Raw genomic sequence first — 55,721 nt, 5'->3', positions numbered from 1 at the left:
TACGGCGACGTCATCACCGACGAGATGCGGCGGATGCGGATCGCCCGCGAGTCCCGCGGCTTCGAGGCGCGCGGCATCCGGCACTGGGGCGTGCTCGCCAAGTCGGCGGGCGCGCTGTTCATCCGCTCCTACGAACGCGGGGAGCGCGTGCACCTGGCGATGGTGAGCCGGGGGTACGCCGGGTCGATGCCGGTCATCGACGAGGTGACCGCCTCGCGCGCCCAGTGGGCCCACGCCTTCGCCCTGCCCGTCGCCGCCCTCGTCGTATGTCTGCTGGGATGGACCCTGTGACCGCACCCGTACCGCCCCCGTCCCTGGAGGTCTCCGGCCTCGCCTTCGCCTACCCGGACGGCCACCAGGCCCTGTTCGGCGTGGACTTCCGTGTCGAGCGCGGCGAGCGGGTCGCGCTGCTCGGTCCGAACGGCGCCGGGAAGACCACGCTCGTGCTGCACCTCAACGGCATCCTCGGCGGCGGCACCGGGTCGGTGACGGTGGCCGGGCTGCCGGTGGGCAGGCGGCACATGGCCGCGATCCGGCAGAAGGTCGGCATCGTCTTCCAGGACCCCGACGACCAGCTGTTCATGCCGACCGTGCGCGAGGACGTCGCCTTCGGCCCCGCGGCGGCCGGGCTGAAGGGGGCGGAGCTGCACGCGCGCGTGGAGCGGGCCCTGGAGCAGGTCGGCATGGCGGAGTTCATGGAGCGCCCGCCGCACCACCTGTCCTTCGGGCAGCGGCGGCGGGTGGCGGTGGCGACCGTGCTGGCGATGGAGCCGGAGATCCTCGTCCTGGACGAGCCGTCCTCCAACCTCGACCCGGCCTCCCGCCGGGAACTCGCCGACATCCTGCGCGCGCTGGACGTCACGGTCCTGATGGTCACCCACGACCTGCCGTACGCCCTCGAACTGTGCCCGCGCTCCCTGGTGCTGAGCGACGGCGTCATCGCCGCGGACGGCCCGACGGGCACCCTGCTCTCCGACGACGCCCTGATGCGGGCGCACCGCCTGGAGCTGCCCTTCGGCTTCGACCCGCGGTCGGTGACGGCGGGGGCGTGACCACCCCGGGGAATCGCGGCACCGGCGCCCGTGTTCCCCTCACTGTCGCCAGCGGGACGGCCCGGCGGACGAGTGGACGATCGGAGTAGGGACGTGGACGTGCACGGCACGGTGGCCGACGGCTTCGAGCCGGTCGGGGAGGCGTTCGCGCGGAACTTCCAGGCGCTCGGCGAGCGCGGCGCCGCCGTCGCCGTCTACCGGGACGGGCACCGCGTCGTCGACCTGTGGGGCGGCGTCAAGGACGTCGACGGCACCGCGTCCTGGGAGCGCGGCACCGCGCAGATCGTGCGCTCCGCGACCAAGGGCGTCGCCGCCGCCGTCCTGTTGCTGCTGCACCAGCGCGGTGAGCTGGACCTGGACGCGCCGGTCGGCGAGTGGTGGCCGGAGTACAAGGCGGCGGGCAAGGAACGCACCCTCGTCCGGCACCTGCTCGGGCACCGCGCCGGGGTGCCGCTCCTGGACCGTCCGCTGACCCCGGCCGAGGCCGCCGACCCGGACCTGGGCGCGGCGGCGGTCGCCGCGCAGGCGCCGGTGTGGGAGCCGGGGACGGACCACGGCTACCACCCGCACACCTACGGCTGGCTCACCGGCGAGCTGGTCCGCCGGGTCACCGGGCGTCCGATCGGTGCCTGGATCGCCGACGAGATCGCCGCACCGGTCGGCGCCGACCTGTGGCTCGGGCTGCCGGACGCGGTGGCGTCCCGCGTGGGCCGGGTGGGCCCGACCGAGCCGCCCGCCACGTCCGGCGCCCTGAGGACCCGGCCCAAGCGTGCCGTCGCCGACGCCTACGCCGACCCCGCCTCCCTCACCCGCCGCGCCTTCGCCGCGATCACGCCGGCGCCCGACGAGAACGACCCCGGCTACCGCGCCGCCGCTCTGGCCTCCTCGGGCGGTATCGCCACCGCCGACGGACTCGCCCGCTTCTACGCCGCCCTCATCGGGGAGGTGGACGGCGGCACCCGGCTGTTCACGCCGGAGACGGCCGCCCTGGCGCGGGGCGAGGAGTCGGCGGGCCCCGACCGGGTCCTCGTCGTCGGCACCCGCTTCGGCCTCGGCTACATGCTGCACGGCGCCGCCTCGCCGCTGCTGTCCCCCGCCTCCTTCGGACACCCCGGCCGGGGCGGCGCCCTCGGCTTCGCCGACCCGGCGGCGGGCGTCGCCTTCGGCTATGTCACCAACGGCTTCCGCACCAGCGTGACGGCGGACCAGCGGGCGCAGGCGCTGGTGCGGGCGGTGCGCGCGGTCCTCGGTTAGCCGTTCGCACGCGCGACCCGGCCGGATTGTCGGCTGGACGCACGGTAGTAGGGCTGCGCCGCCCCAGTGATCATTTCGCGGTCGATGCCCGCGGGTGGCGCAGCGCGTTCGCGCCCCCGGAGGGGAACCGGTTGACTGGCGGGGCCCCTGTCACGCGGTCGGTCGCCGCCGCGTCACCCGTTCGCAGTCGTGAGGAGCAGCGCATGGTGCAGCAGGTCACCGACTCGGCCCCGACCGGGGCGTTCCCGCGCCTCGACTGGGTCGACGAACTGCTGGTCCCCGCCCTGAGGACGGCCGTGGCCGCGCTCCCGGCCGCCGAGCGGCGGGTGGCCGGGTACCACCGCGGCTGGTGCGAGGCCGACGGCACCCCCAGCGAGACCGGCCGGGGCACCGGCAAGTCGGTGCGGCCCGCGCTGGCCCTGCTCTCCGCGGTCGCGGTCGGCGGCACCGCGTCCGCCGCGGTGCCCGGCGCGGTGGCCGTGGAACTCGTCCACGACTTCACCCTGCTCCACGACGACGTCATCGACGGCGACGCGCTGCGCCGCCACCGTCCCGCCGCCTGGTCCGTGTTCGGCGTCCCGGCCGCCGTGCTCACCGGCGACGCCCTGCTGGTCGCGGCGGTGCGGGAGGCCGCGCGGGCGCCCGGTGAACGCGGTACGGCGGCCGTCCGCGAGGTCGTCGACGCGCTGATGGAACTCGTCGCGGGGCAGAGCAGCGACGTCGTCTTCGAGAACGCGCCCGAGGTCACGGTGGCGCAGTACCTGACCATGGCCGAGGGCAAGACGGGCGCGCTGATGGGCTGCGCCTGCGCGCTGGGCGGCGCCCTGGCCGGGGCGGACGACGCACAGGTGCGGGGCCTGAGGCAGTTCGGGCGGCGGCTCGGGGTCGCGTTCCAGTGCGCGGACGACGTCCTCGGCATCTGGGGGCGCACCTCCCGCAGCGGCAAGCCGGTCGGCGCCGACCTGGCCGCCCGCAAGAAGTCCCTGCCGGTGGTGGCGGCCCTGGAGCAGGACGGCGCCGCCGCCCGGCGGCTGCGCGCCCTGTACGGCGCCGCGGAGCCGCTCACCGAGCGGGACGTGGCGCTGGCCCGCCGACTGGTGGAGGAGGCGGGCGGGCGGCAGGCCGCGGAGGACGAGGCCCGCCGCCAGGTCGCCGACGCGCTGCGGTCGCTGTCGTGCGCGCAGCCCACCGCGGAGGCGTACCGGCAGCTCCGGGAGATCGCCTGGGCGATGACCGGGCGGGAGTCCTGACCGGCGGCTCCGGTCCCCCCTCGGCCACCTGATGCCCCCTACGGCACGCACCTTCCGGAACGCGGCGGGATCGCCCACGGGTAGGAGGCGGTCGTGGACGTCCCGGCGCCCGGTTCCAGCGGGTCGTGCCCCGCGCGGGACCGGTGCCAGTCAGAGGAGTCGGCACGGCCGTCCGGACTGATCCGTCCGTCGGACCGTGCCGCTCGTTCCGCCGGTCGGGGACCCCTACACGTGAATTGGGTGCGAGGTGCGGCCGGACGCCGAGTCGATCTCGTCGTGCGCCTTGGTGAGCAGCCGCATGGCGAGTTCGTTGAGGGCGCGGGCCCCGGCGATCTCCTCGCCGACCCTGGGCTGGTTCGCGTCCGTCTGGTGCCGGGTGGCGCCGCCGTGGGCCCGTACCTCGGACCCGTCCGGCAACCGCACCAGCGCCGCCGCCTGTGTGCGCTGGTCGTCCTCCCGGAACTCCAGCTCCACGTGCCATCCCACTGTGGTGTGCATCGTCATGACGGTCACCTCCGGAGTACGTGCTTCCAGGGTGCCCCTCGCACCGGGGGGACGCATCTACGCGGTGCGGCTACTGCTCGCGGACGTCCACGAAGGTGCCGCCCGCGTGCGTGACCAGGTCCTTGGGCTCCATCGGGAACACCGTGAACGGGGTGCCGGCCGCCGCCCACACCACGTCGTGGGCGAGCAGGGACCGGTCGGCGAGGACGCGGGTGCGGGTGCGGTGGCCGAAGGGCGGTACGCCGCCGATGGCGTACCCGGTGGTCTCGCGTACGACGTCGGCCCTGGCCCGGGTGACCTGCTCGACGCGCAGCTCGGCCCGGACCCGCGCCACGTCGACCCGGGAGGCGCCGTCCATGAGCACCAGGACGGGCGCCCCGTCGGCGGCGAAGACCAGCGACTTGCAGATCTGGCTCAGCTCGCACCCGATCGCGGCGGCGGCCTCGGCCGCGGTGCGGGTGGCCTCCGGGAAGCTCCGGACCCGCGCGGCCACCTCCCCGAGCCCCAACTCGTCGAGCGCCGCGGCGAAACGGGGACTGATTCCCTTGGTCATGCCGGGCACGCTAGCGGCGCGCGGACGGCACCCGCGACCGCTTGTCACGGTCGCGGGTGCCGTTCCGGTCGGACGGGCCGTCGGTCAGCGGTTGGTCCACAGGTGCCAGAACACGCGCCCCTCGGCGCACTGGTACTGGTCCCAGTGGCCGCGCTCGACGCCCTGGCGGCCCGCCTTGTCGCAGTCGGCCCAGCCGAGGTAGCGGCCCCGGTAGACGTCGAGTCCCGCCGCGGCCCGCTCCTGGGCGGGGGCCGCCTGGACGGACGTGGCGGGGGCCGCGACGACGGGTGCGGCCACGCCGAGCGCGGAGACGGTGGCGGCGGCCACGGCGAGCAGGGCGGTACGTACACGGGTCATGAGGATGTGTCCTTTCGGCGCGAGGTGACGCGGACGTGACGGGACGTGCACGGAGCGTGACGTCCATTCGCTGTGCCGAGTCTGCGCGGTCCGCCGGCCGCGCCGCAATCGGCTCCCGCCCGCTTCCCCCATCTCGGGACACGCACCCGCCTGACCTGCGGGGACACCCACGTCCCGGGATCCCGCGGGGACGGGCGGGACGCATCCGGCCGCAAAGGAGGGAAGCCGGTGAGGGCGCCCCGTCCCCACGGAACCCTCACCGGCTGGTCTCTCTCGGAGGCGGTACGTCAGGCGCGTACCAGCTCCTTGTCGTCATCGCGGTCGGCGTCCGCCGCAGCGGCGTGGGCGCGCAGGCCCTCGCCCTCGACGTCCACGTTGGGCAGGACGCGGTCCAACCACTTCGGGAGCCACCAGGCGCGGCGGCCGAGCAGGGCGAGGACGGCCGGGACGATGGCCATGCGGACGACGAACGCGTCGAAGAAGACCGCGATCGCCAGGCCGAAGCCGATCATCTTGACCATGGACTCGCTGGAGCCGATGAAGCCGGAGAAGACGGCGATCATGATGACCGCGGCGGCCGTCACGACCCGGGCGCCGTGCTGGAAGCCGGTCACCACGGCCTGCGAGGGCTTCTCGCCGTGGACGTACGCCTCCCGCATCCGGGTCACCAGGAACACCTCGTAGTCCATGGCGAGGCCGAAGACCACGCCGACCATGAAGATCGGCATCATCGACATCACCGGGCCGGTCTCCTCCACGCCCATCAGGCCGGACAGCCAGCCCCACTGGAAGACCGCGACGACCGCGCCCAGCGCCGCCATGACGCTGAGGAGGAAGCCGAGCGCCGCCTTCAGCGGGACGAGGATCGACCGGAAGACCACGATCAGCAGCAGGAACGCCAGGCCGACGACGAGGATCAGATACGGCAGCAGCGCGTCGTTCAGCTTCTCGGAGACGTCGATGTTCATCGCCGTGGAGCCGGTGACCAGGACCTCCGCGCCGGTGTCGGCCTTGGTGTCGGCCCCGGAGTCGCGGATGGCGTGCACCAGGTCCTCGGTGGTGACCGACGACGGCTTGGAGTCGGGGATCACGGTGATCGTCGCGGTGTCGCCCGCCTTGTTGGGCGCGGGCGGCATCGCCGTCACGACCCCGTCGAGGTCGCCGACCTCCTCGGCCACGTCGTCGAAGACGCCCTGCGCGTCGTCGCTGTTCCCGGCGTCGACGACGACCATCAGCGGGCCGTTGAACCCGGGACCGAACCCGTCGGACAGCAGGTCGTAGGCGCGGCGCTGGGTGGTGGACGTCGGCTGGGAGCCGTCGTCGGGCAGCCCCAGTTCCAGGGAGGTGGCCGGGATGGCGGCGGCGCCGAGGCCGAGCACGCCGAGCAGCAGGACGGCGACCGGGCGCCGTACGACGAAGCTGGCCCAGCGGGTGCCCATGTTGGCCCGGCCCGGCCGCTTCGGGGTGCGCCCGCCGCCCAGCAGCTTGCTCTTCTCCCCGGCGGGACGCACCTTGCGGCCCGCGAAGCCGAGCAGCGCCGGGATCATGGTGAGGGCGATCAGTACGGCGATGGCGACGGTGCCCGCGGCGGCGATGCCCATCTTCGTCAGCATCGGGATGTTGACGACGGAGAGGCCGACCAGGGCGATCACGACGGTGAGGCCCGCGAAGACCACCGCGGAGCCCGCGGTGCCGACGGCCCGTCCGGCCGCCTCCTCGCGTTCCCGGCCCTCGGCGAGTTCGGCCCGGTAGCGGGAGACGATGAACAGCGCGTAGTCGATGCCGACCGCGAGGCCGATCATCGTGGCCAGCGTGGAGGTGGTGGAGCCCAGGTCGAGGGTGCTGGACAGCGCGGTGATCGAGGCGACGCCGATGCCGACGCCGATGAGCGCGGTGAGCAGCGGCAGCCCGGCCGCGAGCAGCGAGCCGAAGGTGATGACGAGGACGACCGCGGCGACCGCGATGCCGATGATCTCGCCGGTGCCGGTCTCCGGCACGGCCTGCAGGGCGTCACCGCCGATCTCGACGGTCAGCCCGGACTCCCGGGCGTCCTCGGCGGTCTGCTGCAGGGCGTCCTTGGTGGACTCCTCCAGCTCCATGCCGGAGACGTCGTACCGCACCTGCGCGTAGGCGATCGTGCCGTCCTCGCTGACGGCGTCCGCCTTGTAGGGGTCGGTGACGGAGGAGACCTCGGAGCCGTCGGACAGCGTGTCGACGGCCTCCCCGACGGTGGCCTCGTGCTCCGCGTCGGTCATCTTCTCGCCCGCGGGGGCCTTGAAGACGACGCGGGCGGTGGCGCCGTCGGCGCTCGATCCGGGGAACCGCTCCTCCAGCAGGTCGAAGGCCTTCTGGGCCTCGGTGCCCGGGATGGAGAAGGAGGTGGACCCGGCGGTGGGGGCGCTTGCCGCGCCGACGCCCGCGAGCGTCAGCAGCGCCACCCAGATCAGGGCGACGAAGTGCCGTCGCCGGAAGGCGAGCCGGCCGAGTTTGTACAGGAACGTGGCCACGAGGGCGTCTCCCGGTCAGGTCGTGGGTGGTTCGGGGCAGGGGTGACCAGCGCGGTGGGGAGCGCGGCTGATCGGCCCGACGACGTGAGCGGTTCGCGTCAGGTGGTAACGGAGGAGGGGGTGCTCAGGTGGTCGGGACGCCGAGAGCGGGGAGGATCACGGCGTCTACGTACGAGATGAGGAACGCCTGGGTCGGCGGCAGTTCGTCGATCATGGCCCGGGTCGCGAACGCGCCGAGCATCATGTGCACGACGTAGTCGATCGCGGGGTTGTCCGCGCGGACCTCGCCCCGGTCGACGGCGCGCCCCAGGACCCGCTGGAACTCCTCCAGCTCGGGCTCGATCACGAACTCCTTGAAGGCCCGCAGCAGGTCGGGGTTGCCGTGCACCGCCATGGCGAGACCGCGCATCAGCGCGACGTTCTGCTCGATCTGGCAGTCGTCCTCACGGGTCACCAGCGCGACGAAGTCGCCCCGCAGGGAGCCGGTGTCGATGTCGGCGAGGCCGCCCGGCTTCATGCACCGGATCGCCTTCGCCACCAGCTCGGCCTTGCCGCCCCACTGGCGGTAGAGCGTGGCCTTGCTGGACCGGGTGCGGGTGGCCACGGCGTCCATGGTCAGGGCGTCGTAGCCGACCTCGCGGAGCAGGTCGAGCACGGCCCTGTACAGCTCGGCCTCGCGCTCGGGTGTGAGCCGACTGCGGCGCGCGGTCGCGACCTCGGCCATCTCACTCCACCCCTTCCACTCCGGAACCTCCGTGCCGTGCCGCATTGTACGGCCGGGTACGGCCAGGCGACTCTGCGGTACGACACCGTTTCGTACACGTCGACAGTAACCCAGAACACCAGCGAAACGAAACCGTTTCGTACGTGTCCTGGATCACGTCCGCGCGCGGGCCGCCACCGCCCGCCCACGAGTTGCCCCGCCCCCTCCCCCGGAAAAGCATGGGGAAGGTGAGCTATCTGCGCCTGCCCCACATCAGCGGTGACCTGCTCTGCTTCGTCGCCGAGGACGACCTCTGGCTGACCTCCCCGGACGGTGCGGGCCGCGCCTGGCGGCTCACCGTCGACCGCGCCAAGACCGGCGACCCCCGCCTCTCCCCCGACGGCCGCCACATCGCGTACACGAGCTGGCGCAGCCTGGTGCCGGAGATCCACCTGGTCCCGGTGGACGGCGGCGAGAGCCGTCGGCTGACCTACTGGGGCAGCCCCGACACCCAGGTCCGCGGCTGGACCCCGGACGGCGAGATCCTCGCCGTCGCCTCCCACGGCGAGCCCTTCTCCCACTTCACCTGGGCCTACAAGCTCACCCCCGACGGCGACCCCGGCCGCAAGCTCCCCTGGGGCCCGGTCACCGACATCCAGGTGGCCGACCTCGACGGCGAGCGCAAGTCCCTGCTGCTCACCGGCACCCCGCCGCACGAACCCGCGGCCTGGAAGCGCTACCGGGGCGGCGCCACCGGCCGCCTCTGGCTGCACGGCGAACGGCTCCTCGACGGCATCGGCGGCCATCTCGCCTGCCCCCTGCTCGCCGGCGGCCGGGTCGCCTTCCTCTCCGACCACGAGGGCGTCGGCAACCTCTACTCCTGCGCCCACGACGGCTCCGACCTGCGCCGCCACACCGACCACGACGCCTTCTACGCCCGGCACGCCGCCAGCGACGGCACCCGGGTCGTCTACCAGTGCGCCGGTGACCTGTGGATCGTCGACGACCTCGCCGCGGGCTCGGAGCCGCGCCGCCTCGACATCCGGCTCAGCGGGCCGCGCGCCGGGCGGCGCCGCTACCAGGTGCCCGCCGCCCAGCACGTCGACGGCGTCTCCGTCGACGAGACGGGCCGCGCCAGCGCCGTCGTCGTCCGCGGCAGCCTGTACTGGCTGACCCACCGCGACGGCCCCGCCCGCACCATCACCGACACCCCCGGCGTACGGGTCCGGCTGCCGGTGATGCTCGGCTCGGGCGGACAGGTGGCGTACGTGACGGACGCGGAGGGCGAGGACGCGGTCGAGATCGCCTACCTGCCGCGCGCCACCGGCGACCGCGGAGCGAGGCGGCTGGCGGGAGGCGAGCTGGGCCGGGTCCTCGAACTGGTCTCCGACCCGCGCGGTGAACGCCTCGCCCTCGCCGCGCACGACGGACGGCTGCTGCTCGTCGACGCCACCGAGGACGGAGGCGGCGAGGTCACCGAGCTGGTCCGGTCCGACAACGGCCCGGTCCGCGATCTCGCCTTCTCCCCCGACGGGGCCTGGCTGACCTGGGCGCACCCCGGGATCGGGCGCACCCTGCGGCAGATCAGGATGGCCCGCATCAAGGACCGGTTCGTCGTGGACGTCACCGACGGCCGCTTCGAGGACGAGAACCCCGTCTTCACCTCCGACGGCCGCTACCTCGCCTTCCTCTCCTGGCGCGGCTTCGACCCGGTGTACGACGTCCACACCGGCGACCTGTCCTTCCCGCTGGGCTGCCGCCCCTACCTGGTGCCGCTGTCGTCGGCGACCCCGTCCCCGTTCGCCCTCAGCCCCGACGGGCGCCCGGCGGCCGGGGGCCTGGACCCGGTCGAGGACGAGGCGGGCGCCGGGGAGGCGGGCGCGGTCACCGTGGAGACGGAGGGCCTGGAGTGCCGGGTCACCCCCTTCCCCGTCACCGCCTCCAAGTACTCGGCACTGCACCCGGTCGCGGGCGGCGGCCTGGTCTGGCTGCGCTGGCCGATCTCCGGCGCCCTCGGCGAGACCTTCGCCAACCCCGACGACACCACCGGCCGCCCCACCCTCGAACACTTCGGCATCACCAAGGCCAAGCGGACCGAACTCGTCGGCCACCTCGACTGGTTCGCCGTCAGCGGCGACGGCTCCCGGCTCGTCGTCGTCGACGAGGGCGACCTGCGCGCCGTCCCCGCGACCGAGACCGGCGACAGCGACAGCACCGTGTGGATCGACGCCCGCCGCGTCCTGCACGAGGTCGACCCGGGCGCCGAGTGGCGACAGGCGTACGAGGAGGCCGGCCGCCTCATCCGCGCCTACTTCTGGGACCCCGGCATGTGCGGCATCGACTGGGACGCGGTACTGGCGCAGTACCGCCCGCTGGTCGACCGGGTCGCCTCCCCCGACGAGTTCGCCGACCTGCTCCGCGAGGTCCTCGGCGAGCTGGGCACCTCGCACGCCTACGTCACCCCCGCCCGCCGCAACGAGGGCCCGCCGCACTACCAGCGCTGGCAGGGCCTCCTCGGCGCCAACCTCGTCTGCCGGGACGGCCGATGGACGGTCCGGCGGATCCTGCCCGGCGACTCCTCCGACTCCAAGGCCCGCTCCCCGCTCGCCGGTTCCGGCATCCGCGAGGGCGCCGTCCTCACCCACGTGGACGGACGACCGGTGGACCCGGTGACGGGTCCGTACCCGCTGCTCGCCGGCGCGGGCGGTACGACGGTGGAGCTGACGTTCGCCCAACCCGTCGCCCACCACCGCCCTGCCGAGGAAGGCCCTCCGGGCCCCGCGCGTCCGTCCGAGGACACGGCGGTCCGCCCCCGCCGGGTCGCCGTCGTCCCGCTCGCCGACGAACGCCCCCTGCGCTACCAGGACTGGGTGGCCAAGCGCCGGGAGGTCGTCCGGGAGCTGAGCGGCGGCCGGTGCGGCTACCTCCACATCCCCGACATGGGCGGCTCCGGCTGGGCGCAGTTCAACCGCGACCTGCGCATGGAGGTGTCCCGGCCCGCGCTCATCGTCGACGTGCGCGGCAACGCGGGCGGCCACATCAGCGAACTCGTCGTGGAGAAGCTCACCCGCACCATCCTCGGCTGGGACCTCACCCGCAACGCGCAGCCGGTGTCGTACACCTCGAACGCCCCGCGCGGGCCGGTCGTCGCGCTCGCGGACGAGGCGACCTCCTCCGACGGCGACATGATCACCGCCGCGTTCAAGCTGCTGGGGCTGGGCCCGGTGGTCGGGCAGCGCACCTGGGGCGGCGTCGTCGGCATGACCGGGCGGCACCGGCTCGGCGACGGCACGGTGATCACGGTGCCGATGAACGCGGCCTGGTTCGACGCCTACGGCTGGTCCGTGGAGAACGAGGGCGTCGAACCCGACCTGGAGGCCCTGCGCACCCCGCTCGACTGGGCCGAGGGCCGCTACGCCCAGCTCGACGACGCCGTACGCCTCGCCCTGGAGCTGCTCGCGGAGCACCCCGCGTCGACGCCGCCGGACTACGGCGCCGTACCGGACAGGTCACGGCCGCCGCTGCCACCGCGCACGTGAGAGAAGGGATGCCCCCCGTCCGGGAGCACCCCTTCCGCTCAGCGTGTCGCCTCGCGTCAGACGTCGTAGTCCTGGTCGAAGCGCTCCTCTTCCTCACGCTCCCGGTCCTGGCGCGAGCGGTCCGAGCCGGGACGCATGTGCTCCGGCTGGTCGCCCTGCTGACGGCCGCGCTGCTGCTGGGACCGCTCGTGGGTCTCCTGCATCTTGTCCTTGGCCTGCTGCTGCCACTGCTCGGCCTGGTCCTGGAACTTGTCCTTCATACCCATGTGGGTTCACTCCTGTGGTGAGTGGGGGAAGTGGGCCTCGTGGGCCCCGACCCAGATTCACACGGGTGGTGACGCCGCGCATGTCGATCACTTACGCTGCGTGTTCCTGCCCTGCTCGTCGGCGGCGCCACCCGCTCCGACCAGCCCGGTGCGCAGCCCGTCGAGCCGGTCCGCGAACCGCCGCATCTCGCGCTGGCCCACGGTCCCGATCAGCGCGGGCAGGTAGCCGCGCACGCCCTGCATCCCGCGCAGCCACCACTGCCCGTACACATGGCTGGACCGGCGCTCGATCCCGGCGACGATCCGGTCCACCGCCGGACCCAGCGGATAGGTCTTGTTCGACGGCCACGGCAGCCGCTGCCGCAGCTCCCGCATCACGTCCATCTCGTCCGCCCCGCGCACCATGTCGGTGTCCGTCCACGACAGGTACGCCACCCCGACCCGTACCCCCTTGTAGCCGACCTCGGCGCGCAGGCTGTGCGCGTACGCCTCCACACCGGACTTGGACGCGCAGTACGCCGTCATCATCGGCGCCGGGGTGATCGCGGCGAGGGACGCGATCTGGAGCAGGTAGCCCCGGCTCGCGGCGAGCAGCGGCAGGAAGGCGCGGGCGGTGACGGCGGAACCGATCAGGTTCACCTCGATGACCCGCCGCCATGCCTCCGGGTCGGACTCGCTGAACGGCCCCCCGGTGGCGACGCCCGCGTTGGCGACCACGATGTCCACCTTGCCGAACCGTTCCCCGACCTCGCGGGCGACCTCTGCCATCGCCTCGTGGTCGGTGACATCGGCGTGCCAGCAGTCGCTGTCGCCGTGCAACCGCTCGGAGACCCGCTTCAGCTCCTCCGGCTCCAGACCCACCAGCGCCACGCTCGCGCCGCGCGCCGACAGCTTGCGGGCCAGCAGCTCACCGACGCCGCGCGCGGCTCCGGTCACGACCGCGACCTGTCCCTCCAGGCTCACCCTGGTCATGCGCCCTCCCTGACCTTCACGTACGTGGTGACGAGTTCCCGTATCTTCCCGGTGACCAGCTCGGGCGCCTCCAGGGGCGTCATGTGGCCGAGGCCGGGCGCCACGGTCAGGCCCACGCAGTGCGGCAGCGCGGCGGCCAGCGCCCGCGCGTGCACCGGCGGGGTGAGCCGGTCGTGCGTGCCGACCAGCACGGCCGTCGGCGCGCTGAGCTGCCGTACGCCGTGGTCGAGGTCGAGCAGGTCCAGCACCCGCGACCAGGCGTACCGCACCCGGCGCGGGCAGGCGTGCACGATCCGGGCGCAGGCGTCCACCGCGGCGGGGGCCGAACCGGCGCCCATCGTGCCGTACTTGAGGATGCGGCGGGCGAGCGGTGTGACCGGCCCGAGGGGGGCGCGGGAGCCCAGCACCTTGCGGGTGAGCCAGGTGCGCGTCCGGCCGGGCCGCATCGGTATCACCGTCGACTCCGCGACCAGCCGGGAGACGCCGGTGCTGCACAGCAGGACGGCGGCGGCCCGCTCCGTCAGCGCCGGGCGCCCGGCCGCGGCCACCACCGTCATGGCCCCCATCGAGTGCCCGACGACCACCGCCCGCTCACCGGGCGCGAGGGTGGCGCCGAGTACGGCTTCCAGGTCGTCGGCGAGCGCTTCGGGACTGCACGTGGCGCTGGCCGGGCTGCGTCCGTGGCCGCGCTGGTCGTAGGCGATGACGCGGTGGTCGGCGGCCAGGTCGCGGAGCTGCGCCGCCCAGAAGGCGGTGGAGCAGGTCCAGCCGTGGGCGAGGACGACGGCCGGTGCCTTCTCGGCGCCGTGCACCTCGACGTGCAGCCGGGCGCCGTCGGCGGAGACGGCGGTCAGTTCGCGGGCGGGGGCGGGCGGGGCGTAGGGGCCGCTGGCGGCGTACCTCGGACGGCTCATACGGCGGCCTCGGCTACGTCGGTGTCCTGGGCCTCGGCGACGGCGGGCCGCAGCACGTCGTACTCCGCGAGGTCCACCCGCCGCGTCGCCCGCCGGAACTCGGCCGTCGTCCCCGGCCAGATGGTGGTGTTGCGCCCGCTGGCGTCCAGGTACCAGCTGGTGCAGCCGCCGGTGTTCCACACCGTGCGCTTCATCCGCTCCTGCACCCGGCGGTTCCAGGCGGTGACGGCGTCGGCGCGGGCGTCGAGGGCGACGCGCCCGCCGAGCACGTCCAGCTGCCGCAGGTAGTCGGCGAGGTAGTTCAGCTGGGACTCGATCATCAGGATCATCGAGGAGTTCCCGAGCCCGGTGTTGGGCCCGATGAGCGTCATCCAGTTGGGGAACCCGGCCGCGGAGGCACCGCGCAGCGCCTCCATGCCGCCCTTCCAGGTCTCGGCGAGGGTGCGCCCGTCGGCCCCCACGACCCGCTCGGCGATGGGCATGTCGGTGACGTGGAACCCGGTCCCGAAGATGATCGCGTCGACCTCGGTCCCGGTCCCGTCGGCGGCGACCAGCGTGGACCCCCGCACCTCACTCAGCCCACTGGCGACGACGTCGACGTTGGGCTGGGCGAGCGCCGGATAGTAGTCGTTGGAGAGCAGGATCCGCTTGCAGCCGATGCGGTAGTCCGGGGTGAGCTTGGCGCGCAGCGCCGGGTCCTTGATGGCGCGGGCCATGTTCCGCCTGGCGAGCTGCTCGACGAAGCCGAGCTGGCCCGGGTGCTTGGTGAAGGCCCCCACCTGCAACTCCCGGATGCCCCACAGCAGTCCGCGGCGCAGCTGGGTGGTGAAGGGCAGGTTCCGGTGCAGGGCGCGTTCGAGGCCGCTGATCGACCGGTCCACCCGGGGCATCACCCACGGCGGCGTCCGCTGGAAGAGGGTGAGCCGACCGACCCGGGGCTGGATGGACGGCACGATCTGGATGGCGGAGGCGCCGGTGCCGACCATGGCGACCCGCTTGCCGCGCAGGTCGTAGTCGTGGTCCCAGCGGGCGGAGTGGAAGACCTCGCCGGGGAAGGAGTCGAGCCCCGGAACGTCCGGCACCTTGGGATCGGAGAGGGGCCCGGTGGCGGACACCACGACATCCGCGGTAAGGGTCCCGGACCCGGTCTCGATCACCCACCGCAGCTGCTCCCCGTCCCAGGTCATCTTCTCCACCTCGGAGTCGAAGCGGAGGTGGGGGCGGAGCCGGAAGGTGTCGGTGACGTGCTCCAGGTAGGCGCGGATGTGCCGCTGCCCCGAGAAGGTGCGCGGCCAGTCGGGGTTGGGCGCGAAGGAGAAGGAGTAGAGGTGGGAGGGCACGTCGCAGGCGCACCCCGGGTAGCTGTTGTCCCGCCAGGTGCCGCCCACGCTGTCGGCCCGCTCCAGTACGACGAAGTCGGTGATCCCCTCGCGGCGCAGCCGCACGGCGGCCCCGAGTCCGCCGAACCCGGACCCGACGACGGCCACCCTGACGTGCTCGTGCTCGGCCATCCGATGCCTCCACACTCGTCCGAACATGCTGAACCCGCTGCTGTCGCCAGCCGATTCCGCCAGTGAACACTGGCGCAATGGGAGCGTAGAGGAGCTGGCTACCGATGGGTAGGGGGCGGGCGAAGGAAAGTTACCGGCGGTACGACTTAGAGTCGGGGCGTGACAGAGAAGCGTGAGTACCGCATGGAGGAACTGGCCGGCCTCGCCGGCATCACCGTCCGCACCCTCCGCTTCTACCGGGAACGCAAACTGCTCCCACCGCCGCGCCGCGAGGGCCGCATCGCCTGGTACGACGACCACCACCTGGCCCGCCTGCGCACCATCGCCGCGCTGCTGGAACGCGGCCACACCCTGAACGGCATCGCCGAGCTGGCCGACGCCTTCGACCACGGCCGCGAGGTCGGCGACCTGCTGGGCTACTTCGGCGAACCCACCGAGGAGACGCCGGTCCGCCTCACTCCCGAGGAACTCGCCGCCCGCTTCGAGGGGGAGGTCACGCCGGAGAACCTGGCCGCCGCGATGGACCTCGGTTACCTGGGCACCGACGGCGACGAGATCGTGCACATCAGCCGACGGCTGCTGGACGTCTCCTCGGCGCTCGTCCGCGAGGGCATCCCGCTCGCGGAGGTCCTGCGGGCGGGCGCCCGGGTACGGGAACACGCGGACGCGCTGGCCGACCTGTTCGCGGAGATGGTCCTGCGGCACGGCGCGGAGGAGGACCTGCAACGCCTGCGCCCGCTGGCGCGCAGCGTGGTGGAGGCGGAACTGTCACTGGCCCTGGACAGAAGACTCCAACGCTAGCTATCGCTGCTCGTACACCACGGTCACGGGCGCGTGATCGGACCACCGCTCCTCATGCCGGGCGGCCCGCTCCACGACCCCCTTGACGGCCCGCGCGGCAAGCGCGGCCGTGGCGAGGTGGTAGTCGATCCGCCACCCCGTGTCGTTGTCGAAGGCGCGCCCGCGGTACGACCACCACGAGTACGGCCCCTCGACATCAGGGTGCAGCGCCCGCACGACGTCGACGTACCCCCCGTCCTCGGGATGGAGCACCCGCGACAACCACTCCCGCTCCTCGGGCAGGAACCCCGAGTTCTTGCGGTTCCCCCGCCAGTTCTTCAGATCGACCGTCTGATGGGCGATGTTCCAGTCCCCGCAGACAAGAACCTCGCGCCCACCCGAGGCGGCACGCTCCCGCAGCCCCTTGAGATAGGGAAGGAACTCCCCCATGAACCGCGCCTTCTCGTCCTGCCGCTCGGTCCCGACCTCCCCGGACGGCAGATAGAGGGAGGCGACGACGACTCCGGGCAGCTCGACCTCGACGTACCGCCCACTCCCGTCGAACTCGGCCGACCCGAACCCCACCTGGACCCGGTCGGGCTCACGCCGCGTGTAGAGCGAGACCCCGGCCCGCCCCTTGGCGGCGGCGGGCGCGTGCACGACATGCCACCCGTCGGGCGCCCGCACCCCTTCGGGCAACTGCTCGGGCTCGGCCCGCACCTCCTGGAGGCACAGCACATCGGCGGAGGTGTCACGGAGCCACTCCACGAACCCCTTCTTCGAGGCGGCCCGCAGCCCGTTCACATTCACGGAGGTCACAGTCAGCACCGGGGCACCATACCCTTACCTTGGACATTGTCCAGATTCGAGCACCCACCGCCGCCTTCGCATGATTGTACGATGCCCCGCATGAATATACGCCAGGTCGCCTTCGACCACCCCGACGCCGTCAAGCTGAACGACGAGGTCCAGGCCGAGTACCACGAGCGCTACGGCGACGGCGGCGACGCCACCCCGCTCGACCCGGCCGACTTCCGGCCCCCGAACGGCGTCTACCTCATCGCCTACGACGACCGGGACCGCCCGGTGGCGACCGGCGGCTGGCGCAGCCAGGACAAGAACGACGAGGGCAACGAGGACGGCGACGCCGAACTGAAGCGCATGTTCGTCATCCGCGAGGTCCGCGGCCTGGGCCTCGCCCGCCGCATCCTCACCGCCCTGGAGGACGACGCCCGCACGGCGGGCCGCACCCGCATGGTCCTGGAAACCGGCACCCAACAGCCGGAAGCCATCGCCCTCTACACCTCCAGCGGCTACACCCCCTGCCCCAAGTTCGGCTACTACCGCTTCCACGAGGACAGCCGCTGCTACGCGAAGCCGCTGTGAAGGACCACGAGCCCGATAAGGCCCCGGCCGGTCTCCCCGCGCCGACCCCCTCGGCGACAGCGCTTCCGTGGCCCACCTGCTCGTCGCCTGGCAGCACACCGCCGAGGTCTGCTCCGACCTCGGACGGACCGGCCACGGAGACACCCCGACACCACCGCCCCAGGGGGCGGTCTGGCACCCGGCACCCACCGCGGACAGACCTGCGGGCAAGGGCGGATCGAGGTGACCGGCGGCGGCCGTGTCCGGTACCTCCTGGCCACAGCCCGCGAGACCTGCCGGATCACCTTCACGGGCACCGGCCGCCCGTGAGCCACCGACCGCCACCGAACAAGTCCCAGCCAGGCGTCAGTGATCCGCGCCCCAGCCAGTCAGCCGTTCCGGCAGAGGCCGGTGAAGCGGCTCTGGCCGGGGCTGATCCAAGAGACCCGCCGCGAACGACTGCCGTACAACGCGTCGGAGCCCCGGTTGGTGTTCACCAACCGGGGCTCCGAGCTGCGTGGACCTGTGGGGATTTGAACCCCAGACCCCCTCGATGCGAACGAGGTGCGCTACCGGACTGCGCCACAGGCCCTTGCAACGAGTGAAACCTTAGCATCCCGATCAGGGTGCTTGGAAATCCGTTCCCCGGTCAGGGCGGGGGCGCTACTCGTTGGCCGCGCGGGGGCGGTCGCCGTCCTCGTACTGGTCGAAGAGCGGGGTGCGGCCACCGCGCTCGCGGGAGCGGCGGGCGGAGGCGGCCCGGCGGCGGGCGTCGCCGCGGGCGGGGGCAGGGACCTCGGGGGCCTCTGGTGTCTCGGGGATCTCCGACGCCTGCGGTGCCTTGGGGGTCGGCTGGTCCTGGGCTGCCGGGCCCGAGCGGGCCGAGCTCCAGGTGTCGGGGGCGGAGAGGTCCACGCCGGGCGTCGCGCGCGGGGCGACGGGGGCCGTGACGTACGTCGGCAGGGGCACCGGCACCGGGTCCCAGCTGTCGCCCTGCCCGGGACCCTGCTGGCGCTCACGCTGTTGGTCGACCCACTCGGCGTGGTCGGTCTGCTCGACCAGCGCGCGCCGGTCCGCGGCGAGGGCGGTCAGGCCCGGGTCGGCCGCCGGCTCCGGTCCCTCCTCCTCGGGCTCGTCGGCGTCGACGGCCGTGCCGGAGGGGCGGCGCGGGGCGCGGGCACGCTCCCGCAGGTGCTGGGCGGCGGCTTCCGCACGGCGGCGGTCCATCTGGTACGTGAAGCGCCGCCGCTCCTGGGAGCGCAGGTGCGCGATGTACCCGCTGAGCAGCACGGCGGGCACCCCGGGCGCCCACAGGAACCCGAGTCCGCCCACGGCCGCGACGATCGCGCCGAGGGTGAAGGCGAGGAAGAGCATCACCGTCGTACGTCTACGGCGCGCGAGCACCTTCGAGCGCCGGGCGCGTGCCGCAGCCGCCTCCGCGCCGGGCGCGCGCTGGGCGGGCGGGGTCCGCTGGGCGCGCGGGGACGGCTGGGCGACGACGTCCGGGGCGCGTTCCGCGGGGCGGGCGCGCTCGGGTGCCGGTGCCGGTGCCGGTACCGGTGCCGGTGCCGGTGCCTGGGCCGGCGTCCGGGGACGGGCCGGAGGCACGGCGAAGGCCCGGACGTCCACCGAGTCGGTGACGCCGTCCGGGTCGCCCGGGCCGGGCTCCTCCTCGTCGGTGGAGCGTGCCCGCAGGTCCTTGGCGTACCGGCGCTCCATGGCCGCCCGTCCGGACAGCAACCGGATGGCAGTGCTGAAGCGTTCCGTTGGACGGGCCTCGTTCAGCTCGTCCTGCCTACGGAGCCACATCGGCACCAGGTAGGCCGCCCAAGCCCCGACGATGACTGCGTAGATGAGGCCGCTGCTGCTCACGCCTCACACGGTAGAGGGGTTGGCGTGAGGCCATCCGCCAATTGGGCCGGTGTGTCGCACGATCCGGCTGATATTTCGAACTTTTCTTGTGATCGATGCGATCAGCGGACATCAGCGGACCGCCGGAAGAGGGAATTCTGTGCACTACGCCGATCCCCCAGGGATCGAATTCGAACGTTTATTCAATTTCCGCGCTGTGTGAGTTCCTCCTGCGCCGCCAGCGGCTGAGCAGGCCGTCCGGCACCTCCTCCGCGGTCAGCGCGAAGACCAGGTGGTCGCGCCAGGCACCGTCGATGTGGAGATAACGGGGCCTGAGCCCCTCCTCACGGAATCCGAGTTTCTCCACCACCCGGCGGCTCGGCCCGTTCTCGGGGCGAATACAGACTTCGACCCGGTGCAGTCCGACCGTGCGGAAACAGTGGTCCACGGCCAGCGCGACGGCCGTCGGCATCACTCCCCGACCGGCCACCGCCTCGTCCACCCAGTAACCGACGTGGCCCGAGCACATCGACCCCCAGGTGATTCCGGCGACCGTCAACTGGCCGACCAGCCTGCCCTGGTACTCGATCACGAACGGCAGCATCCGGCCCGCGTTCGCCTCGGCGCGCAGGTGCCGCACCATCTGCCGGTACGTCGGCCGGTGGGTGATCGGACCGCCCGGTGAGGGCGGCGGGATGGTCGCCTCCCAGGGGCGCAGCCAGTCCCGGTTGCGCCGGTTCACCTCGCGCCACATCCGCTGGTCGCGCAGCTTTATCGGCCGGAGGACGACATCGCCCTCCGCCAGCTCGACGGGCCAGGCTGGGCTGTTCAGCTCGCACCCCCGTGACCAGCGGGTCTGGGGTGGTCGCCGCCGCGCAGTTGGTCGACGGCGTGCGTCAGCAGCGGCTCCAGGACGGCCAGTCCGTCGCGCACCCCGCCCGTGGAGCCCGGCAGGTTCACGATCAGCGTCCGGCCCGCCACGCCCGCAAGGCCCCGCGACAGCACCGCCGTGGGCACCTTGTCCCGGCCGTACGCGCGGATCGCCTCCGCGATGCCCGGCACCTCGTGGTCGAGGACCGCGCGGGTCGCCTCGGGGGTGCCGTCGGTCGGCGAGACGCCGGTGCCGCCGGTGGTGACGATCACGTCGTACCCGGCGTCGACGCCCGCGCGCAGGGCGGCCCGCACCGGGTCGCCGTCCGGGACGACCTGGGGGCCGTCCACCGTGAAGCCGAAGCCGCGCAGGCCGTCCGCGAGCAGCGGGCCGCCCTTGTCCTCGTAGACACCGGCGGCGGCCCGGTTGGAGGCCGTGACCACCAGGGCTCGGTACGTCATGACCGGCTCCAGTCGCCCGACTTGCCGCCCGTCTTCTCCTCCACCCGTACGTCCGTGATGACCGCTCCCTTGTCGACCGCCTTGACCATGTCGATCACCGTGAGCGCGGCGACCGAGACCGCCGTGAGGGCCTCCATCTCCACGCCCGTGCGGTCGGTCGTCCTCACCGTGGCGGCGATCTCCACGGCGTCGTCCGCGACCGACAGGTCCAGTTTCACACCCGACACCGACAACGGGTGGCAGAGCGGGACCAGGTCCGGGGTGCGCTTGGCGCCCATGATGCCCGCGATCCGCGCGGTGGCGAGGGCGTCCCCCTTGGGGACCCCCTCGCCGCGCAGCAGCTCGACCACGCGGGGCGAGACGAGCACGCGTCCGCTCGCGCGCGCGGTGCGCGCGGTGACGTCCTTCTCCGATACGTCGACCATGCGGGCGGCGCCCGCGTCGTCGAGGTGCGTCAGTCGGTCCTGCGTACTCATGCTGTAGTGGCGCTCCCGGTCCGGGGTGGCCCGGTGCGGTGCGGCGCGCGGGCCTGTCGTGCGCGACACGGTACCCCCAACCGGTGGCCCTCAGCCGAGCAGGACCACCTCGACCTCACCGCCGGGCTCGACGGCCGTCACGGCCTCCGGGACGACGATCAGCGCGTCCGCCCGCGCGAGGGCCGCGACCAGGTGGGATCCGGCGCCGCCGACCGGGGTGACGGCGCCGTCGGCGTACCTCCCGCGCAGGAACTGTCTGCGGCCCTTGGGGGAGGTCAGCGGCTTGTCGGCGGTCAGTCTCGCGCGGGCGCGCGGGCGGTGGACGTCCGCCAGGCCCATCAGGGCGCGGATCGCGGGGCGCACGAACAGCTCGAAGGAGACGTACGACGAGACCGGGTTGCCGGGGAGGGCCAGCAGCGGGGTGTGGTCGGGGCCGACGGAGCCGAAGCCCTGGGGCTTGCCGGGCTGCATGGCGAGCTTGCGGAACTCGACGCCGCTGCCGGGCTCGTCCTCGTCGCCGACGTACGACAGGGCCTCCTTGACGACGTCGTACGCGCCGACGCTGACCCCGCCGGTGGTGACCATCAGGTCGGCGCGGACCAGCTGGTCCTCGATGGTGGTGCGCAGGGTCTCGGCGTCGTCGGCGACGGCGCCCACGCGGTAGGCGATGGCTCCGGCGTCGCGGGCGGCGGCGGTGAGGGCGAAGCTGTTGGAGTCGTAGATCTGACCGGGGGCCAGTTCGGTGTCCGGCTGGACGAGTTCGCTTCCGGTGGAGAGCACCACCACGCGCGGGCGGGGCCGTACCCGGACGGTGCCGCGGCCGATGGCGGCGAGCAGGGAGATCTGCGGCGGGCCGAGCACCGTACCGGCCGCCAGGGCGCGGTCGCCCTCCTTGACGTCGCTGCCGCGGGCGCGCACGTGCGCGCGTGCCTCGGCCGCGCGGTACACCTGGACCTGGCCGGAGGCGGCCTCCGGGGCGAGGCTGCGGGCCCGCATCCCGGTGACCGGGCCCTCACCGAGGCCGCCGTCGGTCCACTCCACGGGCACCACGGTCTCGGCGCCGGGCGGCAGCGGGGCGCCGGTCATGATGCGGGCGGCCTGGCCGGGGCCCACGTGGAGCGGCTCGGCCGCGCCCGCCGCGACGTCCCCGACGACCTCCAGGGCGGCCGGGTACTCCTCGCTGGCGCCCGCGATGTCGGCGACCCGGACCGCGTAGCCGTCCATCGAGCTGTTGTCGAACGGCGGCAGGGAGACCGGCACCGTGATGTCGTCGACCAGGACGCAGCCCTGGGCGTCGAGCAGCTGGAGTTCGATGGGGTCCAGGGGGCGGACGGTGGCGAGGATGTCGTCCAGGTGTTCGTCCACCGACCACAGGCGGTCCGGGCCGAAGCGCTCCTCGTCCGGACCGGAGGGGTGATCCGGGTGGCCCGAGTGCTCCGGACGGCCCGGGTGGTCCGGGTGCTCCGGGCCGGTGGCGTGGGCGGCGGCGGTGCTCAAGGTGGCTACATCTCCTCGGTGACGTAACTGCGCAGCCAGGCCCGGAACTCCGGGCCCAGGTCTTCACGTTCGCACGCGAGTCTGACAATGGCACGCAGGTAGTCGCCACGGTCACCGGTGTCATAGCGGCGGCCCTTGAAGACGACGCCGTGCACCGGGCCGCCGACCTTCTCGTCCGCCGCGAGCTGCTGGAGGGCGTCGGTCAGCTGGATCTCGCCGCCGCGGCCGGGCTCGGTCTCGCGCAGTACGGCGAAGACGGCCGGGTCGAGGACGTACCGGCCGATGACGGCGTAGTTCGAGGGGGCGTCCGCCGGGTCCGGCTTCTCGACCAGGCCGTTGACCTTGACGACGTCGCTGTCCTCGGTGGTGTCGACGGCGGCGCAGCCGTAGAGGTGGACCTGCTCGGGAGCGACCTCCATCAGGGCGACCACACTGCCGCCGTACTGCTCCTGGACCTCGATCATCCGCTTCAGCAGCGGGTCGCGGGCGTCGATCAGGTCATCCCCGAGGAGGACGGCGAAGGGCTCGTTCCCGACGTGCGGGGCGGCGCACAGGACGGCGTGGCCGAGGCCCCTGGGGTCGCCCTGGCGGACGTAGTGCATGGTGGCGAGGTCGCTGGACTCCTGGACCTTGGCGAGCCGCGCCGCGTCGCCCTTCTTCCCCAGGGCGGACTCAAGCTCGTAGTTGCGGTCGAAGTGGTCCTCCAGGGGGCGCTTGTTGCGACCCGTGATCATGAGGACGTCGTCGAGACCGGCGGACACGGCCTCCTCGACCACATACTGGATCGCCGGCTTGTCCACGACCGGCAGCATCTCCTTGGGAGTGGCCTTCGTCGCCGGCAGGAACCGGGTGCCGAGGCCTGCTGCGGGGATGACAGCCTTGCTGATCCTGGGGTGCGACTGAGTCATGCCCGACACCATAACCGGTGCCTTTGTGAGGAATCCGAGGCTCCGGCCGTATGGCTCACATATGACACATTGACGGAGACAACGGGAGTCACAGGTGCACCACATCGGGTCCTCAGCGGAGCCTGACAAGCGAACGTTGCGGCGGGAGTTCCTCGCGGTGAGGAACAGGTTGACAGAGGATGACGTGCGGGAATCGGGCGAGGCGCTGGCCCGGCACGCGCTGGGCCTGCCCGAGCTGGCGCACGCGCGCACGGTGGCGGCGTACGTCTCCGTGGGGAGCGAGCCGGGCACGCTCGCGCTGCTGGACGCGCTGCGCGAGCGGGGCGCGCGGATCCTGCTGCCCGCGCTGCTGCCGGACAACGACCTGGACTGGGGCGAGTACACCGGTGAGGGCTCACTCGCGCGGGTGCGGCACGGCGGCCGGATGGCGCTGTTCGAGCCCGTCGGCGAGCGTCTCGGCCCGGACGCCGTCACCGCCGCCGACGCCGTGCTGCTGCCCGGCCTCGCCGTCGACACGCGCGGGGTGCGCCTCGGCCGCGGCGGAGGGTCGTACGACCGGGTCCTCGCGCGTCTGGACCACGCGGGCGCGTGTCCCGCGCTGGTCGTCCTGCTGTATGAGACGGAGGTCGTCGCTCGGGTGCCCGCGGAGCCGCACGACCGGCCGGTGCGGGCGGTCGTGACGCCGTCCGGGGTGCGGCGCTTCTCCCCATGACGGAAGGGGCCGTCACGCGCGCGTGACGGCCCCTTCCGTGGATGCCCGACGGGTCAGGGCTTGAGCACCAGCGTGTCACTCGTGCCGTCGTCGACCGCCTTCTCGGTGAACGCCCACGGCAGCAGTTCACCGTGGGCCCACTTGTCGGTCTGGTCGGTGTAGTGGGCGCTGTAGGCGTGCCCGGAGGCGCCGGTGAGGTTGATCCACTGGGACTTGTCGAGGCTGTCCAGGTTGACCACCATCCGCATCGACGGCACCCAGACGACGCCGAAGCCGCCCGCCGCGTTCCAGCCGGTGGCGTTGACCGTGGCCTCGCCGCCGCTGAGCTTCCAGGGGCCGCGGTTGAGGACGTACTGGAGGAGGCCGGGTCCCGAGGTGCCCAGCGTCTGGTTCTTCAGGAAGAGGCGGTGCAGCCTGCCCCAGCTCCAGGTGTCGATGTCCTTGCCGAGCTTGGCGGTCAGCTCCCAGCGGGCGTCGATCATGGCGCGCTTGAACAGGGCGTCACGGTCGGCGGAGGCGGCCGGGCGGGTGCCCGAGCGGGGCGTGGTCCACCAGTCGCTGTCCTCGTCGTCCATCAGGTTGCGGACCACCTCGAACCAGCGGTCGCCGCCGTCCGGCTGGGCCTGCTCGGCGTCGCGCTGCCCGCACTCGCGGACCTTCTCCACCTCGTCGGCGGGTCCGGTGGGGTTGACCGGGTCGACCCACAGGCACTGGCCCTTGACGCGCAGTTCCTTGGGCAGCTTGTTGCCGAAGGCCAGCTTGAGGATGTTGCGCCACGTCGAGTTGAAGTAGGCCGCCGCCGCGGAGTCGGCGTCCTGGGTGTAGTCCCAGCCCTCCAGCAGCTTCTGCGCCTCGCGGACGTCCTTGTCGCCGACGTCGATCTTCAGCAGCTGCGGGACGAGCAGCTTGGCGATCTCGCTGCTGTTGTCCATCTGCATCTGGCGCATGTCGTCGGTGGAGACCTTGCCGCCGCCCTTGATCTTCGACTCGATCAGGTCGGTGATGCGCTGGCTGCGGGTGCCGTAGCCCCAGTCCGTGGTGAGCGTGTAGGGGTAGTCCTTGTTCACGACGGCCTGGTTGGCGGTGACGATGTAGCCGCGCTCCGGGTTGTACTCGTACGGCAGCTCGTCCTGCTCGACATAGCCGGTCCAGCGGTACTTGGTGTCCCAGCCCGGCGCCGGGATGGAGCCGTCGTGGTTCTTCGCGCGCGTGGGGATCTTCCCCGGCAGCGTGTAGCCGATGTTGTTGTCGGTGTCGGCGTAGACCAGGTTCTGCGAGGGGACGTCGAACAGCGCCGCCGCGGCCCGGAAGTCCTCCCAGTCGGCCGCCTTGTTCATCGCGAAGACGGCGTCCATGGTGGTGCCGGGGTCCAGGGCGGTCCAGCGCAGGGCGATGCCGTAGCCGTCGCCGCGGTCGGGTGCCGCGGTGTCGACGGTGGCCTTGCGGCCGACCTTGACCAGTTCGTCGTCGCGGTCGGACAGCAGGGGGCCGTTGTCGGTCTCGCGGACGACGATCCGCTCCGGCTTGCCGCCGGCGACCTTGATGGTCTCCTCGCGCGTGGTGAACGGGACGACCTTGCCGCCGGACTGGTAGCCGTCGCCGGTGAGCTTCTCCAGGTACAGGTCGGTGACGTCGACGCCGGAGTTGGTCATGCCCCAGGAGATGTCCCGGTTGTGGCCGATGACCACACCGGGCAGGCCCGCGAAGGTGTAACCGGCGACGTCGTACTGGCACTTGTCGGAGACGCTGCGGCAGTGCAGGCCCATCTGGTACCAGACGGACGGCAGCGAGGCCGACAGGTGCGGGTCGTTGGCGAGCAGCGGCTTGCCCGTGATGGTGTGGGCGCCGCCCACGACCCAGGAGTTGGAGCCGATGCCGTTGCCGTTGACCCCGACGGCGGTGGGCAGGTCCTCCAGGAGGCCGTAGACGCCGCCGAGCTGGGTCTGGAGGGCGTCGGTGGTGCCCGCGGCCGAGGCGGTCGTGCCGGTCGCCGTACCGGTCGTACCGGCCGTGTCCGTGGTCGTACCGGCCGTACCGGTCGCCGTACCGTCCGTCGACGCGCCCGAGGGGTCGGTGCCGAGCCCCGTCCCGGAGCCCGCGGCGCCGGTGTCATCGCCCTGCGTCCAGGCGCCGGTCAGGTCGTCGTACTGGCCCTCCTGGACGATCGCCTTGTGGCGGCCGTAGGGGTACCGCGGGTACAGCTCGGCGATCTGCTGCGGACCGAGGCGGCTGGTCATCAGCGCCCGGTCGATCTCGTCCTCCATGTTGCCGCGCAGGTCCCAGGCCATCGCCTTCAGCCAGGAGACCGAGTCGACCGGCGTCCACTTCGCGGGCTTGTAGTCGTTGCTGAAGCCCAGCGCCGCGTACTCCAGGGAGATGTCCTCGCCGTCCTTGCCCTCCAGGTAGGCGTTGACCCCCCTGGCGTAGGCGTCGAGGTATTTCTTCGTCTCGTCCGACAGCTTCTCGTCGTACTCCTCCCGCGCGACCCGGTCCCAGCCCAGGGTGCGCAGGAACTCGTCGTTGTCGACCTGGCTCTCGCCGAACATCTCCGACAGCCGCCCGGACGTCATGTGGCGGCGCACGTCCATCTCGTAGAACCGGTCCTGCGCCTGCACGAAGCCCTGCGCCATGAACAGGTCCTCGTCGGAGGAGGCGTAGAGCTGCGGGATGCCGTAGCCGTCGCGCTTGACGTCCACCGGGCCGGACAGGCCGTCGAGCGTGATCGAGCCCTTGGTCTGCGGGAACGAGGCACGGACGGTGCTGATGGACCAGTACGCCCCGTAGGCGATGCCGCCGATGATGGCCAGTACCAGCACGAGCACGATCAGGCGGGCTCCGCGTCCCTTCTTCCTGCCGGACTTGGCGGGCTGCTGACCCGTTGTGGCGGTGGTGTTGGGGGGCATCGCTGTCCTTGCTGTCCTAACGCGAGCGGCAGGTCGGTGCTGTGATTTTGAATGAGCGCTGGAGCAACCATAGGCGCAGGGTCCCGCACCACTTGACGCGGAGTAGGGAACCGGCACGGACGGACGTTCGATCATGCCTCGGTCCGCGTCAAGAAATCGTCAAGAGTTAGGTAAGGTAATGAAGTAACCGAATGGTTGATTACGGGCGGCCCGCCTGCCGGCGGCCGGTACCCAGCGTCCGCCGGGGCTCGCGGCGCCGCTCCGTGTCCCATACACGAAGGCACACACACGCGCGTGCCGCGTGTGAGCCGTCACGCGTGCGTGCCGCGCGTGGGCCGAGGAAGGGAACAGCCGCTGACTGTCCACCAGCTCAACCAGCTCCTGCTCGTCTGCTCGCTCGTCCTGCTCGTCGCCGTCGCGGCGGTCCGCGTCTCCTCGCGCAGCGGGCTCCCCAGCCTGCTCGTGTACCTGGGCATCGGCATGGCCATGGGCCAGGACGGCATCGGCGACATCCACTTCGACAACGCCGAACTGACCCAGGTCATCGGATACGCGGCCCTCGTCGTGATCCTGGCCGAGGGCGGACTCGGCACGAAGTGGAAGGAGATCAAACCCGCTCTGCCCGCCGCCTCCGCGCTGGCGCTGGGCGGGGTCGCGGTGAGCGTGGGGGTCACGGCGGCCGGAGCGCACTACCTGACCGGGCTGGAATGGCGGCAGGCCCTCATCGTCGGCGCGGTGGTGTCCTCCACCGACGCGGCGGCCGTCTTCTCCGTCCTACGGCGTATCCCGCTGCCCGCGCGCGTGACCGGCACCCTGGAGGCCGAGTCCGGCTTCAACGACGCCCCGGTGGTCATCCTCGTCGTCGCCTTCTCCACCGCCGGGCCGATCGAGCACTGGTCCGTGCTGGTGGGCGACATAGCGCTGGAGCTGGCCATCGGCGGCACCATCGGGCTCGCGGTCGGCTGGCTCGGCTCCTGGGCGCTGCGGCACGTGGCGCTGCCCGCCTCGGGCCTCTACCCCATCGCCGTGATGGCGATCGCCGTCAGCGCCTACGCGCTCGGCGCGATCGCCCACGGCAGCGGGTTCCTCGCGGTGTACCTCGCCTCGATGGTCCTCGGCAACGCCCGCCTCCCGCACTGGCCCGCCACCCGCGGCTTCGCCGACGGCCTCGGCTGGATCGCCCAGATCGGCATGTTCGTCCTGCTCGGCCTGCTGGTCACCCCGCACGAACTCGGCGACGACATCCTGCCCGGCCTCGTCATCGGGCTGGTCCTGACCGTCGTCGCCCGCCCGCTGAGCGTCGCGCTCTGCCTGCCGCCGTTCCGGGTGCCCTGGCGGGAGCAGGCGCTCATGTCCTGGGCCGGGCTGCGCGGCGCCGTGCCCATCATCCTGGCGACCATCCCCATGGTGAACGGTGTCGCGGGCAGCCGCCGGATCTTCAACATCGTCTTCGTCCTGGTCGTCGTCTACACCCTCGTCCAGGGCCCGACCCTGCCCTGGCTCGCCCGCAAGCTGCGCCTAGGCGACCGGGCGGAGGCCGCCGACCTCGGCATCGAGTCGGCGCCCCTGGAGCGGCTGCGCGGGCACCTGCTGTCCGTCGCGATCCCGGACGGCTCCCGGATGCACGGCGTGGAGGTGGCCGAGCTGCGGCTGCCCCCGGGGGCCGCGGTCACCCTCGTCGTCCGCGAGGGAACGTCGTTCGTGCCGCTGCCGACGACGGTGCTGCGCCACGGCGACGAACTCCTGGTGGTCACCACCGACCCGGTACGCGACGCCGCCGAACGACGCCTGCGCGCGGTGGGACGCGGCGGCAAGCTCGCCGGGTGGTTGGGGACCAACGGCGCCTAGACCGATGCCTCTCGCGGGACCAACGGCACCCAGCCCCGCCCCTATCGCAGGTGTACGGCCTGGTAGTGCTGGCTTTCACAGGTGCACCCGGCGTCGGCCCTTGTATCATGTGGACCTACCTGATCGATCCACCTCTGCCTGACGCAGAGCTGGCGCGGCCGTATGGCGGCCGGGTCGCCCGCTGGAGCAGCGGGCTCCGGTATCTACCGCAGTCCCGCGCACGAGGACAGCTCTCGGCGCCGCCCCGCACCCGCGGGGGACGCGCTACCAGGCGGCAGAAAGGCACGGGCCGTGGTGTCCACGGTCACCTCCTCGGAGAAGCCGAAGAACTCGGCGTCCTCGTCCCGGCAGGGCTACGGGCAGCTGCTGCGCACCCGCGGCGCCTGGACGTTCCTGCTGCCCGGCTTCGCGGCACGCCAGCCGTTCGCGATGCTCACCCTGTCCATCGTGCTGCTCGTGCAGCACACCACCGGCTCCTACGGCGCGGCGGGCGCCGTCGCGGCCGTCACCGGCGTCTCCATGGCGCTGTTCGCCCCCTACGGCGGCCGTCTCGCCGACCGCTTCGGGCAGCGCGCGGTCCTGGTCCCCGGCGTGCTGGCGCACGGCGTGGCCGGTCTCGGCCTGACCGCGCTCGCGCTGGCGGACGCGCCCCTGTGGGCGCTCTTCGCGGCGGCCGTACCCACCGGCGCCTCGGTGCCGCAGATCGGCCCCATGGTGCGGGCCCGCTGGGGCGTCAAGCTCCAGGGCTCGCCCCTGATGACGACCGCGGCGGCCTTCGAGTCGGTCACCGACGAGCTGACCTTCGTCCTCGGCCCGCTGCTCGCGACCGCCCTGTGCACCACCGTCGACCCGGCCGCGGGCCTGGTGACCGAGGCCGCGCTCACCCTCGTCGGCGGTCTGCTGTTCGCCGCGCAGCGCTCCACCCAGCCCGAGGTCGGCGGGGGCGGGCACGCGCGCGTGGAGCACGCCTCCGCGCTGCGGGTCCCCGGCGTGCGCGTGCTGGTGGTGGCCTTCCTGGGCATCGGCTCCGTCTTCGGGGGGATGCAGGTCTCGCTTGCCGCGTTCACCGAGTCGATCGGCGAACCGGGCCTGAACGGTGTCCTGTACGGCGTCTTCGCCGCGGGCAACATGCTCTCCGGCGTCGCCTGCGGCGCCATCGCCTGGAAGGCGGCCCCGCAGCGGCGCCTCGTCGTCGGGTACGCCGCCCTCGCGCTGGTCGCGTCCGGGCTGTGGGCCGCGCACTCGGTGGTCGTCCTCGCCGGGCTCGGCCTGCTGGTCGGCATGGCCATCGCGCCCACGCTGATCACCGGCTACACCCTCGTGGAGGGGCTGGTTCCGGCCGGTGCCCGTACCGAGGCGTTCACCTGGCTGACCGGCGCGGTCGCGCTCGGCCAGGCGGCGGCCGTCACGGTCGCCGGGCAGCTGGAGGACCGGCTGTGGGGTGGGGCCGGGTTCCTGGTGCCGATGGGGGGCACGGTGCTGGCCCTGGCGACCGTGCTGGCGCTGCGTTCGCGGCTGGCGGGGCGGCCGGGCGGGCGGACCGTCGCGCGTGGCGTCGGTCACCGCTCTCCGGTGGCAGTGGACTGAACGGCGGGAATACGTCACTATGGAGCGTCGTTAGCACTCATCGAGTGAGAGTGCCAGGAGGAAGACAGTGCCGACCTACCAGTACCAGTGCACCGAGTGCGGCGAGGGCCTTGAGGCGGTGCAGAAGTTCACCGACGACGCCCTGACCGAGTGCCCCAACTGCGGTGGCCGCCTCAAGAAGGTGTTCTCCGCGGTCGGCATCGTGTTCAAGGGCTCCGGCTTCTACCGCAACGACAGCCGCGGCTCCTCGTCGAGCAGCTCGCCCGCCGCGTCGAAGTCGTCGTCGGGGTCGGGTTCGGATTCGTCCGGGTCCGGTTCGTCGTCCGCGTCCACTTCGTCCGCGTCCACTTCGTCCGCGTCCACTTCGTCGTCGTCCTCCGACGCGAAGCCGTCGAGCAGCGGTACGTCCACCAGCTCGGCCGCGTAGCACGCTCCCGCCAGTTCTTACGGGACCCTGTCGTCGTACGGCGGCAGGGTCCTCGACGTACCTGGGGGCCGTCCGGGACGGCTAGGGTCAGGGGCATGGCGAACAAGGTGAACGCCGAGATCGGCGTGATCGGAGGCTCCGGCTTCTACTCGTTCCTCGACGACGTGACCGAGATACAGGTGGACACGCCGTACGGGGCGCCCAGCGACTCCCTCTTCCTCGGCGAGGTCGCCGGGCGCCGGGTCGCCTTCCTGCCCCGGCACGGACGGGGCCACCATCTGCCGCCGCACCGGATCAACTACCGCGCCAACCTGTGGGCGCTGCGGTCGGTCGGCGTGCGCCAGGTCCTCGGGCCGTGCGCGGTGGGCGGGCTGCGGCCGGAGTTCGGGCCGGGCACGCTGCTCGTGCCGGACCAGTTGGTCGACCGTACGAAGTCCCGGGCGGCCACGTACTTCGACGGCCTCCCGCTGCCCGACGGCCGGATCCCGAACGTGGTGCACGTGTCCCTGGCGGACCCGTACTGCCCCACCGGTCGCGCCGCCGCGCTGAAGGCGGCCCGCGGGCGGGACTGGGAGCCGGTGGACGGCGGCACGCTGGTCGTGGTCGAGGGGCCGCGGTTCTCCACCCGCGCCGAGTCCCTGTGGCACCGGGCGCAGGGCTGGTCCGTGGTCGGCATGACCGGGCATCCGGAGGCGGCCCTCGCCCGTGAACTGGAGCTCTGCTACACGTCCATGACCCTGGTCACCGACCTCGACGCGGGTGCCGAGACCGGCGAGGGCGTCTCCCACGACGAGGTGCTGCGGGTGTTCGCGGCCAACGTGGACCGGCTGCGCGGGGTGCTGTTCGACGCGGTGGCGGCGCTGCCCGCGAGCGGGGAGCGGGACTGTCCGTGTGTGGGGGCGCTGGGTGGGATGGACGCGGGGTTCGAGTTGCCGTAGGTGCCGTGGGCGCCGTAGGCGCGGCTGGGGACGGCGGGGAGGGCCGTGAGGGCGGGGGCGGGGGCGGACGGGGAGAGTGTGGGCGGGGGCGGGCGGGGGCGGAAGTCCTCGTTCGGGTGGGCGAGTTGTCCACAACCCGTGAGTAGCGCACGGGCTTCGGCGGGCGGCGGCGTGAGGCGTCATCGTGGACGGGCAAGCCGATTCGTTCGCGTCGTCCCAGGTGGTGGCTCCCATGTCCGTGTCCGGTACTCCGGCCTTCCCGGCGTCCTCTTCCCTCCCGTCTCCTCTCTCGCCGTCTTCTCTCTCACCGCCCTTTCCCGTTCCTCCGTCAGGCACGGACGTGCCTGACGGCTGCGAGGTGCCGCACTTCGCCCCCGTGCGGGTGCGCGGCGGGCGGGAGGGACTGCGCCGGTTGCTGCGGCACCGGCGGCGGGCCGTGGCGGCCGGGCTGGCCGTCACCGCCGTCGCGCTGGTGGCGGCCGGGCCACGGGCACCGTCGGAACCGCGGCGGGACGGGCAGGCCCGCGGGCATCCGGTGCAGCCGGTGCGTCCGGTGGCGGAGCACGGATCGGCGCGGGCGGCGGGTGAGCAGCGCCGGGCCCGGCGTGTGACCGCGCCGGTGCGGATCGCCGACGCGGCGACGGTCCGGCTGCTGCGGCCGGGCGACCGGGTCGACGTCATCGCCGCGGAGGACACGGCGACGGGCGGAGAGGCCAGGGTGGTCGCGCGCGGGGCCTTGGTGGAGAAGGTGCCGGGCGGGTCGTCGGCCGACCCGGCCACCGTCGAGGGCGCTCTGCTGCTGCTCTCGGTGCCGCGGGCCGACGCGGCCGAGCTGGCGGGCGCGAGCGCGACGGCACGGCTGGCGGTGACGTTGTGGTGAGTCGCGCCCTACACCGTGTGCCCGCGCCGCGCGCCGACTTCGCACCACGTCCCTTCTCCAAGCGACCCGGCTGCACAGCTCCGCGGGGCGCTGCCGTAGGTTGCGGAGCGTTTTGTTCCGCGATTTGTTCCGCGCAGGGTGCGCGTGAGGAGAGGCTCCGAAGTGAGCGAGAAGCAGGGACCGAGCGTCTGGCAGGGCTTCAAGACCTTCCTGATGCGCGGGAACGTCATCGACCTGGCCGTGGCGGTGGTCATCGGCGCCGCCTTCACCAACATCGTCAACTCGGTGGTGAAGGGGGTCATCAACCCACTGGTCGGGGCGATCGGCACGCAGAACCTGGACCACTACCGGTCCTGTCTGAAGGGCCCGTGCGACGTGGCGGAGGACGGCACCGTCACCGGCGTGACGATCCTCTGGGGCTCCGTCCTCGGGGCGACGCTCACCTTCGTGATCACGGCGGCGGTCGTCTACTTCATCATGGTCCTGCCGATGTCGAAGTACCTGGCCCGGCAGGAGGCCCGCCACAAGGCGCGCGAGGGCGCCCAGGAGGTCATCGAGGTGACCGAACTGGAGGTCCTCAAGGAGATCCGCGACGCGCTGCTCGCCCAGCGCAGCTCGGGACACGACCAGCGGTAGCGGGGTTCCGGCAGAGGTCGGCAGGGGCGTTCCGACGGAGGTCGGCGGCGGGGGCCTGCCAGGGGTCGGCAGCGGGGCCCCGTCAGAGGTGGTGCGGCGGCTTCTCGTCGAGGAAGCGCTTCAGGTCGTCCGCGCCGCCGCCGGTGCCGCCCGGCCGCTCGCCCCAGCCCCGGTCCGTGTCGTCCGAGGACTGCTGGTCCAACGGATCGTCGAAGATCAGCGCGGCCTTCGGCTCGCGCGGCTCGGGGGCGGATGCGGTGGTCATGCCTCCAGGGTACGGCCCCGCGCCCGCGCCCCGGCGTACGCACGTTCCCAAGATTTTCCGGCAGGGATCTGCTGCACTTGGTCCCATGATGTCCAGTTCGACACCGCCCGTCGGCTCGGCCGGGTCCGGCGGCGCGCGGCACCCGCAGGCACCGCTGCGGCGGCTCACCGCCCGCGCCCGGGACGAGGCTCACCGCACCGCCACCCCGCTGGAGCTGTTCTTCGACCTCTGCTTCGTCGTGGCCGTCGCACAGTCGGGCGCCCAGCTGGTGCACGCCCTCGCGGAGCACCAGGTGGGCGAGGGCATCCTGAACTACGCGATGGTGTTCTTCGCCATCTGGTGGGCCTGGATGAACTTCACCTGGTTCGCCTCGGCGTACGACAACGACGACGTGCTGTACCGGCTCGTCACCCTGGTGCAGATGGCGGGAGTGCTGGTGCTCGCCGCCGGGGTGGCGCGGGCCTTCGACGACCATGACTTCCTGCTCGTCTGGCTCGGCTACGCGATCATGCGGGTGGCGATGGCCACCCAGTGGCTGCGGGCGGCGAGAACGGCCCACGGCGCCGAGCGGGCCGTCGCCCTGCGGTACGCGGTCGGGGTGCTGCTCTGCCAGGTCGGCTGGCTGGGGCTGGTGGTGCTGCCGGAGCCCGCCCGGCTGTGGCTGTTCTGGGTGATGGTGGTCGCCGAGCTGAGCGTGCCGGTGCTCGCGGAGCGCAGCCGGTCCACGACCTGGCACCCCCGGCACATCGCCGAGCGGTACGGACTGTTCACGATCATCGTGCTCGGCGAGACGATCCTCGCGGCCACGGTCGCCGTGCAGTCCGCCGACGAGGAACACGAGGCGCTGGGCGAGCTGCTGCCGGTCGCCGCGGGCGGGCTGCTGATCGTGTTCTCCGCCTGGTGGGTCTACTTCGCGGTGCCGATCCACGGCCATCTGCGGTCCAACAGACAGGCGTTCCTGTGGGGTTACGGCCACTACCTGATCTTCGCCTCGGCGGCGGCGATCGGCGCGGGCCTGGAGGTGGCGGTCGAGCAGGCGGTCGGCGCGGCGCACATCTCGACGCTGGCCGCCGCGGCGGCGGTGACCCTGCCGACGGCGCTGTTCCTGCTGTCCGTGTGGGCCCTGCACGCGCGGTACTTCAAGGTGGGCATCACCGAGCAGCTCCTGCTGCCGACCACGGCGCTCCTGGTGATCTGCTGCGCCTTCCTCGGCGACTGGGCGGTCCTGGCGGCGGGCGTGGTGTCGGCGCTGTCGGTACTGACCGGCGTGCTGCTGGCGGCGCGCACGGACCGGGGGCGGACCGTGCGGACGCGCCGGGAGGAGGGCGTGGCGGGGTGACCGGGGTCCCTGGCTGGCGCCCGTGACAGCAGACTGGTCCGCATGACAGCAGACGCATTGACGGATGTGACCGGGCTGCGGGTGGGGCACGCGACCCGGATCGGGGAGGGCTGGCTCACCGGGACCACGGTGGTGCTCGCCCCGGAGGGCGGGGCGGTCGCCGCGGTGGACGTGCGCGGGGGTGGTCCCGGCACCAAGGAGACCGACGCCCTGGACCCCCGGAACCTGGTGCGGAAGGTCGAGGCGGTGGTGCTGACCGGGGGCAGCGCCTACGGGCTGGACGCGGCGTCCGGGGTGATGGGCTGGCTGGAGGAACGGGGGCGGGGGGTGCGGGTCGGGCCGGATCCTGCGCACGTGGTGCCGGTGGTGCCCGCGGCGTGCGTCTTCGACCTGGGACGCGGTGGCGACTTCCGGGCCAGACCCGACGCGGCGCTGGGCCGGGCCGCGGTCGAAGCGGCGGCGGCGAGCGGGGACGGCGCGGCGGTGGCGGAGGGCTGTGTCGGCGCCGGGACGGGAGCGGTGGTCGGCGCGGTGAAGGGCGGCATCGGCACCGCGAGCACCGTGCTCGGCTCGGGGATCACGGTGGCGGCACTGGTGGTGGCGAACGCGGCGGGTGAGGCGCTGGACCCGCGGACGGGGGTTTTGTACGGGGAGCTGTTCCAGGGCCGGGTGGAGTATCCGGCGGCACGGGTGCACGAGGCGGCGCGGCGGCGCTTGGCGGAGGTCGCGGCGGAGAACGCGCCGCCGCCGCTCAACACCACCCTGGCGGTCGTCGCCACCGACGCGGCCCTCTCCAAGGCGCAGGCGCAGAAGGTGGCCGGTACCGCCCACGACGGCATCGCCCGGGCCGTGCGCCCGGTGCACCTGCTCAACGACGGCGACACGGTCTTCGCCCTGGCGACCGGCGACCGCCCGCTCGACGCCGACAGTCCGCTGGCCCTGAACGACCTGCTCGCCGCCGCGGCGGACACCGTGACGCGGGCGATCGTCCGGGCGGTGCGGGCGGCCGGGCCGGTGGCGGGGCCCGGAGGCGCGTGGCCGTCGTACGGGGAGTTGTACGGGACGCCGTAGACCAGCGGGAAGACCGGCGGAGGGGGTCGGGTGGGGAGAGGTCGGTGGGGGCGATGGTTTGACGGATCGTCGGGGATGCGGGAACTTTTTGCGCGGGGTGGCCGTTTTCCCTGCGTACGTTTTCTCGGTTCCCGGACATGATGTCCGATCGAGGGGCTACGGTATGCACCCACAAGGTGACATGCAGCAACGCCAGGAGAAACCTTGAGCGTTCCGTACGAGACGGCAGCGTACGAACCATCCGAGTCGCCCGAGTCTCCGGAGGAGCATCTCGCGCGACTGCTCGGGCGTGCACTGAACTCCTTCGAGCTGCCCGACGAGACGATAAGGCGGCTCGACAGCGCGCTGGCCCACGACAGTTCGCTGCACTCCGCGCACCACGGCGCGGGGCTGCACCGGGAGACGTACCGGCACACGTGGCTGCTGGCCGACGGTTCGGCGCTCACCCTCTGGGAGCTGGTCCACAACACCGCCCCGGACAACTGCTTACAGCGCGAGGTGTACCTCGACGAGGAGGAGCTGCGCGTGGCCACCGCCCGGCTGCCGATGCCTCCGGACGCCCCGGACTTCGAACTGCCGGTGCTGGTGCAGTTGTCGCCGGTCCCCGAGCCCCGGCACGCGTACGTGCCGGACGACTCGGCGGACCACGCGCGTCGGCTGCTGCGCCGCGCGGAGAACCCCGACCGGCCCGGTGCGGAGACGGCGGCGCTGCTGGCCACCGCGTTCGCGCACCAGATCACCCAGGCGTTCGGGCGCCCGTGCCGGGCGGGCCGGGTCGGTATGTGCTTCTCGCTCTACGAGCACGCGTTCCTGCTCCGCGACGGTCAGGAGATCTCCCTGTGGGAGGTCGAGCACACGGCCACCCCGGACGGTCGGCACATGTGCGAGGTGTACCCGACGGAGGACGCGGCGCGGGACGCCATGGAGCGCCGGGCGGCACAGGTCTCCTGACCCGCACCGCCCGGCGTCACCGACCGCCCCGGCGTTCCCGCCCGGCGTTGTCGTCCCGCGTTACGCCGTCACCGCCTGCTTCGCGCCCGCTGACGCGCCCGTGCCCGCCGGGTCGGCCGCCGCCTCGGACGGCTCGGCGCCCGGTACCGGCTTGCGCATCCCCTTCAGCAGGATCACCAGGCCCGCCGTCACCGTCGTACCGGCGGCGATGGCCAGCAGGTACAGGAACGGGCTGCCGATCAGGAAGGTGACCCAGACGCCGCCGTGCGGGGCGCGCAGGGTGGAGCCGAAGGCCATGGTCATAGCGCCGGTGACCGCGCCGCCCGCCATCGAGGCGGGGATGACCCGCAGCGGGTCGGCGGCGGCGAAGGGGATGGCACCCTCGGAGATGAAGGAGGCGCCGAGGACCCAGGCGGCCTTGCCGTTCTCGCGTTCGGCCGTGGTGAACAGCTTCTTGCGGACCACGGTCGCGAGGGCCATGCCCAGCGGGGGCACCATGCCCGCCGCCATCACCGCGGCCATGATCTTCATCGCGGAGTCGCTGGGCGCGGCGACGGAGATCCCGGCGGTGGCGAAGGTGTAGGCGACCTTGTTGACGGGACCGCCGAGGTCGAAGCACATCATCAGGCCGAGCAGGACGCCGAGGAGGACGGCGTTGGTGCCGGAGAGGCCGTTCAGCCAGTCGGTCAGGGCGCTCTGCGCCTCGGAGATCGGCCTGCCGATCACCACGAACATCAGGAACCCGACGACGATCGTGGAGACCAGCGGGATCACCACCACCGGCATGATCCCGCGCAGCACCGGCGGTATGTCGATCCGCTGGATGGCGAGGACGACCCCACCGGCGATCAGACCGGCGACCAGGCCGCCGAGGAACCCGGCGCCGATCGTCAGCGAGATCGCGCCGCCGACGAAGCCGGGTACGAGGCCGGGCCGGTCGGCCATGCCGTAGGCGATGTACCCGGCGAGGACGGGCACGAGGAAGCCGAACGCGGCGGCGCCGATCTGGAAGAGCAGCGCGCCCCAGCTGTCGACCTGCCCCCAGTCGAAGTGCTCGGTGACGGACTCGGCCTCGTTGATCTGGTAGCCGCCGATGGCGAACCCGAGGGCGATGAGCAGACCGCCCGCGGCGACGAACGGCACCATGTAACTCACGCCGGACATCAGCCACTTGCGCAGCCTGGTGCCGTACCCCTCGCCGGGCTCACCGGCGCGGTCGACGGGGCTGGCCCCGGGCCGGGCGGCGGCCGTGACCTCACCGCGGGCCGCCTTCTGGCGCACCTCGGCGATCAGTTCAGCGGGCCGGTTGATGCCCGCCTTCACCCCGACGTCGACGGTGGGCTTCCCGGCGAAGCGGTCCTTCTCGCGTACGGCGACGTCGTGGGCGAAGATCACGCCGTCGGCCGCCGCGATGACCGCCGGGTCGAGCCGGGCGAACCCGGCCGAGCCCTGGGTCTCGACGACGATCTCCACGCCCTCGGTGTCCCGGCCCGCGTTCTCCAACGCCTCGGCGGCCATGTAGGTGTGCGCGATACCGGTGGGGCAGGAGGTGACGGCGACGATCCGGAAGGGACCGTCCGGCGTCGGGTGTTCCGTGGCGGCGTCGGCGGAGGCCGCCACCGGCGCCGCCACGGAGTCCGCGGGGGCCCCGGAGTCTCCCCTGATCAGCGCCGCCGCGTCCGCCGTGTCGGAGACCGACCGCAGCGCGCCCGTGAACCCGGCGTCCATCAGCTTGCGGGCCAGCGACGACAGGATCGTCAGGTGGGCGTCGTCGGCTCCCGCGGGCGCGGCGATCAGGAAGACCAGGTCGGCGGGGCCGTCCGCCGCGCCGAAGTCGATCCCGGCCGTACTGCGCCCGAAGGCCAGCGTCGGCTCGGTGACATGCTCGCTCCGGCAGTGCGGGATGCCGATGCCGCCGTCCAGGCCGGTCGGCAACTGCGCCTCGCGGGCCGCCACGTCGGCGAGGAAGCCGTCGAGGTCGGTGACTCGGCCGAGTGCGGCCATGCGCTCGGCGAGGGCGCGCGCCGCCGCTTCCTTGGTGTCGGCGGACAGGTCGAGATCGACCAGGTCCGCAGTGATCATGTCACTCATCGCGGGCTCCTTAGCACGCGTGTCGCCCGGTGTGGGGTGGGGAGGTGGGCGAGGGTGGGGACGGGGGTGCGGTGGGGGGTCGTGGGGCTGCTGCCGGTCCGGGCCGGGAGGATGACCTGGACCGTGGGAGGGAGGGCCTGGACCGTGGGGAGGTGGTGGGCGGCGTCGGGTAAGGCCGGGCGACCGTACGACCACCACGCGCGCCGGGATGCCGTACGCCCGCTCACGGCACCGGCTCCGTGAGTTCCCGGTCCACCGGTACCGCCGACGTCACCGTCACCGCCGCCGGGTCCAGGTCCCGGGGCGTCGGCATGACGCTGCCCGGCAGCTGTACGGCGGCGGCGCCGTGCGCGATGGCGGAGGCGAGGGCGTCGGGCCCGCTGCCGCCCGCGATCAGGAACCCGGCGAGCGAGGCGTCACCGGCGCCGACGTTGCTGCGTACGGCGTCGACCTGGGCGCTGCCGTACCAGACGCCCGCGGCGTCGACGAGGAGTTGCCCGTCGGCGCCCAGGCTCGCGAGGACGGCGCACGCGCCCCGTTCGCGCAACTCCTCGGCCGCCTTCACCGCGTCGCCCACGGTGGCCAGCGACCGTCCGACCGCCTCGGCGAGTTCCTCGGCGTTGGGCTTGACGACGTCGGGGCGTTCTCGCAGCGCCGCCAGCAGGGCGGGCCCGGAGGTGTCCAGGGCGATGCGGGTGCCCGCCGCGTGGGCACGGGCGACCAGGTCGGCGTACCAGGAGGGGGCGAGACCGCGGGGCAGGCTGCCGCAGCAGGCGATCCAGTCGGCGTCGCGGGACTGCCGCCGTACCGTCTCCAGGAGCAGTTCCTGTTCGGCCGCCGACAGTTCGGGGCCGGGTGCGTTGATCTTCGTCAGGACGCCGTCCGCCTCCGCGAGCGCGATGTTGGAGCGGGTCGCCCCGGCCACCGGCACCGGCGCCACCTCGATGCCCTGCGCGTCCAGCAGCTCCGCGACGAGCGCGCCCGGCGCGCCCCCCAGGGGCAGAACGGCGACCGTGCGCCGCCCGGCGGCGGCGACGGCCCGGGAGACGTTGACGCCCTTGCCGCCGGGGTCCATGCGCTCGCCGGTGGCGCGGATGACGTCGCCGCGCTCCAGGGAGGGGACCTCGTAGGTGCGGTCGAGGGACGGGTTGGGGGTGACGGTGACGATCATGCGCGTACTACTTCCGTGCCGCCGCGCTCGATGACGGCGGCGTCCTCAGGGCTCAGCCCGCTGTCGGTGACCAGCAGGTCCACGTCGGTCAGCGCGCCGAAGCGGGCGAAGTGCTCCTGGCCGTGCTTGGCGGAGTCGGCCAGCAGCACGACCCGGCGGGCCGCCGCCATCGCCGCCCGCTTCACCGCGGCCTCGGCCAGGTCGGGCGTGGTCAGCCCGTGCTCGGCGGAGAAGCCGTTGGCGGCCACGAAGAGCACGTCGGCGCGGATCTCGCCGTACGCCCGCAGCGCCCAGGCGTCCACGGCGGCGCGCGTACGGTGCCGGACGCGCCCCCCGACGAGATGGAGCTGGATGCCGGGGTGGTCCGCGAGCCGGGCGGCGATCGGCAGGCTGTGGGTGACGACGGTGAGGTCCGCCTCCAGCGGGACGGCGGCGGCGAGGCGGGCCACCGTCGTACCGGCGTCGAGGATGAGCGTGCCCTCGGTCGGCAGTTCGGCGACGGCCGCCTTGGCGATGCGGTCCTTCTCGTCGGTGGAGGTGGACTCGCGCTCGGCGAGGTCCGGTTCGAAGTCGAGCCGCCCGACGGGGATGGCGCCGCCGTGCACCCGCCGGACCAGTCCGGCCCGGTCGAGGGCCTTCAGGTCCCGGCGGATCGTCTCCGCGGTGACCTGGAACTCCTCGGCCAGCGAGACGACGTCCACTCTGCCGCCGTCCCGGGCGAGCCGGAGGATCTCCTGCTGCCGCTCCGGTGCGTACATGCCCGTTCGCCTCCGCTTCCGCCTGACGTTCTGCCCGAACGTGTGGTTTCAGTCGGGAGGCTACGCCCGGATTTCCGGAAAGTAAACACACTCGGACCTCAAGCAGACATGAACGGGCTCAGCACCCGGCCGTACCGCGCCATGCCGGCGGGGCCCGGCATCCCCCGACGCCGGGCCCCGCCCTCACCGGGAACCGTCTCCTCGGCTCCCGGCCGGTGGTCAGCCCACCAGCTCGGGCTCCATCGCCGCCGCCGGAGCCTCGGTCGCCCCCTCCACGTGCTGCGCGGGCCGCTTCGGCAGCGCGAACATCAGCAGGAAGATCACGGCCATCACCGCCGCGACCCAGCCGACCGCGTACTGGAAGGCGTCCACGAACTCCGCGCCGACCCGCGCCGGGGCCACGTCCTCGTCGATCACCCCGAAGAACACGACCGACACCAGCCCGAGCCCGAGCGCGTTGCCCATCTGCTGCACGGTGTTGATCAGCCCGGACGCCGAACCGGCGTGCTCGTGCGGCACCTCGGACAGGATCGCGTCCGTCAGCGGGGCGAAGATCAGGCCCATGCCCACACCCATGACGACCAGTGGCAGCATCATCTGCCAGGAGGAGATGCCGAGGCCGTACCGCTCGGACTCCCACAGGTAGATCAGCAGCCCGGCGCCCAGCACCAGCGCGCCCGCCTGGAGCACCCCCCGCCCGAACCGCGGCACCAGCTTCTGCACCGACATCCCCGCCGCCACGGACACCGCCACCGAGAACGGCACCCCGGTCAGCCCCGCCCGCAGCGGCGACCAGCCCAGGCCGATCTGCATGTAGAGCGTCCACACCAGGAAGAAGACGCCGAGCCCGATCCCGAAGACGGTCTGCACGGCGATGCCCGCCGCGAAGCTCTTGACCCGGAACAGCGACAGCTCGATCAGCGGCGAACCGTCCCGCGCGCTCTTGCGCCGCTCGTACGCCACCAGCGCCCCGAACACCACCAGCGCGCCGCCCATCGACACGTACCCCCACACCGGCCAGCCCAGCTCATGGCCGCGGGTCAGCGGGTACAGCAGCATCAGCAGACCCAGCGTCACCAGCGCCACGCCCACCAGGTCGAGGCGGAGAGCCCGCGGTGCCTTGGACTCGGTGATGAAGCGGCGGCCGAGGACCAGCCCGGCGATCCCGACCGGCAGGTTGATGAGGAAGATCGGCCGCCATTCGAGCCCGAACAGGTTCCACTGCGTCAGCAGCGCGCCGAGCAGCGGCCCGGACACCGCCCCGAGCCCCACGATCGCGCCGAACAGCCCGAACACCTTGCCCCGCTCGTGCGCCGGGAAGGTGGCGTGCACGATCGCCAGCACCTGCGGCACCATCATCGCCGCCATGCCGCCCTGGAGGATGCGGGAGGCGACCAGCATCTCCGGGTTGGCGGCGAACCCGCACAGCGCGGAGGCAAGCGTGAAGCCGCCGATACCGATCAGGAACAGCCGCTTGCGGCCGTGGATGTCACCCAACCGACCACCGGTGATCAGACCCGCGGCGAAGGCGAGCGCGTAACCGGCGGTTATCCACTGGATCTGGCTGAAGGACGCGCCCGCGTCCCGCTGGATGGAGGGGATCGCGACATTGACGATCGTGACGTCGACGAGGTCCATGAAGGCCGCCGTCATGATGATCGCAAGAGCGAGCCAACGGCGCCGGTCGCCGGTGTTCGAGCCCGTGGCGGGCTCCGGGGTGGGCCCCGTGAGGGGCATCGTCTCGGTGGAGGTCATACCGAGAAGGTAGGACCCCGGTAGGACAGATCACGTCCTACTTCTGCGGCATCCTCGAAGACATGACGACGGACACCCCGGCACGCCTCCTCCACCTGCTGTCCCTCCTCCAGACACCCCGCGAGTGGCCCGGCGGCGAACTGGCCGACCGGCTCGGGGTCTCCCGGCGCACGGTCCGCCGGGACGTCGACCGGCTCCGCGAACTCGGCTACCCCGTGCAGGCGACCATGGGCGCCGACGGCGGCTACCGGCTCGTCGCGGGCAAGGCGCTGCCCCCGCTCGTCCTCGACGACGAGGAGGCCGTCGCCATCGCGGTCGGCCTGCGCGCCGGGGCCGGGCACGCGGTCGAGGGCGTGGACGAGGCGTCCGTCCGCGCCCTGGCCAAACTGGAGCAGGTGCTGCCCTCCCGGCTCCGCCACCGCGTCTCCACCCTCCAGTCCGCGACCACCCCGCTGACCAGCGGAGACGGCCCGAGCATCGCCCCCGAGACGCTGACCGTGATGGCGTCCACGGTGGCCGGGCACGAACGGCTGCGGTTCGCCTACCGCGCCAAGGACGGCACCGAGTCCCGGCGCCTGACCGAGCCCTACCGGCTGGTGTCGACGGGGCGGCGCTGGTACCTCGTCGCCTTCGACCTCGACCGCGACGACTGGCGCACCTTCCGTGTCGACCGCGTGAGCAGTCCCTTCGCCACCGGCGCCCGGTTCACCCCACGCGAACTGCCCACCGGCAGCGCGGCGGAGTACCTGCGCCAGTCGATACGGCACCACGGCCAGACCTACGACTTCAGCGTCACCCTCGCCGCCCCCGCCGAGGCCGTCGCGGCGCGCGTCCCCGCCTGGCTCGGCGCGCCCGAGCCCCTCGGCCCCGACAGCTGCCGCCTGCGGGCCACGACCGGCGACCCGGTGGAGTGGCTGGCGGTCCGGCTGGCCATGCTGAACTGCGACTTCACGGTCCACGAGCCGGAGCGACTGGTGACGTGCGTACGGGAGCTGGGCGGGCGGTTGAGCCGCGCGGGGGGTGGGTGAGTCCCACCGAGGACGGGTCAGGCCAACGGAGGGGGAGCCTACGCCCCTGACCCGCCCCCGCGCGGCCCCGGCCAGGGAAACCCCCGCAGTGCCGCCAGGTTCCGCAGCGCCGCCTCCACCGGCCCTCCAGGACCCTCGAACGGCTCGTCACCGTGGGCCCAGGACTCCACCGCCACCCGCACGGCCGCGCTGGCGACGGCGGCGGCGAACCGCAGGCCGGGAAAGACCGGAGCGGCAGGAGCCACGGCAGCGGGAGCAGGGGCAGAGGCAGGCGCAGGGGCAGAGGCAGGGGCAGGCGCAGAAACAGGCGCAGAAACAGGAGCGTCACCACCTGCCTCCTCCGTCCCCGCCAGCCGCCCCCGCAGGACCCCCGCCAGCATCCCCTCCGTCTCCTGGCACACCTCCGCCCACACCTTGCGGACCGCCGGACTGGTGCTGGCGAGGCGGATCAGGGTGCGCGCCCACTCCCAGGACGCGGCGGAGACGCCGACACCGGGCGTGAGGGTGTGGCGTACGGCGTGTTCGAGCGCCGCCGGGACGGACAGCTCGGCGGGAGCGGCCCGCACCGCGTCGGTCCAGCGCTGGGCGCCCGCCGCGTAGAGCGGGGCGACCGCCTCCTCCTTGGTGGCGAAGTAGCGGTAGAAGGTGCGCGGGGCGACCCCGGCCGCCTGGGCGATGTCCTCGGCGCGGGTGCCCCGCAGTCCGTGGGTGACGAAGAGCCGGGCCGCCGCGCGGGCGATCTCCATCCGTGTCGCGGCCTTACGCCGCTCGGTCAGGGAGAGGGAAGCGGAGGATCCGGGCGGAAACGACGAGGCGGTGGTGCTACTCACGTCGGCAGGCTATGCCGCTGTGGCACAATCTGCCATCCGGAGCGGGCCACCCCGGTGTTCAGGTACGGGGTGCCCCGCTTCCCGGCGCGCCCCGAAACGCCCACGGAGCCCACCTCGGCCGCGTGCAGACACAAAAGGGCCGGGCTCCGACGCCCGGGGGAAGGCGCCGAAGCCCGGCGGGGAGAGTCCCGGCGCTGGGGGGGTGTGCGACGGGACTTGGTCTTGGTGTCGATCGCGGTCTCCGGATCAGCGGGGCAGGCCCGCAGCGAACCGGCTCGAACTCACGTACCCGGAAGTCTTGTTCCCTCTTCGAGCCGGTTGAAGCGGCGTTCCACGGCCATGTTCGCGCGGGCTTTCGCCACCCGGCGTACGCGGCCACCCCCGGTCGTACGCCACCGGCGGTCACGCCACCGTACGCGCCCTGGGAGCACGAGTCACCTCGCGCCACTCCGGTCGTCGTCCGGGGCGGTCTCACGCCGCCGCGTCGAAGCCGGTCTGGCGGGCCAGCTTCTTCAGCTCGATCAGCGCGTGCTTCTCGATCTGGCGGATGCGCTCACGGGTCAGGCCGTGCTCCTTGCCGACCTCGGTCAGGGTGCGCTCGCGGCCGTCCTCGATGCCGTAGCGCATCTTGATGATCGAGGCCGTGCGCTGGTCGAGGCGGCCGATCAGGTCGTCCAGCTCCTCGCTGCGCAGCAGCGTGAGCACCGACTGCTCCGGCGACACGGCGGAGGTGTCCTCCAGGAGGTCACCGAACTGCGTCTCGCCCTCGTCGTCGACCGACATGTTCAGGGAGACCGGGTCGCGGGCCCAGTCGAGCACGTCGATGACGCGCTCCGGCGTGGAGCCCAGCTCGGCCGCGATCTCCGTGGGCTCCGGCTCCCGGCCGTGCTCACGGTTGAACTCGCGCTGCACGCGCCGGATCCGGCCCAGCTCCTCCACCAGGTGGACGGGGAGCCGGATGGTGCGTGACTGGTCGGCTATGGAACGGGTGATGGCCTGGCGGATCCACCACGTGGCGTAGGTGGAGAACTTGAAGCCCTTGCGGTAGTCGAACTTCTCGACGGCGCGCACCAGGCCCGCGTTGCCCTCCTGGATCAGATCGAGCAGCGGCAGGCCACTGCGCGGGTAGCGACGGGCGACGGCGACGACCAGACGGAGGTTGGAGCGTATGAAGACCTCCTTGGCCCGCTCCCCCTCGGCGACCAGGGCTTCCAGCTCCTCGCGGCTGGCGTCGGACTTCGACTCCTCGCACCCGTCGAGGACCTGCTGGGCGAACACCCCCGCCTCGATCGTCTGGGACAGCTCGACTTCCTTGGCGGCGTCGAGCAGCGGAGTCCGCGCGATCTCGTCGAGGTACATGCCGACCAGATCGCGGTCGGCGATCTCGCCGCCATGGCCGCGAACACTGCTTGCCGCGCCGGAGGTCTCGCCACTGGCGGACGTACGACGGGCGACGGCACGGGTTGCCATGCGTGCTCCCTTGCGATGGTGAGGTCAGCGGGTGTTCCTGTGGACACCTGGGGCTCTCGGCACTGTCTCCGGGTGCCCGGCATCTGATGGAAACAACGACTGGAATCAGGACAGAATTCCCAACCCACCCCTCGGATTTTCTGATCATGCAGTACCCTGTCGGGCCACACCGGGCGCCCAAGGGTGACCGGTGACCGCCGTAACGGGCAGAGGCCCAGCTCAGACCCCGGATCAGGAGCGATCCGAGGGCTCCGGTGAGCCCGCCCGGCTCTCCGAGCGTGAGATGGCCATCACACTCGGTACCGCGATCTTCACCCCCGAGGAGCACCGCCGTTGGCGCCCCTCACCCCTGTAGACGAACAGCGCCGCGCGAAAGTTGCCGCGCGGCCCCGCGCCCCACCGGTCACCCGGCACACCCGGGGGGACACCCAGGAAACCCGGGACACGCCTCCCGCCCGCCCCGTCACCCGAACTGCACCGACCGCTTGGCCAGCCCCATCCAGAACCCGTCGATCACCGACTCCTGTTCCCCGAGGTCCCCGGCAGCCTCCGCCGCGCCCATGGTCACGAAGAGCGGGGCGAAGTGCTCGGTGCGCGGGTGGGCGAGCCGTCCGGCGGGCGACTTGCGCCCGAAGTCGAGCAGGGCGTCGACGTCCCGCGCCTCCAGCGCCCGGCGCCCCCAGTCGTCGAACTCGGCCGACCAGCGCGGCACTCCCCCACCGGTGTGCCGCAGGGCGGCGAGGTTGTGGGTGAAGAACCCGGAGCCGACGATCAGTACGCCCTCGTCGCGCAGCGGCGCCAGCCTGCGGCCGATCTCCATCAGCCGCACCGGGTCCAGGGTCGGCATCGAGACCTGGAGGACCGGGATGCCGGCGTCCGGGAACATCTCGACGAGCGGGACGTAGGCGCCGTGGTCGAGCCCGCGGTCGGGGATGTCCTGCACGGGCGTACCCGGGGCGCGCAGCAGCTTCCGTACGGACTCGGCCAGTCCGGGCGCGCCGGGGGCGTCGTAGCGCACCCGGTAGTAGTGCTCGGGGAAGCCCCAGAAGTCGTGGACGAGGGGGACGGGTTCGGTGGCGCCGATGGCGAGCGGGGCCTCCTCCCAGTGCGCGGAGACCATCAGGACGGCGGTGGGCCGCGGCAGCCCGGCGGCCCAGGCGGCGAGCTGACCGGGCCAGACCGGGTCGTCCGCGAGGGGCGGGGCGCCGTGGCTGAGGTAGAGGGCGGGCATACGCTCGACGGCGGCGGCAGCCATGACGGCGGCTCCTTGCGTGATCGCTCAGCGGGCTGGTCGCTCCAGATCTGCTTCGCGAGAATTCGCTTCAAATCTCAAGCACTCAGGACACGCTCACCATACGTCTCACTTGTTTAACTTTCAAGAAGACCGCTCGTACAGTGGACCCATGAACACGCCCCCCACTTCCCCGGGCCCCGACGCCCCCGCGTGGCTCACGACCGAGGAGCAGCGCGTCTGGCGCTCGTACCTGAACGCCGCGACCCTCCTGGAGGACCACCTCGACCGCCAGCTCCAGCGCGACGCCGGTATGCCCCACGTCTACTACGGGCTGCTCGTCCAGCTCGCCGAGGCACCGGGGCGCCAGCTGCGCATGACGGAGCTGGCGAGGCGGGCGAAGATCACCCGCTCCCGGCTCTCGCACGCCGTCGCCCGGCTGGAGAAGAGCGGCTGGGTCCGCCGCGAGGACTGCCCCTCGGACAAGCGCGGCCAGCTCGCCGTACTGACGGAACAGGGCTACGACGAGCTGCGGCGCACCGCGCCGGGCCACGTGGCCGCCGTACGGCAGGCGCTCTTCGACCGGCTCTCCCCGGAACAGCAGAAGTCCCTCGGCGAGATCATGGAGATCGTCGCCGAGGGACTCCAGCCCCGGGAAGCGGGAGCGGACCTGCCCTGGCTGCGCTGAGCGGCTGGCTCGGCGCGGTCCGGAGCAGGCCCGCTGGGGACCGTACGGACGGGGCGTCCCCTTCCCCGCCGTCGTACGGGTGGTGCGAACGAACCCGAAGGGGAGGCGCGGCTAGTGCACGACCACCGGTACCGCGACCTCGTCCTCGGCACCGACGCCGGACCCGGCCGCGGCGCCCATGTTGGGCTTGCCCGCGTTGACGAGGGTCAGCGCGATCGCCGCGGCGACGACCAGGATGCCGACGGCGAACCAGATGGCGCTGGTGTAGCCCTCCACCTGGGCCTGGAGCTGCACGATCTGCGCCTGGGCGCCGGTTGCGGAGCCGAGGTGGTCCTGGACGTACGCGGTCGTCGCGGACGCGGCGATCGTGTTCAGCAGGGCCGTGCCGATCGCGCCGCCGACCTGCTGCGAGGTGTTGACCATCGCGGAGGCGACACCGGCGTCCCGGGGCTCGACCCCCTGGGTGGCCAGCGACATCGCGGGCATGAACGCCGTACCCATGCCGAGGCCGAGCAGCAGCATCGCGGGCAGCAGCAGGGCGGCGTAGGAGGAGTCGATCTTCATCTGGGTCAGCAGCAACATGCCGAGGGCGGCGACCAGGAAGCCCGGACCCATCAGCAGGCGCGGCGCGACCCGGGTCATCAGCCGGGTGCCGATCTGGGTGGACCCGGTGATCATGCCCACGATCATCGGCAGGAACGCGAAGCCGGTCTTGACCGGCGAGTAGCCCTTGACGATCTGGAGGTAGTAGGTGAGGAACAGGAAGAGACCGAACATGGCGATGATCGCCAGGCCCAGCGAGAGGTAGATCCCGCCGCGGTTGCGCTCGGTGACCACGCGCAGCGGCAGCAGCGGCGCCTTGACGCGGGCCTCGACCGTGACGAACGCGGTGAGCAGCACGGCCGACGCGACGAACATGCCGATGGTCACCGCGTCGCTCCAGCCGTCCGACTCGGCGCGCGTGAAGCCGTAGACCAGCGAGACCAGGCCGAGGGTGGACAGGACCACGCCGGGGATGTCGAGCGGGGAGCGGTTGCGACCGCCACTCGGCTCCCGGACGACCAGGTAGGCACCGGCCGCGGCGACCACGGCGAACGGGATGTTGACAAAGAACGTCCAGCGCCAGTTCAGGTACTCGGTGAGGAAGCCGCCGAGGATCAGACCGACGGCGCCACCGCCACCGGCGATCGCACCGTAGATGCCGAACGCCTTGGCGCGCTCCTTGGCGTCGGTGAACATCACGGCGAGCAGCGACAGCGCGGCGGGCGCGAGCAGCGCGCCGAACACGCCCTGCAGGGCACGCGAGCCGAACATCATCGCGCCGTTGGTGGCGGCACCGCCGAGCGCGGAGGCCGCGGCGAAGCCGACCAGACCGAGGACGAACGTGCGCTTACGGCCCCACAGGTCGGCGATCCGGCCGCCGAACAGCAGCAGACCACCGAAGGCGAGCGCGTAGGCCGTGACGACCCACTGCCGGTTGCCGTCGGATATGCCCAGGTCCTGCTGGGCGGAGGGCAGCGCGATGTTCACGATGGTCGCGTCGAGGACGACCATCAGCTGGGCGAGTGCGATGAAGACCAGCGCCTTCCAGCGCCCGGGCTCCGGGGCCGGGGCGGCGGAGACGCCGGGGATTCCGGAAGCACCAGGGGCGCTTCGGACTGTTTCAGACATGGGGGTACCCACTTCGGGACTTCGTGACGGAAAAGTCGGTGCTTGTGTGCGTGCGTACAGAAGGGACGTGGAGACGTGGAGACGTGGAGACGTGGATCGAGTGGTCGCTAGAGGAAGTTCGTTGAAGGGAGTTCGTTGAAGGGAGTTCGTTAGGTAGTTCGTCAGAGGGAGTCGAAGGTGAGGACTGCCGGGCGGGCGGGAACTCATCGCCTCCCGGCGCTCGGCGTTCGGCGTTCGGTCGGACTCAGGACTTCCGCAGGTCCTCCAAGGTCACGGAGGTCCCCGGCAGGTCCTCGGAGCGGGCCGGGGCCCGCAGACCGTCCAGGAACAGCTGGAGATGGCGGTGGACGTAACGGTCCACGCTGAGGCATTCGAGCCCGGCCGGGGGGCGGCTGAGCTGGGCGATGACGATCATCAGATCGCCGACGCCCACGTCGACGCGGAGCTGACCGGCCTCCTTGGCACGGTCCATGACCTCCACGACGAGCCGCTCGACCCGGAGCCGGGCCGATTCGAGGTCGGGGTGGTGCTGGTCGAAGGTGCTGGAGATCATCGGGCACAGCGCGCTGATGCGCTCCCTGGCGGCGGTGTGCACGAAGCGCTCCAGCGCGGAGAACGCGTCACCGCCCTCGGCGATCGCCTCCTCGGCCGCCCGCGCCGTACGGTCCATCACCGAACAGACGACTTCGCGTACGAGGGCGTCACGGTCGGGGAAGTTCCGGTAAACCGTCGCGTTCCCGACACCGGCGCGGCGGGCGATCTCGTCGAGCGGCACGTCAGAGCCGTGCTCGACGAACATCTCGCGGGCGGCGGTGACGATCCGCTCCCGGTTCCGCAGAGCGTCGGCACGCGGCCGGGTCGTCCTGCGTCGCACGGGGGGCGCGGTCTGCACGGGATGCTCCTTCGAAAGGTCGGTTGCTGCTGTCCGGCGATCCGGGGAGGGACTCCCCGTTTCGACCCGGACGCATGGTTAAACGGGGATCGGGTCCCCGGTTATTTCCCGCCGGGAGATCAATTCCCGTGACCTGAATCACAGGTCGCTAGCGCGCGGCTCGCGTCCGGCTGGAGGCCCACTCGCCCCCGCACCGAGCTGGAGCCACCCCCGGATCCCACGATCGGTCTCCCCCAACGGGCGCCCGTGCCCGCCTCGGCACAGGGTGATCAGGAGGGTGCAGCCGGAGACCGGTGGCTGCCTGGAGCGGAAGGTGCCCGTATGCAGCCGCTGCCGCGCAGCCGTCGGATACGGGCCCGCCGCGCGGGCGCGCTCACGGCCGTCGCAGCCCTCACCCTCGCGGTCAGCACCTCGGCGGGCACCGGACACCTGGTGCCGGGCGACCCGACGGCGGCCGGTCCCCGCCCGATGTCCGCGGCCCACTCCGCCCTGCTGGGGCCCTGCATGATCGACGGTGGTCTGGAGGTGCAGATGTCGGAGGGCGTCCCGACGCCCACCGGCTACACCCGCTCCACCGGCACCGTACGCGCCCTGACCCTGATGATCGACTTCTCGGACGCCCCCGGGAAGGGCAGCGCGCGGGCCCGCTTCCGAGAGTTCTTCCCCCAGACCCGCCGGTGGTTCCACACCAGCTCCTACGGCCGCCTGGACTACCGCCCCGAGACCCCGGTCCGCGGCTGGCTGCGGATGCCGAAACCGTTCAGGGCGTACGGCATAGAGCGCGGCGCCCCCTTCGACCCCGGCTACCGGAAGCTGGTCGAGGACATCGTGGCCGCCGCCGACCCCAAGGTGGACTTCCGGGCGTACGACCTCCTGAACGTCCTGGTCACCCCCAACGCGGGCCCGCCCGCGCTGGACACGGTCCTCTCCGTCACCTTCGCGGGCAACGCGGAGGCACCGACGGCGGACGGCGTCCCCGTCGCCAACGCCTCCTTCGTCTACTCCCGCCAGGACGACGGCTCCGGCTCCTACGCCAGGACCGGCTACCGCGTCCTGCCGCACGAGAACGGCCACGTCTTCGGCCTGCCCGACCTCTACACCCAGGAGGGCGGGGGCGCGGTCGGCCACTGGGACATCATGAGCGAGGACTGGGGCGCCAACAACGACCTGCTCGGCTGGCACAAGTGGAAACTCGGCTGGCTGGACGCCCACCAGGTCGCCTGCGCGTCCCTCCCCGGCACGACGGAGCACCTCCTGACGCCGCTGTCCCGCGCGGGCGGCCCCAAACTGGTCTTCATACCGGTCGACGACAGCACCGGGTACGCGCTGGAGCTGCGTACCCGCGGCGGCAACGACGAGGCGGTGTGCCGTCCCGGCGTCCTGGTCTACCGGGTCGACGCGAAGGTGGACACCGGCCGCGGCCCGGTCACGGTGCACGACTCGCGCCGCGACAGCGGGGGCTGCACCCGCGCCCCCAACGTCCACGCGGAACTCTCCGACGCCGCGTTCACCCCCGGCGAGACGTTCAAGGACCGACGGCACGGCATCCGCGTGGAGGTGGCGACGGCGGACGCGTCGGGGAACCACGTGGTGCGGGTGACGAGGCGGTAAGGGGGGCTGGGGTAGGAGGAGAGGAGGGCTGAAGCCACGGCCCGGGACGGGTCACGGCGCCCCCCCGGCTGGGCATTACGGTTGGCCCTGCCGCGACCGCCGTACGGAGATCCGATGCCCGCGCACACCACGACGCAGGAGCCCGAGGCCCCTGAGCCTGCCCAGGCCGCAGAGGCCGCGGAGGCCGGACGAGACCCAGAGGCCGGAGAGGCCGGGGACGGGCCGGACAGGTTGCACAGGCCGCGGAGGCCGGCAGGCCACAGAGGCCCCGGAGGCCGGACCAGCCGCAGAGGTTGCAGAAGCCGGCCGGGCCGCACAGGCCCCGCAGGCCGGGCGGGCCACGGAGGCTGGCCACGCCCCGCAGTCCGGATACGCCCCGCAGTCCGGACAGGCCCCGCGCGCCCGGAAGCCCGTCGTCCCGGCGGAGGCCGTCACACCGCTGATCCGCGGGATCGCCGTTCTGCAACGCCTCACCGAGGCCGACGGCACCCTCACCCCCAGCGAGCTGGAACGCGCCACGGGCCTCGCCCGCTCCACGGTGGACCGCATCGCCACGACCCTGACCCGCATGCGCTACGTCCGCCAGGACGGTCGCGACGTGACGCTGGCCCCCCGTCTGATGGACTGGGCAATGCCTATCTGGCCGCCCTCCGCCTGCCCACCCTGCTCGGCGCCCGCGCCGACGCCCTCGCCGACGAACTGGACGAGTCGGTGTCGCTGGCGGTCGGCGACCGCGACGGCATCCGCTTCATGAGCGTCAACATCACCATCGGCACCCGCCTACCGGCGTACGCCACGTCCATGGGCCGCGTCCTCCTCTCGGACACCCCCGACCAGACACCCTGGGAAACGGGCCCCCTCCCCCCGCTGACCCCCCACACGATCACCGACGTGACCGCCCTGAAGCAGACCCGCGCCCAGACCCCGGGCCCAGGGGTACGCCCTCGTCGACCAGGAACGTGAGGAGGGCCTGCGTTCCATCGCCGTACCCCTCCGCGACCGCACCGGCCGAGCGATCGCCGCGATCAACGTCGCCACCCACGCGGCCCGCCGCACGGTCACCGAGTGCCTGGAAGACGTCCTCCCCCCCTCGCCGCCACCCTGCCCCCCACACCCCGCCCCCCATCCGCTAACCTTGTGACGCCGCCCGCTTAGGCGGCACCGCCTTCGTAGCTCAGGGGATAGAGCACCGCTCTCCTAAAGCGGGTGTCGCAGGTTCGAATCCTGCCGGGGGCACCAGGGAAGCCGCCCCGGACCTATCGTGGTCCGGGGCCTTGGCAGCTCGAATCCCGAGCGGCGCGCGGGGTGAAGATGACGTGGGCGTCACCTTCCTCCATGGCCACGATCAGCGAGCCGTCCAGTGCCTTGGCCAGGCGCCGCAGCAGGGGGTGTGGTCAGCACGGTGGCGCCGCCCTCCATCCGCGACACCTGGAGCTGCGTTAACCCGGCCCGCTCGTGCCCATTCAGCCTGGGACAGGCCGAGTTCGGTGCGGAGGGGAGAGACCGCCCGCCTGAGATCGCTGGTCAGCCGCGCGTCGACATGCTTCTGGTCGTACTCCACCGCCTCACCCGCAAGCTGCCGGACCCGGCGCGTTTTCCACGTGCTGTGACTCATCAGCTCTCGTGGGGCACCGTGGGACGGGTGACCGGTACGACGGTGAGGAGGTCGTCAAGCCCTTTGAAGTCGTCGGGGTTGGTGGTGAAGAGGGGAAGGTCCTCGGCCACGGCGATGGCAGCGATCATCAGGTCGGCTACCCGACGGCGTGGCTTGCGGCCAGCGCTGATCACCGCCGCGCAGATACGGCCGTAGATACGTGCCGCTTCGGCATCGAAGGGGATGGGGTCGAACTCGTTTTCGGCACGTTGCAGGACATCGAGCCTGCGGGCACGTTCGGCGTGTTCGTCGTAGCCGCTCTGCTCGTCGTTGCGACGGACCTCGTGCGGACCGGCGGACAACTCGGCCAGGGTGATGGCGGTGATCGCCATTTCGTCCGGCAGCTCCTCGGGGGCCACCCACCGGCGAAGAATCATGATGTTGGTGTCGAGGAGCCCCTGCTCGTACGTCGCACGGTCAGCGGGCATAGGGATCATCCAGGTAGGTGTCGGCCGTGGCGTCCTGGTCGGTGCGGAACGCGTCGAGGGCGATGTCGGGTGCGGTCCTGGACATCGCGGCGAACTCCCGACGGGAGACGAACCGACGGCGTCGCCGCAAGGGGACGAGCTGACCGATCGGCTGTCCGTCACGGGTGACGGTGAATGACTGACCGCCCTGTATAGCGTCCATGATCTCTCGGGACCGACTACGCAGATCCCGCTGGGTGATTTCGGGCTGAACGCTCATACCGACCACGGTAGCACCCGGTGCTACACCGTGGCACCACTGCCAGCCCGCCGGAACGCATTCAGCACACATGCAGCCGGGAAACCATGTGAACACGCAAGAACTACGAAGGGGTGTTTTCCCAGGCCAGGCACCACACAGTCGACGTTTCCGCAGGTCAAGGCCTCACCCAGGGAAAACTCCTAAAACGGGTGTCGCAGGTTCGAATCCTGCCGGGGGCACAAAAGAAGGGCGCCTGCGAACTCCGTAGGCGCCCTTCGGGTTATATGACCGACGGACCGACGGCCTGCCTGCCAGCGGCTCAGGCGGCGTGCGGGGTGAAGGTGACATGCGAGTCGCCTTCGTCGATGGTCAGGTTCAGCGTGCCCTCCAGGGCCTTGGCCAAGCGCCGCAGCAGCGGGAGAGTCGGCACGGTGTCGCCGCCCTCCATCCGGGAGACTTGGGGCTGAGTCATCCCAGCCCGCTCTGCCAGCTCCGCCTGGGACAGGCCGAGCTCGATCCGACGGTCATAAACCGCCTGCCCGAGATCGCCGGCCAGCCGCGCGTCGACGTACTCCTGGTCGTACTCCACCGTCTCACCCGCGAGCTGCCGGCTCCGGCGCGTCCTCCATGTGCTGTGATTCATCAGCTCTCCTTGCGCCGCTCGTAGGTGTGCTGGGCATGGCCATGTTCAGCCTCGCAGACCTTCTGGGCCTGGTGCGCACGCTCAACTTCCGCCGCTTCACGCATCCTCGTCTTGCGGAAAACCGTCAGCAGCACGATCCGTTGGCCCGGCGCGAGCCAGTACGGGATGCGCACCGCTTCGCCGTCCAACTCGAAGCGCAGCTCACGCAGCTTGCCACCCAGGTGGCGCGAGTACGGCTCGCCGAGGGTCGTCGGCTCGTCCAGCAGTCGGTCCGTCTTGTCCTCGACCCGCCGGTAGAGGCGGAACGGAAGCAACTTGAAGCTTCCCCTTGATCGTGGACACCTGGAGACTGGGACCTTGAGGTTCCAGAGGAAGTAGCACCAGGTGGGAAGTAAGTACACGAAGCGGTAC

Annotated in this window: 54 protein-coding genes and 2 tRNA genes (1 of these 56 running past the window's edge); 24 read left to right on the top strand and 32 right to left on the bottom strand. The window is 72.5% G+C overall.

Annotated elements, in window-relative coordinates; genetic code table 11:
* The 4 genes from cbiQ to ABZ659_RS10155 all read left to right on the top strand — a co-directional run.
* Positions 1-291, top strand: the end of a protein-coding gene (cbiQ, locus tag ABZ659_RS10170; protein ID WP_360215875.1) for a cobalt ECF transporter T component CbiQ. It extends 471 nt beyond the left edge of the window; the window shows 291 of its 762 coding nt (coding positions 472-762); its start codon lies beyond the left edge, outside the window; its stop codon occupies positions 289-291.
* Positions 279-1,052, top strand: a complete 774-nt coding sequence (locus ABZ659_RS10165) for an ABC transporter ATP-binding protein (RefSeq protein WP_360215872.1) — start codon at positions 279-281, stop codon at positions 1,050-1,052. The genes cbiQ and ABZ659_RS10165 overlap by 13 nt, the downstream gene beginning before the upstream one ends.
* 93 nt (positions 1,053-1,145) lie before the next feature.
* Positions 1,146-2,306, top strand: coding sequence for a serine hydrolase domain-containing protein (locus tag ABZ659_RS10160; protein ID WP_360215869.1), 1,161 nt, complete (start codon positions 1,146-1,148; stop codon positions 2,304-2,306).
* A gap of 203 nt (positions 2,307-2,509) precedes the next feature.
* Positions 2,510-3,556: a polyprenyl synthetase family protein gene (locus ABZ659_RS10155; RefSeq protein ID WP_360215866.1), complete on the top strand. Its 1,047-nt coding sequence runs from the start codon at positions 2,510-2,512 to the stop codon at positions 3,554-3,556.
* Between the two features lie 225 nt (positions 3,557-3,781).
* Here the strand turns inward: ABZ659_RS10155 and ABZ659_RS10150 are convergent, their stop codons facing one another.
* The 5 genes from ABZ659_RS10150 to ABZ659_RS10130 form a co-directional block, all read right to left on the bottom strand.
* Positions 3,782-4,060, bottom strand: coding sequence for a DUF1876 domain-containing protein (locus ABZ659_RS10150; protein ID WP_360215863.1), 279 nt, complete (start codon positions 4,058-4,060; stop codon positions 3,782-3,784).
* 70 nt (positions 4,061-4,130) lie between these two features.
* Positions 4,131-4,613, bottom strand: coding sequence for a YbaK/EbsC family protein (locus tag ABZ659_RS10145; RefSeq protein WP_360215860.1), 483 nt, complete (start codon positions 4,611-4,613; stop codon positions 4,131-4,133).
* Positions 4,614-4,697: 84 nt separating this feature from the next.
* A complete protein-coding gene (locus tag ABZ659_RS10140; RefSeq protein WP_360215858.1) occupies positions 4,698-4,970 on the bottom strand; it encodes a hypothetical protein in 273 nt (90 codons plus the stop codon).
* Positions 4,971-5,257: 287 nt separating this feature from the next.
* Positions 5,258-7,477, bottom strand: coding sequence for an MMPL family transporter (locus ABZ659_RS10135; RefSeq protein ID WP_360215855.1), 2,220 nt, complete (start codon positions 7,475-7,477; stop codon positions 5,258-5,260).
* A 124-nt stretch (positions 7,478-7,601) separates the two neighbouring features.
* On the bottom strand, positions 7,602-8,201 hold the full coding sequence (locus ABZ659_RS10130; protein ID WP_360215852.1) for a TetR/AcrR family transcriptional regulator: 600 nt from the start codon (positions 8,199-8,201) through the stop codon (positions 7,602-7,604).
* A gap of 227 nt (positions 8,202-8,428) precedes the next feature.
* On the opposite strand from ABZ659_RS10130, the gene ABZ659_RS10125 reads away from it, so the two are divergent.
* Positions 8,429-11,719 (top strand): S41 family peptidase, encoded by a 3,291-nt coding sequence (locus ABZ659_RS10125; RefSeq protein ID WP_360215849.1) that lies wholly within the window; start codon positions 8,429-8,431, stop codon positions 11,717-11,719.
* 56 nt (positions 11,720-11,775) lie between these two features.
* Here ABZ659_RS10125 and ABZ659_RS10120 read toward each other — a convergent pair whose 3' ends face one another.
* The 4 genes from ABZ659_RS10120 to ABZ659_RS10105 form a co-directional block, all read right to left on the bottom strand.
* Positions 11,776-11,985 (bottom strand): hypothetical protein, encoded by a 210-nt coding sequence (locus tag ABZ659_RS10120; RefSeq protein ID WP_360215846.1) that lies wholly within the window; start codon positions 11,983-11,985, stop codon positions 11,776-11,778.
* An 87-nt stretch (positions 11,986-12,072) separates the two neighbouring features.
* Positions 12,073-12,957 carry an SDR family oxidoreductase gene (locus ABZ659_RS10115; RefSeq protein ID WP_360215843.1) on the bottom strand — a complete coding sequence of 295 codons (885 nt, stop codon included), beginning with the start codon at positions 12,955-12,957 and terminating at the stop codon, positions 12,073-12,075.
* The gene (locus tag ABZ659_RS10110; RefSeq protein ID WP_360215840.1) at positions 12,954-13,871 is read right to left on the bottom strand and encodes an alpha/beta hydrolase; all 918 of its coding nucleotides are present in this window, start codon (positions 13,869-13,871) and stop codon (positions 12,954-12,956) included. The genes ABZ659_RS10115 and ABZ659_RS10110 overlap by 4 nt, the downstream gene beginning before the upstream one ends.
* Positions 13,868-15,382, bottom strand: coding sequence for an NAD(P)/FAD-dependent oxidoreductase (locus ABZ659_RS10105; protein WP_360215837.1), 1,515 nt, complete (start codon positions 15,380-15,382; stop codon positions 13,868-13,870). Before ABZ659_RS10105 ends, ABZ659_RS10110 begins: the two co-directional genes overlap by 4 nt.
* Positions 15,383-15,541: 159 nt before the next feature.
* Here ABZ659_RS10105 and ABZ659_RS10100 point away from each other — a divergent pair, with 159 nt between their 5' ends.
* A complete protein-coding gene (locus ABZ659_RS10100) occupies positions 15,542-16,183 on the top strand; it encodes a MerR family transcriptional regulator (protein WP_360215834.1) in 642 nt (213 codons plus the stop codon).
* Here the strand turns inward: ABZ659_RS10100 and ABZ659_RS10095 are convergent, their stop codons facing one another.
* Positions 16,184-16,990, bottom strand: coding sequence for an exodeoxyribonuclease III (locus ABZ659_RS10095; RefSeq protein WP_360215831.1), 807 nt, complete (start codon positions 16,988-16,990; stop codon positions 16,184-16,186). It lies immediately after the preceding gene.
* An 81-nt stretch (positions 16,991-17,071) separates the two neighbouring features.
* Between ABZ659_RS10095 and ABZ659_RS10090 the strand changes: the two genes are divergently transcribed.
* Positions 17,072-17,548 (top strand): GNAT family N-acetyltransferase, encoded by a 477-nt coding sequence (locus ABZ659_RS10090; protein ID WP_360215828.1) that lies wholly within the window; start codon positions 17,072-17,074, stop codon positions 17,546-17,548.
* Between the two features lie 497 nt (positions 17,549-18,045).
* On the opposite strand, the gene ABZ659_RS10085 is transcribed toward ABZ659_RS10090, so the two are convergent.
* The 7 genes from ABZ659_RS10085 to galU all read right to left on the bottom strand — a co-directional run bounded on the left by ABZ659_RS10085 (position 18,046) and on the right by galU (position 23,591).
* Positions 18,046-18,119 (bottom strand) — tRNA-Ala (locus tag ABZ659_RS10085).
* A 71-nt stretch (positions 18,120-18,190) separates the two neighbouring features.
* Positions 18,191-19,399 (bottom strand): gephyrin-like molybdotransferase receptor GlpR, encoded by a 1,209-nt coding sequence (glpR, locus tag ABZ659_RS10080; protein ID WP_360215825.1) that lies wholly within the window; start codon positions 19,397-19,399, stop codon positions 18,191-18,193.
* Between the two features lie 178 nt (positions 19,400-19,577).
* Positions 19,578-20,210, bottom strand: a complete 633-nt coding sequence (locus ABZ659_RS10075) for a GNAT family protein (protein WP_360216332.1) — start codon at positions 20,208-20,210, stop codon at positions 19,578-19,580.
* Positions 20,207-20,710, bottom strand: a complete 504-nt coding sequence (locus ABZ659_RS10070; protein WP_360215822.1) for a MogA/MoaB family molybdenum cofactor biosynthesis protein — start codon at positions 20,708-20,710, stop codon at positions 20,207-20,209. Before ABZ659_RS10070 ends, ABZ659_RS10075 begins: the two co-directional genes overlap by 4 nt.
* Positions 20,707-21,186, bottom strand: a complete 480-nt coding sequence (gene moaC, locus ABZ659_RS10065; protein WP_360215819.1) for a cyclic pyranopterin monophosphate synthase MoaC — start codon at positions 21,184-21,186, stop codon at positions 20,707-20,709. The genes ABZ659_RS10070 and moaC overlap by 4 nt, the downstream gene beginning before the upstream one ends.
* 90 nt (positions 21,187-21,276) lie before the next feature.
* Positions 21,277-22,560 carry a gephyrin-like molybdotransferase Glp gene (gene glp / locus ABZ659_RS10060; RefSeq protein WP_360216329.1) on the bottom strand — a complete coding sequence of 428 codons (1,284 nt, stop codon included), beginning with the start codon at positions 22,558-22,560 and terminating at the stop codon, positions 21,277-21,279.
* Between the two features lie 128 nt (positions 22,561-22,688).
* Positions 22,689-23,591 carry a UTP--glucose-1-phosphate uridylyltransferase GalU gene (galU, locus tag ABZ659_RS10055; protein ID WP_360215816.1) on the bottom strand — a complete coding sequence of 301 codons (903 nt, stop codon included), beginning with the start codon at positions 23,589-23,591 and terminating at the stop codon, positions 22,689-22,691.
* Between the two features lie 94 nt (positions 23,592-23,685).
* Between galU and ABZ659_RS10050 the strand changes: the two genes are divergently transcribed.
* On the top strand, positions 23,686-24,303 hold the full coding sequence (locus tag ABZ659_RS10050; protein WP_360215813.1) for a 5-formyltetrahydrofolate cyclo-ligase: 618 nt from the start codon (positions 23,686-23,688) through the stop codon (positions 24,301-24,303).
* Positions 24,304-24,356: 53 nt separating this feature from the next.
* On the opposite strand, the gene ABZ659_RS10045 is transcribed toward ABZ659_RS10050, so the two are convergent.
* Positions 24,357-27,206 carry a penicillin acylase family protein gene (locus ABZ659_RS10045; RefSeq protein WP_360215810.1) on the bottom strand — a complete coding sequence of 950 codons (2,850 nt, stop codon included), beginning with the start codon at positions 27,204-27,206 and terminating at the stop codon, positions 24,357-24,359.
* Between the two features lie 321 nt (positions 27,207-27,527).
* Here ABZ659_RS10045 and ABZ659_RS10040 point away from each other — a divergent pair, with 321 nt between their 5' ends.
* The 6 genes from ABZ659_RS10040 (at position 27,528) to mscL (ending at position 33,522) form a co-directional block, all read left to right on the top strand.
* On the top strand, positions 27,528-29,054 hold the full coding sequence (locus tag ABZ659_RS10040) for a potassium/proton antiporter (RefSeq protein ID WP_360216326.1): 1,527 nt from the start codon (positions 27,528-27,530) through the stop codon (positions 29,052-29,054).
* A gap of 291 nt (positions 29,055-29,345) precedes the next feature.
* Positions 29,346-30,641: an MFS transporter gene (locus ABZ659_RS10035; RefSeq protein ID WP_360215807.1), complete on the top strand. Its 1,296-nt coding sequence runs from the start codon at positions 29,346-29,348 to the stop codon at positions 30,639-30,641.
* Between the two features lie 67 nt (positions 30,642-30,708).
* The gene (locus tag ABZ659_RS10030; protein WP_360215804.1) at positions 30,709-31,068 is read left to right on the top strand and encodes an FmdB family zinc ribbon protein; all 360 of its coding nucleotides are present in this window, start codon (positions 30,709-30,711) and stop codon (positions 31,066-31,068) included.
* 95 nt (positions 31,069-31,163) lie between these two features.
* Positions 31,164-32,006: an S-methyl-5'-thioadenosine phosphorylase gene (locus tag ABZ659_RS10025; protein ID WP_360215801.1), complete on the top strand. Its 843-nt coding sequence runs from the start codon at positions 31,164-31,166 to the stop codon at positions 32,004-32,006.
* A gap of 232 nt (positions 32,007-32,238) precedes the next feature.
* Complete coding sequence (locus tag ABZ659_RS10020; protein WP_360215798.1) at positions 32,239-32,886, top strand: hypothetical protein; 648 nt, start codon at positions 32,239-32,241, stop codon at positions 32,884-32,886.
* A 162-nt stretch (positions 32,887-33,048) separates the two neighbouring features.
* Complete coding sequence (mscL, locus tag ABZ659_RS10015; RefSeq protein WP_360215795.1) at positions 33,049-33,522, top strand: large conductance mechanosensitive channel protein MscL; 474 nt, start codon at positions 33,049-33,051, stop codon at positions 33,520-33,522.
* 82 nt (positions 33,523-33,604) lie between these two features.
* Here mscL and ABZ659_RS10010 read toward each other — a convergent pair whose 3' ends face one another.
* On the bottom strand, positions 33,605-33,787 hold the full coding sequence (locus tag ABZ659_RS10010; RefSeq protein ID WP_360215792.1) for a hypothetical protein: 183 nt from the start codon (positions 33,785-33,787) through the stop codon (positions 33,605-33,607).
* Between the two features lie 85 nt (positions 33,788-33,872).
* Between ABZ659_RS10010 and ABZ659_RS10005 the strand changes: the two genes are divergently transcribed.
* The 3 genes from ABZ659_RS10005 (at position 33,873) to ABZ659_RS09995 (ending at position 37,148) form a co-directional block, all read left to right on the top strand.
* On the top strand, positions 33,873-35,126 hold the full coding sequence (locus tag ABZ659_RS10005) for a low temperature requirement protein A (protein WP_360215789.1): 1,254 nt from the start codon (positions 33,873-33,875) through the stop codon (positions 35,124-35,126).
* Positions 35,127-35,168: 42 nt separating this feature from the next.
* Positions 35,169-36,197, top strand: a complete 1,029-nt coding sequence (locus tag ABZ659_RS10000) for a P1 family peptidase (protein WP_360215786.1) — start codon at positions 35,169-35,171, stop codon at positions 36,195-36,197.
* Between the two features lie 204 nt (positions 36,198-36,401).
* Positions 36,402-37,148 (top strand): DUF6227 family protein, encoded by a 747-nt coding sequence (locus ABZ659_RS09995; RefSeq protein ID WP_360215783.1) that lies wholly within the window; start codon positions 36,402-36,404, stop codon positions 37,146-37,148.
* Positions 37,149-37,208: 60 nt separating this feature from the next.
* Here ABZ659_RS09995 and ABZ659_RS09990 read toward each other — a convergent pair whose 3' ends face one another.
* The 4 genes from ABZ659_RS09990 to ABZ659_RS09975 form a co-directional block, all read right to left on the bottom strand.
* Positions 37,209-39,239, bottom strand: coding sequence for a fructose-specific PTS transporter subunit EIIC (locus ABZ659_RS09990; protein ID WP_360215780.1), 2,031 nt, complete (start codon positions 39,237-39,239; stop codon positions 37,209-37,211).
* Between the two features lie 223 nt (positions 39,240-39,462).
* Positions 39,463-40,410, bottom strand: coding sequence for a 1-phosphofructokinase (gene pfkB, locus ABZ659_RS09985; RefSeq protein ID WP_360215777.1), 948 nt, complete (start codon positions 40,408-40,410; stop codon positions 39,463-39,465).
* The gene (locus ABZ659_RS09980) at positions 40,407-41,168 is read right to left on the bottom strand and encodes a DeoR/GlpR family DNA-binding transcription regulator (RefSeq protein ID WP_360215774.1); all 762 of its coding nucleotides are present in this window, start codon (positions 41,166-41,168) and stop codon (positions 40,407-40,409) included. The genes pfkB and ABZ659_RS09980 overlap by 4 nt, the downstream gene beginning before the upstream one ends.
* A 219-nt stretch (positions 41,169-41,387) precedes the next feature.
* Positions 41,388-42,905 (bottom strand): MFS transporter, encoded by a 1,518-nt coding sequence (locus ABZ659_RS09975; RefSeq protein ID WP_360216323.1) that lies wholly within the window; start codon positions 42,903-42,905, stop codon positions 41,388-41,390.
* Between the two features lie 80 nt (positions 42,906-42,985).
* Between ABZ659_RS09975 and ABZ659_RS09970 the strand changes: the two genes are divergently transcribed.
* A complete protein-coding gene (locus tag ABZ659_RS09970) occupies positions 42,986-43,951 on the top strand; it encodes a WYL domain-containing protein (RefSeq protein WP_360215771.1) in 966 nt (321 codons plus the stop codon).
* A gap of 38 nt (positions 43,952-43,989) precedes the next feature.
* Here ABZ659_RS09970 and ABZ659_RS09965 read toward each other — a convergent pair whose 3' ends face one another.
* From ABZ659_RS09965 to ABZ659_RS09955, 3 genes are all read right to left on the bottom strand, one after another.
* A complete protein-coding gene (locus ABZ659_RS09965; protein ID WP_360216320.1) occupies positions 43,990-44,697 on the bottom strand; it encodes a TetR family transcriptional regulator in 708 nt (235 codons plus the stop codon).
* A 555-nt stretch (positions 44,698-45,252) separates the two neighbouring features.
* Positions 45,253-46,251, bottom strand: coding sequence for a sigma-70 family RNA polymerase sigma factor (locus ABZ659_RS09960; RefSeq protein WP_360215768.1), 999 nt, complete (start codon positions 46,249-46,251; stop codon positions 45,253-45,255).
* A 463-nt stretch (positions 46,252-46,714) separates the two neighbouring features.
* A complete protein-coding gene (locus ABZ659_RS09955) occupies positions 46,715-47,506 on the bottom strand; it encodes a class III extradiol ring-cleavage dioxygenase (RefSeq protein WP_360215765.1) in 792 nt (263 codons plus the stop codon).
* Positions 47,507-47,654: 148 nt separating this feature from the next.
* Between ABZ659_RS09955 and ABZ659_RS09950 the strand changes: the two genes are divergently transcribed.
* Positions 47,655-48,170, top strand: coding sequence for a MarR family transcriptional regulator (locus ABZ659_RS09950; protein ID WP_360215762.1), 516 nt, complete (start codon positions 47,655-47,657; stop codon positions 48,168-48,170).
* A 111-nt stretch (positions 48,171-48,281) separates the two neighbouring features.
* Here the strand turns inward: ABZ659_RS09950 and ABZ659_RS09945 are convergent, their stop codons facing one another.
* Together ABZ659_RS09945 and ABZ659_RS09940 are read right to left on the bottom strand one after the other, a co-directional pair.
* Positions 48,282-49,841, bottom strand: a complete 1,560-nt coding sequence (locus tag ABZ659_RS09945) for an MFS transporter (RefSeq protein ID WP_360215759.1) — start codon at positions 49,839-49,841, stop codon at positions 48,282-48,284.
* Positions 49,842-50,085: 244 nt separating this feature from the next.
* Entirely contained in the window at positions 50,086-50,733 is a 648-nt protein-coding gene (locus tag ABZ659_RS09940) for a helix-turn-helix domain-containing protein (protein ID WP_360215756.1), read from the bottom strand.
* A 321-nt stretch (positions 50,734-51,054) separates the two neighbouring features.
* Between ABZ659_RS09940 and ABZ659_RS09935 the strand changes: the two genes are divergently transcribed.
* From ABZ659_RS09935 to ABZ659_RS09915, 5 genes are all read left to right on the top strand, one after another.
* Positions 51,055-52,344 (top strand): M6 family metalloprotease domain-containing protein, encoded by a 1,290-nt coding sequence (locus ABZ659_RS09935; RefSeq protein WP_360215753.1) that lies wholly within the window; start codon positions 51,055-51,057, stop codon positions 52,342-52,344.
* 28 nt (positions 52,345-52,372) lie between these two features.
* Positions 52,373-53,098 carry a helix-turn-helix domain-containing protein gene (locus ABZ659_RS09930; protein ID WP_360216317.1) on the top strand — a complete coding sequence of 242 codons (726 nt, stop codon included), beginning with the start codon at positions 52,373-52,375 and terminating at the stop codon, positions 53,096-53,098.
* Entirely contained in the window at positions 53,056-53,307 is a 252-nt protein-coding gene (locus tag ABZ659_RS09925; protein WP_360215750.1) for an IclR family transcriptional regulator C-terminal domain-containing protein, read from the top strand. The genes ABZ659_RS09930 and ABZ659_RS09925 overlap by 43 nt, the downstream gene beginning before the upstream one ends.
* A gap of 7 nt (positions 53,308-53,314) precedes the next feature.
* Positions 53,315-53,485, top strand: coding sequence for a hypothetical protein (locus ABZ659_RS09920; RefSeq protein WP_360216315.1), 171 nt, complete (start codon positions 53,315-53,317; stop codon positions 53,483-53,485).
* Between the two features lie 22 nt (positions 53,486-53,507).
* Positions 53,508-53,583: transfer RNA gene (locus ABZ659_RS09915), tRNA-Arg, on the top strand.
* Between the two features lie 375 nt (positions 53,584-53,958).
* On the opposite strand, the gene ABZ659_RS09910 is transcribed toward ABZ659_RS09915, so the two are convergent.
* From ABZ659_RS09910 to ABZ659_RS09895, 4 genes are all read right to left on the bottom strand, one after another.
* On the bottom strand, positions 53,959-54,426 hold the full coding sequence (locus tag ABZ659_RS09910) for a type II toxin-antitoxin system VapC family toxin (protein WP_360216312.1): 468 nt from the start codon (positions 54,424-54,426) through the stop codon (positions 53,959-53,961).
* Entirely contained in the window at positions 54,416-54,685 is a 270-nt protein-coding gene (locus ABZ659_RS09905; RefSeq protein ID WP_360215747.1) for a prevent-host-death protein, read from the bottom strand. Before ABZ659_RS09905 ends, ABZ659_RS09910 begins: the two co-directional genes overlap by 11 nt.
* Positions 54,686-54,986: 301 nt before the next feature.
* Positions 54,987-55,310 (bottom strand): helix-turn-helix transcriptional regulator, encoded by a 324-nt coding sequence (locus ABZ659_RS09900; RefSeq protein WP_360215744.1) that lies wholly within the window; start codon positions 55,308-55,310, stop codon positions 54,987-54,989.
* The gene (locus ABZ659_RS09895) at positions 55,310-55,624 is read right to left on the bottom strand and encodes a type II toxin-antitoxin system RelE/ParE family toxin (RefSeq protein WP_360216309.1); all 315 of its coding nucleotides are present in this window, start codon (positions 55,622-55,624) and stop codon (positions 55,310-55,312) included. The genes ABZ659_RS09900 and ABZ659_RS09895 overlap by 1 nt, the downstream gene beginning before the upstream one ends.
* Positions 55,625-55,721 lie beyond the last annotated feature (97 nt).

Source organism: Streptomyces sp. NPDC006997, assembly GCF_040635175.1.
GTDB lineage: Bacteria > Actinomycetota > Actinomycetes > Streptomycetales > Streptomycetaceae > Streptomyces.
The sequence above is the reverse complement of the archived record's forward strand: the minus strand, read 5'-3'. Positions and strand labels throughout refer to the sequence as shown.

Excerpts from the sequence above, each read along its gene's own strand:
- ABZ659_RS09900 (WP_360215744.1), bottom strand. The coding sequence starts at position 55,310 with ATGAATCACAGCACATGGAGGACGCGCCGGAGCCGGCAGCTCGCGGGT.
- ABZ659_RS09905 (WP_360215747.1), bottom strand. The coding sequence starts at position 54,685 with ATGAGCGTTCAGCCCGAAATCACCCAGCGGGATCTGCGTAGTCGGTCC.
- ABZ659_RS10000 (WP_360215786.1), top strand. The coding sequence starts at position 35,169 with ATGACAGCAGACGCATTGACGGATGTGACCGGGCTGCGGGTGGGGCAC.
- ABZ659_RS10115 (WP_360215843.1), bottom strand. The coding sequence starts at position 12,957 with ATGACCAGGGTGAGCCTGGAGGGACAGGTCGCGGTCGTGACCGGAGCC.
- ABZ659_RS10105 (WP_360215837.1), bottom strand. The coding sequence starts at position 15,382 with ATGGCCGAGCACGAGCACGTCAGGGTGGCCGTCGTCGGGTCCGGGTTC.
- ABZ659_RS09970 (WP_360215771.1), top strand. The coding sequence starts at position 42,986 with ATGACGACGGACACCCCGGCACGCCTCCTCCACCTGCTGTCCCTCCTC.
- ABZ659_RS09980 (WP_360215774.1), bottom strand. The coding sequence starts at position 41,168 with ATGTACGCACCGGAGCGGCAGCAGGAGATCCTCCGGCTCGCCCGGGAC.
- ABZ659_RS09960 (WP_360215768.1), bottom strand. The coding sequence starts at position 46,251 with ATGGCAACCCGTGCCGTCGCCCGTCGTACGTCCGCCAGTGGCGAGACC.
- ABZ659_RS10045 (WP_360215810.1), bottom strand. The coding sequence starts at position 27,206 with ATGCCCCCCAACACCACCGCCACAACGGGTCAGCAGCCCGCCAAGTCC.
- ABZ659_RS10120 (WP_360215846.1), bottom strand. The coding sequence starts at position 11,985 with ATGGGTATGAAGGACAAGTTCCAGGACCAGGCCGAGCAGTGGCAGCAG.
- moaC (WP_360215819.1), bottom strand. The coding sequence starts at position 21,186 with ATGAGTACGCAGGACCGACTGACGCACCTCGACGACGCGGGCGCCGCC.
- pfkB (WP_360215777.1), bottom strand. The coding sequence starts at position 40,410 with ATGATCGTCACCGTCACCCCCAACCCGTCCCTCGACCGCACCTACGAG.
- ABZ659_RS09935 (WP_360215753.1), top strand. The coding sequence starts at position 51,055 with ATGCAGCCGCTGCCGCGCAGCCGTCGGATACGGGCCCGCCGCGCGGGC.
- ABZ659_RS10110 (WP_360215840.1), bottom strand. The coding sequence starts at position 13,871 with ATGAGCCGTCCGAGGTACGCCGCCAGCGGCCCCTACGCCCCGCCCGCC.
- ABZ659_RS10155 (WP_360215866.1), top strand. The coding sequence starts at position 2,510 with ATGGTGCAGCAGGTCACCGACTCGGCCCCGACCGGGGCGTTCCCGCGC.
- ABZ659_RS09975 (WP_360216323.1), bottom strand. The coding sequence starts at position 42,905 with ATGCCCCTCACGGGGCCCACCCCGGAGCCCGCCACGGGCTCGAACACC.
- ABZ659_RS09945 (WP_360215759.1), bottom strand. The coding sequence starts at position 49,841 with ATGTCTGAAACAGTCCGAAGCGCCCCTGGTGCTTCCGGAATCCCCGGC.
- ABZ659_RS10145 (WP_360215860.1), bottom strand. The coding sequence starts at position 4,613 with ATGACCAAGGGAATCAGTCCCCGTTTCGCCGCGGCGCTCGACGAGTTG.
- ABZ659_RS10140 (WP_360215858.1), bottom strand. The coding sequence starts at position 4,970 with ATGACCCGTGTACGTACCGCCCTGCTCGCCGTGGCCGCCGCCACCGTC.
- galU (WP_360215816.1), bottom strand. The coding sequence starts at position 23,591 with ATGACTCAGTCGCACCCCAGGATCAGCAAGGCTGTCATCCCCGCAGCA.
- ABZ659_RS09965 (WP_360216320.1), bottom strand. The coding sequence starts at position 44,697 with ATGGAGATCGCCCGCGCGGCGGCCCGGCTCTTCGTCACCCACGGACTG.
- ABZ659_RS09990 (WP_360215780.1), bottom strand. The coding sequence starts at position 39,239 with ATGAGTGACATGATCACTGCGGACCTGGTCGATCTCGACCTGTCCGCC.
- ABZ659_RS10090 (WP_360215828.1), top strand. The coding sequence starts at position 17,072 with ATGAATATACGCCAGGTCGCCTTCGACCACCCCGACGCCGTCAAGCTG.
- ABZ659_RS09950 (WP_360215762.1), top strand. The coding sequence starts at position 47,655 with ATGAACACGCCCCCCACTTCCCCGGGCCCCGACGCCCCCGCGTGGCTC.
- ABZ659_RS10130 (WP_360215852.1), bottom strand. The coding sequence starts at position 8,201 with ATGGCCGAGGTCGCGACCGCGCGCCGCAGTCGGCTCACACCCGAGCGC.
- ABZ659_RS10010 (WP_360215792.1), bottom strand. The coding sequence starts at position 33,787 with ATGACCACCGCATCCGCCCCCGAGCCGCGCGAGCCGAAGGCCGCGCTG.
- ABZ659_RS10005 (WP_360215789.1), top strand. The coding sequence starts at position 33,873 with ATGATGTCCAGTTCGACACCGCCCGTCGGCTCGGCCGGGTCCGGCGGC.
- ABZ659_RS09955 (WP_360215765.1), bottom strand. The coding sequence starts at position 47,506 with ATGGCTGCCGCCGCCGTCGAGCGTATGCCCGCCCTCTACCTCAGCCAC.
- ABZ659_RS10020 (WP_360215798.1), top strand. The coding sequence starts at position 32,239 with ATGTCCGTGTCCGGTACTCCGGCCTTCCCGGCGTCCTCTTCCCTCCCG.
- ABZ659_RS09910 (WP_360216312.1), bottom strand. The coding sequence starts at position 54,426 with ATGCCCGCTGACCGTGCGACGTACGAGCAGGGGCTCCTCGACACCAAC.
- ABZ659_RS10165 (WP_360215872.1), top strand. The coding sequence starts at position 279 with ATGGACCCTGTGACCGCACCCGTACCGCCCCCGTCCCTGGAGGTCTCC.
- ABZ659_RS10070 (WP_360215822.1), bottom strand. The coding sequence starts at position 20,710 with ATGACGTACCGAGCCCTGGTGGTCACGGCCTCCAACCGGGCCGCCGCC.
- ABZ659_RS10150 (WP_360215863.1), bottom strand. The coding sequence starts at position 4,060 with ATGACGATGCACACCACAGTGGGATGGCACGTGGAGCTGGAGTTCCGG.
- ABZ659_RS10025 (WP_360215801.1), top strand. The coding sequence starts at position 31,164 with ATGGCGAACAAGGTGAACGCCGAGATCGGCGTGATCGGAGGCTCCGGC.